The sequence below is a fragment of the Paenibacillus montaniterrae genome (assembly GCF_018403185.1).
GTDB lineage: Bacteria > Bacillota > Bacilli > Paenibacillales > Paenibacillaceae > Pristimantibacillus > Pristimantibacillus montaniterrae.
Genome location: NZ_BOSE01000011.1, coordinates 115,344 through 173,014, shown reverse-complemented (window position 1 = coordinate 173,014; position 57,671 = coordinate 115,344). Strand labels below are relative to the sequence as shown.

The 57,671-nt window shown below is 47.1% G+C and carries 51 protein-coding genes, 1 pseudogene and 2 riboswitches (2 of these 54 cut by a window edge); of the genes and pseudogenes, 14 read left to right on the top strand and 38 right to left on the bottom strand.

Annotated elements, in window-relative coordinates; all coding sequences use genetic code 11:
• The 4 genes in view from rlmD to KJS52_RS23025 are tightly spaced (at most 44 nt apart) and all read right to left on the bottom strand, a layout consistent with a single transcriptional unit that may run on beyond the window.
• Nucleotides 1–1,132, bottom strand: partial view of a 23S rRNA (uracil(1939)-C(5))-methyltransferase RlmD gene (gene rlmD / locus KJS52_RS23040; RefSeq protein WP_213519648.1) — the 5' portion only. The gene continues 572 nt to the left of window position 1, outside the view; 1,132 of the gene's 1,704 nt are visible here — the first part of the coding sequence; it begins with the start codon at nucleotides 1,130–1,132; its stop codon lies off the left edge, out of view.
• 44 nt (nucleotides 1,133–1,176) lie between these two features.
• A complete protein-coding gene (locus KJS52_RS23035; protein WP_213519647.1) occupies nucleotides 1,177–2,091 on the bottom strand; it encodes a diacylglycerol kinase in 915 nt (304 codons plus the stop codon).
• 12 nt (nucleotides 2,092–2,103) lie between these two features.
• A complete protein-coding gene (locus KJS52_RS23030) occupies nucleotides 2,104–2,913 on the bottom strand; it encodes a sirohydrochlorin chelatase (RefSeq protein ID WP_213519646.1) in 810 nt (269 codons plus the stop codon).
• 2 nt (nucleotides 2,914–2,915) lie between these two features.
• On the bottom strand, nucleotides 2,916–3,206 hold the full coding sequence (locus KJS52_RS23025; RefSeq protein ID WP_213519645.1) for a YerC/YecD family TrpR-related protein: 291 nt from the start codon (nucleotides 3,204–3,206) through the stop codon (nucleotides 2,916–2,918).
• A gap of 210 nt (nucleotides 3,207–3,416) precedes the next feature.
• Here KJS52_RS23025 and KJS52_RS23020 point away from each other — a divergent pair, with 210 nt between their 5' ends.
• Entirely contained in the window at nucleotides 3,417–4,097 is a 681-nt protein-coding gene (locus KJS52_RS23020) for a hypothetical protein (protein ID WP_213519644.1), read from the top strand.
• A gap of 162 nt (nucleotides 4,098–4,259) precedes the next feature.
• On the opposite strand, the gene KJS52_RS23015 is transcribed toward KJS52_RS23020, so the two are convergent.
• From KJS52_RS23015 to KJS52_RS23005, 3 genes are all read right to left on the bottom strand, one after another.
• Nucleotides 4,260–5,255 carry an inorganic phosphate transporter gene (locus tag KJS52_RS23015; RefSeq protein ID WP_213519643.1) on the bottom strand — a complete coding sequence of 332 codons (996 nt, stop codon included), beginning with the start codon at nucleotides 5,253–5,255 and terminating at the stop codon, nucleotides 4,260–4,262.
• A 23-nt stretch (nucleotides 5,256–5,278) separates the two neighbouring features.
• Nucleotides 5,279–5,896: a DUF47 domain-containing protein gene (locus KJS52_RS23010; RefSeq protein WP_213519642.1), complete on the bottom strand. Its 618-nt coding sequence runs from the start codon at nucleotides 5,894–5,896 to the stop codon at nucleotides 5,279–5,281.
• 167 nt (nucleotides 5,897–6,063) lie between these two features.
• Nucleotides 6,064–7,128, bottom strand: coding sequence for a DUF3048 domain-containing protein (locus tag KJS52_RS23005; RefSeq protein WP_246563886.1), 1,065 nt, complete (start codon nucleotides 7,126–7,128; stop codon nucleotides 6,064–6,066).
• A 163-nt stretch (nucleotides 7,129–7,291) separates the two neighbouring features.
• Here KJS52_RS23005 and KJS52_RS23000 point away from each other — a divergent pair, with 163 nt between their 5' ends.
• The 3 genes from KJS52_RS23000 to KJS52_RS22990 are packed head-to-tail and all read left to right on the top strand — an operon-like array spanning nucleotide 7,292 to nucleotide 11,041.
• The gene (locus KJS52_RS23000) at nucleotides 7,292–8,389 is read left to right on the top strand and encodes an endospore germination permease (protein WP_213519640.1); all 1,098 of its coding nucleotides are present in this window, start codon (nucleotides 7,292–7,294) and stop codon (nucleotides 8,387–8,389) included.
• Nucleotides 8,382–9,884, top strand: coding sequence for a spore germination protein (locus KJS52_RS22995; protein ID WP_213519639.1), 1,503 nt, complete (start codon nucleotides 8,382–8,384; stop codon nucleotides 9,882–9,884). Before KJS52_RS23000 ends, KJS52_RS22995 begins: the two co-directional genes overlap by 8 nt.
• Before the next feature lie 2 nt (nucleotides 9,885–9,886).
• On the top strand, nucleotides 9,887–11,041 hold the full coding sequence (locus KJS52_RS22990; protein WP_213519638.1) for a Ger(x)C family spore germination protein: 1,155 nt from the start codon (nucleotides 9,887–9,889) through the stop codon (nucleotides 11,039–11,041).
• Between the two features lie 147 nt (nucleotides 11,042–11,188).
• On the opposite strand, the gene KJS52_RS22985 is transcribed toward KJS52_RS22990, so the two are convergent.
• Nucleotides 11,189–12,016: an alpha/beta hydrolase gene (locus KJS52_RS22985; RefSeq protein ID WP_213519637.1), complete on the bottom strand. Its 828-nt coding sequence runs from the start codon at nucleotides 12,014–12,016 to the stop codon at nucleotides 11,189–11,191.
• Nucleotides 12,017–12,187: 171 nt separating this feature from the next.
• Between KJS52_RS22985 and KJS52_RS27555 the strand changes: the two are divergent.
• A pseudogene (locus tag KJS52_RS27555) lies at nucleotides 12,188–12,496 on the top strand (amidohydrolase family protein); the annotation flags it as partial.
• Entirely contained in the window at nucleotides 12,479–12,766 is a 288-nt protein-coding gene (locus tag KJS52_RS22975; protein ID WP_213519666.1) for a hypothetical protein, read from the top strand. The pseudogene KJS52_RS27555 and the gene KJS52_RS22975, both read left to right, overlap by 18 nt.
• Nucleotides 12,767–12,854: 88 nt before the next feature.
• Here the strand turns inward: KJS52_RS22975 and KJS52_RS22970 are convergent, their stop codons facing one another.
• The 9 genes from KJS52_RS22970 to purS form a co-directional block, all read right to left on the bottom strand.
• On the bottom strand, nucleotides 12,855–13,721 hold the full coding sequence (locus KJS52_RS22970; RefSeq protein ID WP_213519636.1) for a polysaccharide deacetylase family protein: 867 nt from the start codon (nucleotides 13,719–13,721) through the stop codon (nucleotides 12,855–12,857).
• 370 nt (nucleotides 13,722–14,091) lie between these two features.
• The gene (gene purD / locus KJS52_RS22965) at nucleotides 14,092–15,357 is read right to left on the bottom strand and encodes a phosphoribosylamine--glycine ligase (protein ID WP_213519635.1); all 1,266 of its coding nucleotides are present in this window, start codon (nucleotides 15,355–15,357) and stop codon (nucleotides 14,092–14,094) included.
• Nucleotides 15,358–15,383: 26 nt separating this feature from the next.
• Nucleotides 15,384–16,931 (bottom strand): bifunctional phosphoribosylaminoimidazolecarboxamide formyltransferase/IMP cyclohydrolase, encoded by a 1,548-nt coding sequence (purH, locus tag KJS52_RS22960; RefSeq protein WP_213519634.1) that lies wholly within the window; start codon nucleotides 16,929–16,931, stop codon nucleotides 15,384–15,386.
• A 372-nt stretch (nucleotides 16,932–17,303) separates the two neighbouring features.
• A complete protein-coding gene (gene purN / locus KJS52_RS22955; protein WP_213519633.1) occupies nucleotides 17,304–17,948 on the bottom strand; it encodes a phosphoribosylglycinamide formyltransferase in 645 nt (214 codons plus the stop codon).
• Entirely contained in the window at nucleotides 17,948–18,991 is a 1,044-nt protein-coding gene (gene purM, locus KJS52_RS22950; protein ID WP_213519632.1) for a phosphoribosylformylglycinamidine cyclo-ligase, read from the bottom strand. The genes purN and purM overlap by 1 nt, the downstream gene beginning before the upstream one ends.
• 763 nt (nucleotides 18,992–19,754) lie before the next feature.
• Entirely contained in the window at nucleotides 19,755–21,236 is a 1,482-nt protein-coding gene (gene purF, locus KJS52_RS22945; RefSeq protein ID WP_213519631.1) for an amidophosphoribosyltransferase, read from the bottom strand.
• A complete protein-coding gene (gene purL, locus KJS52_RS22940; RefSeq protein WP_213519630.1) occupies nucleotides 21,221–23,467 on the bottom strand; it encodes a phosphoribosylformylglycinamidine synthase subunit PurL in 2,247 nt (748 codons plus the stop codon). Before purL ends, purF begins: the two co-directional genes overlap by 16 nt.
• Entirely contained in the window at nucleotides 23,445–24,140 is a 696-nt protein-coding gene (gene purQ / locus KJS52_RS22935; RefSeq protein WP_213519629.1) for a phosphoribosylformylglycinamidine synthase subunit PurQ, read from the bottom strand. The genes purL and purQ overlap by 23 nt, the downstream gene beginning before the upstream one ends.
• A gap of 4 nt (nucleotides 24,141–24,144) precedes the next feature.
• Nucleotides 24,145–24,390, bottom strand: a complete 246-nt coding sequence (gene purS, locus KJS52_RS22930) for a phosphoribosylformylglycinamidine synthase subunit PurS (protein ID WP_213519665.1) — start codon at nucleotides 24,388–24,390, stop codon at nucleotides 24,145–24,147.
• Nucleotides 24,391–24,985: 595 nt separating this feature from the next.
• Here purS and KJS52_RS22925 point away from each other — a divergent pair.
• Entirely contained in the window at nucleotides 24,986–25,174 is a 189-nt protein-coding gene (locus KJS52_RS22925) for a hypothetical protein (protein WP_213519628.1), read from the top strand.
• A gap of 128 nt (nucleotides 25,175–25,302) precedes the next feature.
• On the opposite strand, the gene KJS52_RS22920 is transcribed toward KJS52_RS22925, so the two are convergent.
• The 4 genes from KJS52_RS22920 to purE form a co-directional block, all read right to left on the bottom strand.
• Nucleotides 25,303–26,238: a phosphoribosylaminoimidazolesuccinocarboxamide synthase gene (locus KJS52_RS22920; RefSeq protein ID WP_213519627.1), complete on the bottom strand. Its 936-nt coding sequence runs from the start codon at nucleotides 26,236–26,238 to the stop codon at nucleotides 25,303–25,305.
• 781 nt (nucleotides 26,239–27,019) lie between these two features.
• Nucleotides 27,020–28,321 (bottom strand): adenylosuccinate lyase, encoded by a 1,302-nt coding sequence (purB, locus tag KJS52_RS22915; protein ID WP_213519626.1) that lies wholly within the window; start codon nucleotides 28,319–28,321, stop codon nucleotides 27,020–27,022.
• A gap of 27 nt (nucleotides 28,322–28,348) precedes the next feature.
• On the bottom strand, nucleotides 28,349–29,542 hold the full coding sequence (purK, locus tag KJS52_RS22910) for a 5-(carboxyamino)imidazole ribonucleotide synthase (RefSeq protein ID WP_213519625.1): 1,194 nt from the start codon (nucleotides 29,540–29,542) through the stop codon (nucleotides 28,349–28,351).
• Nucleotides 29,539–30,024: a 5-(carboxyamino)imidazole ribonucleotide mutase gene (gene purE / locus KJS52_RS22905; protein ID WP_213519624.1), complete on the bottom strand. Its 486-nt coding sequence runs from the start codon at nucleotides 30,022–30,024 to the stop codon at nucleotides 29,539–29,541. The genes purK and purE overlap by 4 nt, the downstream gene beginning before the upstream one ends.
• A gap of 671 nt (nucleotides 30,025–30,695) precedes the next feature.
• Nucleotides 30,696–30,796, bottom strand: a riboswitch (purine riboswitch).
• Between the two features lie 315 nt (nucleotides 30,797–31,111).
• Between purE and KJS52_RS22900 the strand changes: the two genes are divergently transcribed.
• Nucleotides 31,112–32,395: a glycoside hydrolase family 18 protein gene (locus KJS52_RS22900; protein ID WP_213519623.1), complete on the top strand. Its 1,284-nt coding sequence runs from the start codon at nucleotides 31,112–31,114 to the stop codon at nucleotides 32,393–32,395.
• 70 nt (nucleotides 32,396–32,465) lie between these two features.
• Nucleotides 32,466–32,804: a hypothetical protein gene (locus tag KJS52_RS22895; RefSeq protein ID WP_213519622.1), complete on the top strand. Its 339-nt coding sequence runs from the start codon at nucleotides 32,466–32,468 to the stop codon at nucleotides 32,802–32,804.
• A 157-nt stretch (nucleotides 32,805–32,961) separates the two neighbouring features.
• On the opposite strand, the gene KJS52_RS22890 is transcribed toward KJS52_RS22895, so the two are convergent.
• Complete coding sequence (locus KJS52_RS22890; RefSeq protein WP_213519621.1) at nucleotides 32,962–33,549, bottom strand: nitroreductase family protein; 588 nt, start codon at nucleotides 33,547–33,549, stop codon at nucleotides 32,962–32,964.
• Nucleotides 33,550–33,611: 62 nt separating this feature from the next.
• Complete coding sequence (gene msrB, locus KJS52_RS22885; protein WP_281425684.1) at nucleotides 33,612–34,562, bottom strand: peptide-methionine (R)-S-oxide reductase MsrB; 951 nt, start codon at nucleotides 34,560–34,562, stop codon at nucleotides 33,612–33,614.
• A 135-nt stretch (nucleotides 34,563–34,697) separates the two neighbouring features.
• Between msrB and KJS52_RS22880 the strand changes: the two genes are divergently transcribed.
• On the top strand, nucleotides 34,698–35,147 hold the full coding sequence (locus tag KJS52_RS22880) for a hypothetical protein (RefSeq protein WP_213519620.1): 450 nt from the start codon (nucleotides 34,698–34,700) through the stop codon (nucleotides 35,145–35,147).
• Nucleotides 35,147–36,211 carry a phosphodiester glycosidase family protein gene (locus tag KJS52_RS22875; protein WP_213519619.1) on the top strand — a complete coding sequence of 355 codons (1,065 nt, stop codon included), beginning with the start codon at nucleotides 35,147–35,149 and terminating at the stop codon, nucleotides 36,209–36,211. The genes KJS52_RS22880 and KJS52_RS22875 overlap by 1 nt, the downstream gene beginning before the upstream one ends.
• 27 nt (nucleotides 36,212–36,238) lie before the next feature.
• On the opposite strand, the gene KJS52_RS22870 is transcribed toward KJS52_RS22875, so the two are convergent.
• The 3 genes from KJS52_RS22870 to KJS52_RS22860 form a co-directional block, all read right to left on the bottom strand.
• Nucleotides 36,239–37,231: a 5-oxoprolinase subunit C family protein gene (locus KJS52_RS22870; protein WP_213519618.1), complete on the bottom strand. Its 993-nt coding sequence runs from the start codon at nucleotides 37,229–37,231 to the stop codon at nucleotides 36,239–36,241.
• Between the two features lie 53 nt (nucleotides 37,232–37,284).
• The gene (pxpB, locus tag KJS52_RS22865) at nucleotides 37,285–38,025 is read right to left on the bottom strand and encodes a 5-oxoprolinase subunit PxpB (protein ID WP_246563884.1); all 741 of its coding nucleotides are present in this window, start codon (nucleotides 38,023–38,025) and stop codon (nucleotides 37,285–37,287) included.
• Between the two features lie 648 nt (nucleotides 38,026–38,673).
• A complete protein-coding gene (locus KJS52_RS22860; RefSeq protein ID WP_213519616.1) occupies nucleotides 38,674–39,450 on the bottom strand; it encodes a LamB/YcsF family protein in 777 nt (258 codons plus the stop codon).
• A gap of 161 nt (nucleotides 39,451–39,611) precedes the next feature.
• Here KJS52_RS22860 and KJS52_RS22855 point away from each other — a divergent pair, with 161 nt between their 5' ends.
• The gene (locus KJS52_RS22855; RefSeq protein WP_213519615.1) at nucleotides 39,612–40,040 is read left to right on the top strand and encodes a VOC family protein; all 429 of its coding nucleotides are present in this window, start codon (nucleotides 39,612–39,614) and stop codon (nucleotides 40,038–40,040) included.
• A gap of 398 nt (nucleotides 40,041–40,438) precedes the next feature.
• On the opposite strand, the gene KJS52_RS22850 is transcribed toward KJS52_RS22855, so the two are convergent.
• From KJS52_RS22850 to KJS52_RS22840, 3 genes are all read right to left on the bottom strand, one after another.
• Nucleotides 40,439–41,788 (bottom strand): NCS2 family permease, encoded by a 1,350-nt coding sequence (locus KJS52_RS22850; RefSeq protein ID WP_213519614.1) that lies wholly within the window; start codon nucleotides 41,786–41,788, stop codon nucleotides 40,439–40,441.
• A 115-nt stretch (nucleotides 41,789–41,903) separates the two neighbouring features.
• Nucleotides 41,904–42,004, bottom strand: a riboswitch (purine riboswitch).
• 89 nt (nucleotides 42,005–42,093) lie between these two features.
• Entirely contained in the window at nucleotides 42,094–43,206 is a 1,113-nt protein-coding gene (locus tag KJS52_RS22845; protein ID WP_213519613.1) for a DUF1648 domain-containing protein, read from the bottom strand.
• Between the two features lie 48 nt (nucleotides 43,207–43,254).
• Nucleotides 43,255–43,638: a GntR family transcriptional regulator gene (locus KJS52_RS22840; protein WP_213519663.1), complete on the bottom strand. Its 384-nt coding sequence runs from the start codon at nucleotides 43,636–43,638 to the stop codon at nucleotides 43,255–43,257.
• Nucleotides 43,639–43,930: 292 nt separating this feature from the next.
• On the opposite strand from KJS52_RS22840, the gene KJS52_RS22835 reads away from it, so the two are divergent.
• Entirely contained in the window at nucleotides 43,931–46,045 is a 2,115-nt protein-coding gene (locus KJS52_RS22835; protein WP_213519612.1) for a stalk domain-containing protein, read from the top strand.
• Between the two features lie 112 nt (nucleotides 46,046–46,157).
• On the opposite strand, the gene KJS52_RS22830 is transcribed toward KJS52_RS22835, so the two are convergent.
• Nucleotides 46,158–46,490 carry a DUF4363 family protein gene (locus KJS52_RS22830; RefSeq protein WP_213519611.1) on the bottom strand — a complete coding sequence of 111 codons (333 nt, stop codon included), beginning with the start codon at nucleotides 46,488–46,490 and terminating at the stop codon, nucleotides 46,158–46,160.
• Between the two features lie 91 nt (nucleotides 46,491–46,581).
• On the opposite strand from KJS52_RS22830, the gene KJS52_RS22825 reads away from it, so the two are divergent.
• Nucleotides 46,582–47,280 carry a DUF421 domain-containing protein gene (locus KJS52_RS22825; RefSeq protein ID WP_213519610.1) on the top strand — a complete coding sequence of 233 codons (699 nt, stop codon included), beginning with the start codon at nucleotides 46,582–46,584 and terminating at the stop codon, nucleotides 47,278–47,280.
• Between the two features lie 109 nt (nucleotides 47,281–47,389).
• On the opposite strand, the gene KJS52_RS22820 is transcribed toward KJS52_RS22825, so the two are convergent.
• The 8 genes from KJS52_RS22820 to KJS52_RS22785 form a co-directional block, all read right to left on the bottom strand.
• Nucleotides 47,390–48,049, bottom strand: coding sequence for an SGNH/GDSL hydrolase family protein (locus KJS52_RS22820; RefSeq protein ID WP_213519609.1), 660 nt, complete (start codon nucleotides 48,047–48,049; stop codon nucleotides 47,390–47,392).
• Nucleotides 48,050–48,602: 553 nt separating this feature from the next.
• A complete protein-coding gene (gene pgmB, locus KJS52_RS22815; RefSeq protein WP_213519608.1) occupies nucleotides 48,603–49,283 on the bottom strand; it encodes a beta-phosphoglucomutase in 681 nt (226 codons plus the stop codon).
• A gap of 12 nt (nucleotides 49,284–49,295) precedes the next feature.
• On the bottom strand, nucleotides 49,296–51,593 hold the full coding sequence (locus KJS52_RS22810) for a glycoside hydrolase family 65 protein (RefSeq protein WP_213519607.1): 2,298 nt from the start codon (nucleotides 51,591–51,593) through the stop codon (nucleotides 49,296–49,298).
• 20 nt (nucleotides 51,594–51,613) lie between these two features.
• Complete coding sequence (locus KJS52_RS22805) at nucleotides 51,614–53,713, bottom strand: amylo-alpha-1,6-glucosidase (RefSeq protein ID WP_213519606.1); 2,100 nt, start codon at nucleotides 53,711–53,713, stop codon at nucleotides 51,614–51,616.
• A gap of 29 nt (nucleotides 53,714–53,742) precedes the next feature.
• Complete coding sequence (locus KJS52_RS22800) at nucleotides 53,743–54,579, bottom strand: carbohydrate ABC transporter permease (RefSeq protein WP_213519605.1); 837 nt, start codon at nucleotides 54,577–54,579, stop codon at nucleotides 53,743–53,745.
• Nucleotides 54,579–55,454 (bottom strand): carbohydrate ABC transporter permease, encoded by an 876-nt coding sequence (locus KJS52_RS22795; RefSeq protein ID WP_213519604.1) that lies wholly within the window; start codon nucleotides 55,452–55,454, stop codon nucleotides 54,579–54,581. Before KJS52_RS22795 ends, KJS52_RS22800 begins: the two co-directional genes overlap by 1 nt.
• Nucleotides 55,455–55,549: 95 nt before the next feature.
• On the bottom strand, nucleotides 55,550–56,812 hold the full coding sequence (locus tag KJS52_RS22790) for an extracellular solute-binding protein (protein ID WP_246563882.1): 1,263 nt from the start codon (nucleotides 56,810–56,812) through the stop codon (nucleotides 55,550–55,552).
• A 323-nt stretch (nucleotides 56,813–57,135) separates the two neighbouring features.
• A protein-coding gene (locus KJS52_RS22785; RefSeq protein ID WP_213519603.1) for a helix-turn-helix domain-containing protein crosses the window boundary here: on the bottom strand, nucleotides 57,136–57,671 show its final stretch. It continues 1,027 nt past the right edge of the window; only the last 536 of its 1,563 coding nucleotides appear in the window; the start codon falls outside the window, past its right edge; the stop codon is at nucleotides 57,136–57,138.

Sequence of the window (57,671 nt, the reverse complement as noted above, 5' to 3'; positions counted from 1 at the left end):
CGCTGCCCCATAGCACCTCAGTCCGCTCGCCAAATATTGCGTTGGTCACTTTATTGTTAACGTTATGCACAATGCTTTTCAGGTCAGGTATCCGCTTGCGAAGCTGTTCGATCCACTCCGCTTGGCGCGGCAGCCTGCTCGTATTCGTAATCAGTACAACCATTACCTCGCCCGTTACGACGCCAACGCGCGTCATAACATGGCGCAGCACACCGCTTGCACTTTCCTCATCGTACGGCTCAATGCGCAGCTCTCTAGCGATTTCCTTAACAATCGCAAGCACATCATCGTTTGGCCGTTTTTGGATAAGGCAAACGTCCATGTCGATAATGCGATGGCTGCCTTTAGCGTAAAACCCGCCAATTAGCTGCCCATCCTCTGCGGCCCCAATCGGCAATGCCGCCTTATTGCGATAATACCAAGGCTCACTCATGCCAATCGTCGGATGGACAACAACCTCATGCTGCTCGCTCTCACGCTCGCCAGCCACCGCTTCCTGCTCCGAGCCACTAACTCGCGCTGGCTCGCCCTTTACCTTCAGCTTGCCAATCCGCGTCAGGCTGTCGATGACATGCTGCCTTTTCCATTGCAGCTGAGCCTCGTAGCTGTAATGCTGCAGCTGGCAGCCGCCGCATTTTTCATAGATCGGGCAAGGCGGCTCTACGCGATGCTCGCTCGCGGTTTGCAGTGTATGCATTTTGCCGTAGCCGTACTGCTTTTTGCTTTTCAGCACCTTTGCTTCGATTACCTCGCCCGGCAGCGCAAACGGCACAAACAATGTATAGCCCTGCTCGGTGCGCGCAACCCCATTGCCGTCATGGGTCAAGCCAACTACGCTTGCTGTGACGACCTCATTCTTCGCATAAATGCCCTCTGACGCAGCCGCCCTGCTGCCTCCACCACTGCTCTTACGAGCTGGACCACTCTGCTTCACGCGCTGCCCCTCACGCACTGGACCGCTCTGCTTCGCACGCTGCCCCTCACGCACTGGACCGCTCTGCTTCGCACGCTGCCCTTCACGCGCCGGCCCACTCTGCTTCACTCGCTGCCCTTCACGCACTGGACCGCTCTTCACTCGCTGCCCCTCGCGCGCTGCGCTCTGTTCTGTATGTCTTGCTTGCTTTCGCTTCATGTTCATTCTCCGCTCTATATGATGAAAGGAAGTCCCTATAGCCTTTAGCGGCTATATGTAGACTCCCCTCTTTCATCCTTAAAAATTTCGATATGCGACGCCAAATTTTCAAATACAGCAGGCAGTGTGCCGCCGTATTCGCCGTCCAAGTTTAACTGTACCTTGTCTGGCGAGGAGACGGTTAGCCGGTTGGTGCGGAAATGCACGACATGCGGATCGCCGAGATGCTCGCCGCGCAGTGCCAAGGTGACGAGTCGGATAAATTCCGCCAAGTTGCATTTGCGTACTAGCAGCACGTCGAATAAGCCATCGTTCAGCTTGGACTCTGGCGCCAGCCGCTCGAAGCCGCCAACCGAATTGCTGTTGCATATGAGAAACATCATAAATTCACCGACAAAGGTGCCTACGCCATCGGCATGAAAGGTCAGCTCGGTAGGCCGCAGATGGACCATTTTCTCCATCCCTTTTAGGTAGTAGGCCAGCTGGCCTACCATCGTTTTCAGCTTGATCGGCACGTCATAGGTCAGCTCGGTCAAGAAGCCGCCGCCTGCTATATTAATGAAGTAGCGCTCGTTGGCGCGCCCTACATCGATCTGCTCCTTATACTGTTGGATGATCAGCTCGCAGGCATACTCCCAATGCTTGGGAATGCCCATTGCCCGCGCAAAATCATTGGTTGTTCCGACCGGAATGATGCCAAGCGGCAACCGGTTCGGCTTGTCGGCAAGCCCGTTGATCACCTCGTACAGCGTTCCATCTCCGCCCGCTGCAATGAGCAGGTCATAGCCGCCGCGCTGCAGCGTCCTTTCCACCTCGGCAGTCGCATCGCCTTCTCCCGTTGTGGCGTGACAGGTTACCTCAATTCCTGCGCTATCGAACTTCTGCAGGATATCCGGCAGCCGTTTGCGCATTTCCTCTCGCCCTGATGTCGGATTATAGATTAATCTCGCTCTTTTCAATACCAACACCCCTTATTTTAACGCATAGCTCCCAAATCGTCTGGCAAGCAGCTCAGACATCAACGGATGAGGAAGCAATGTTTCACCTGAATAGTTATAGCTCAAGTCTGCTAATCGTGTTGGTATAACGGTCCGTGTAAAATATCCTGGACTAATAAAAATCGGTAAGACAAGGACTCGCACCCCACTGGATGCAGTAAGCTGCTCAAGCGCTTGCCTTGAGCCCTCCGGCAAAAGCGGTGCATAGACGACCTGCTGGAACGGGATGCGCTGCTGCAGCTCATTGGCAATGCTGCGCATGCCTGCCTCCCATTTTTCATAGAAATACGGCATGCTGCTGCCATGCCCGAGCAGCAGCAGCGCTTCGTCCTCTGCTTGAATGGACAAGGCTAGCGCCTGCTCCTGCAATATTTGCACCACTTCTGCTTCTGCTCCAATCGGCTCGTCAAAGCTGACTGACGCTGTTAGCCGCAGCGGCTCCAGATCGCCTATGAAGCTGCTGATCGGCTCAAAGCCGAATGCCTGTCTAATTTCCTCGACATGCGAGCTGCCCCCGGACACAAATAAAGGCATTACATAAATATGTGTAACGCCTTCGCTTTGCAATGCGTTTACTCCATCCTGGATCAGTCTGCCCTCGACCAATTCCAAATAGGCGGCATATACTGGTACAGCGACGCGCTTCATCCGCTGCTGCTCGTCAGCTGCCTGTTCAATCCAGCGCTGCTGCGCAGCCTGAACAGCATCGTCAACAGCCTTTACCCACGATTGCTCTCTCGAGCCATGACTAATGACTAATATTCCGTGCTTTTCGCCGCTCATCACTATTTACCCAAACGATCCAATGCAAGCTTGTAGCCGTCATTGCCGTAGTTCAAGCAGCGCTTTACGCGCGAGATCGTCGCTGTGCTTGCACCCGTTTCCGACTCGATTTGATTGTAGGTGCTGCCGTTGCCGAGCATGCGTGCAACCTCAAGGCGCTGCGACATTGATTGGATTTCATTCACCGTGCACAAATCCTCAAAAAATATATAGCATTCATCGACATTTTTCAACGTCAAAATCGCTTCAAACAGCTGATCGATTGACTTATCGTTAAGTTTTTTAAGTTGCAAAGGGATCTCTCCTTACAGTCTATTTCTATTATTGTAGCGTGATTACGGCAATTTATCAAACATTACAGTATTCACGCTTTAAAGATATACAGACTTTATAGATATAGCCAATCGTCTACTTTTTTCCGTAAATCTGGGCGAATGTCCAATCCATACAAATGCCTATCTCATATGCTGTACTAACGAAAATGTAAAGGGTTGTGATAGACGATGAATTCTTCTCCACATGCTCAGCATTATGCTTATCGGAGAAATCCAGCACAAAGCGTTCACCCCTCAACCTTTCATCCTCAGCAATACGGTCATGGTCACGGAGGAGGTGCTGTCATTCCAACGCGACCGCCACAGCCACATTATACTACGAGCGTTTCTCCGTTCCAGCCAGCCTCGCAAGGCAATACGGTTGTAAAGGAGAAGGAAAAAGAGAAAAAGTCGGGTTCAGGCGGCTTTAATCTGGCAAGCTTGGCCAAATATGCGAATATTGATGAATTGAAAGGCTTGGTGGACCGCTTCGGCGGACTTGAAGGCATACTCAGCACGGTAACAACGGTGCAGAAGGTAGTCAGCACAGTCGGACAAATCGCTCCGATGGTCAAGGTTTTTTCGGGCGTGCTAGGCAAAAACAAAAATAGCGGCGGTGAAGCTGAAGCCGCCTCGATTCCGGCAAGACGGCGCGTTCGCTCCACCAGACCGCAGCGCTCCACCAAATCGACAACGAACCGAGCAGCTGCAAATCGAACAGCTTCGCGGCCAGCTCAGGCGACCGCAAGACCAGCTCCTGTTCGGCGCAGCAGCCCGCAACCGCCAAGAACGGCACCACCGCCGCCAGCACTATCGCTTCCTCCTCGCAGACCAGCTCCGACAACGAGACGTCCTGGCAATCGCAGATAACCTATTCGCTGCCGATTCCATGCACTACTAGAGACGGGTCCCGTTAGTCAACATAAACAACGCCGCAGCCTACAGGGCTATCCCATGTAGGCTGCGGCGTCTTCTATCTTGCGCTTAACCTTTGTAATCGCAAGTATTTAGCCCCGATACTGGCGGCTTTGATTATAAGAAAATCGCTTTATAAATCCAGAAGCAAACCATTGAAATTAACGCTGTAATTGGAATCGTAATAAACCATGCAACTACGATACGGCCTGCTACTCCCCATTTAACGGCGGCAAAGCGCTTGGCGCTGCCCACCCCTAGAATCGAGGAAGTAATAACATGCGTCGTACTTACTGGCAGGTGCAGGAACGTTGCAGTTAATATGACGATCGCAGAGCCAGTATCTGCAGCAAAGCCGTTAATCGGCTCAATTTTGAAAATTTTCGTGCCCATTGTTTTAATGATCTTCCAGCCGCCCATCGCCGTACCGAGCGCCATAGCAGTTGCTGCCGAGATTTTAACCCAAAGCGGCACATCCATCGTCTGCTGCAACTCTGCAGCGACTAGGGCAAATACGATAATCCCCATTGCCTTTTGCGCATCATTCGTACCATGCGAGAAGGACTGGAACATCGCTGTAGCAATTTGTCCAAAGCGAAAGCCCTTATTAACGGTATGCGGACTTTTTCTGGCGAAAATCACCTTGAGCAATGACATAATGAGAAAACCAGCTACGAAAGCAATAATTGGTGAAATTAATAGTGCTTTAAGAATATCCATAAAGCCGGAAGCATTGATTTTATCAAAGCCTTCAGCCGCAATTACTGCACCGGCAAGCGCTCCGATCAAGGCGTGTGAGGAAGACGAAGGTATTCCAAACCACCATGTAATCAGGTTCCAGGCAATCGCGCCGATAAGCGCGCAAATCACAACTTCAACCCCAAATTGCAGATCTGCTGGGTTGGCAACACCGCTACCGATTGTTTTCGCTACACCGGTAAAGGTAAGCGCACCTAGGAAGTTCATAAGCGCGGCAAGCACGATCGCTACCCGCGGCTTAAGCGCGCGTGTCGAAACGGAAGTCGCAATTGCGTTAGCCGTATCATGAAAACCATTTATAAAGTCAAATGCTAGAGCTAGAAACACGACAGCGATTAGTACATATATCTCCATTTGCTCGACCTCTGCTCTCCCGCTTAGCTGTTACGCATAACGATCGTTTCTAAAGTATTCGCAACATCCTCGCAGCAGTCGGTCGTTTGCTCAAGACGCTCGTAAATTTCCTTGCGCTTGATCAGCTCAATCGGGTCCTTAACATCAGAAAACAGCTTCGTAATGGAAAGGTTCAACAAATCATCGCCTTCATTTTCCAGGCCATGAATCGCAATATTATGCTCGCGAATCGGCAGCAATTTTTTCTGTGTCAGAAGATCAATTGCGCTCTTTATTTGATGTGCAGAACGAACAAGAATATCGGCAAAGCCCGTAATATGCTCGTCCTTTTCTTTAACGCCATACATCAGGAAGCGAGTGCTTGTTGCTTCAAGTCCATCCATTACATCATCCAACGACGTTGTGAGCGCCATAATATCATCACGCTCGATTGGTGTAATGAACACTTTGTTAAGCTCACTTAAAATCGTATGTGTTTTTGCGTCACAGCTATTTTCATACTCTTTCATTTTCTTTACAAAACTTTCGACATCAGAGAGATCAGTTACACCTTTCGCAAAGTATTCTGCTGCTTCAACAATTGTATCCGCCATCTCTTCAAAGGTTCTGAAGAAAATATCTTTTTTCGTCTTGTTAAACATGTCAATCTCCTTATCGACTACAGAATGGTAGCTTACAACGTCATCTCGTGCTCGCCATGGAATAGTGTAACCTAGAATTGTTAACGCAATGTAAAAATTAATGAAAAATTTATAATTATTTTCATCATTCCTGGCGCTTCTTGTCGAATCAGGTCGATATAGGCCTATTATTGCCAAATAACATGCTCATTAATTGCTTTTCCAGTCGGTAGAATATGGATAAAGCTTTTGCCTGGCACCAGCTTGATTTCAGTGCCATCCTGCAAAAATCGAATCATACCGTCGCTAGCGACAACCCAATTGCCTTCAATCGCTTCGCCATTTTGAATGACCATCGCATCCCCGCCAGCTTGCAGGTCAACGCTTAGCCGGCCTTCATTGTCCAGCACCTTATGCGTCGTCTGCATAAAGATCAAATTGCTCGCATACAGCTGCTCGTCCGTATTTTTATCAATATGCGGCTCATCGTTAATGCTGCGCTTGTAAACGCGGCTTGCCTCATCATAGCTGTAGCCTACGCGATAGCTTTTCAGCTGAAACTGCACCTCAAGCTGCTTAATGCTGCCGACTGCTGCTGCTTCAGCTTCCGCTTCGCTCATAAAGCTGTAGCCGCGAATTGTCGCTTCCTCACGATAACCTTTAGCGCTCGCTCCTTCGCGCAGCTTGGACAGGCTTGTATATAAATTATGCGGAGCCTTGCGCTCGGAGCTCCGCCAGTAGGAGCCGCCAGCATTGGAGATTTCGTCAAGATAAGGCTTGTTCTGTCTTTGTAAAATTGCGTAAGCATCATTGCTTGCTCCAGCATGGGCAATGATCGCATCATAAGAATCTGCAAGCGCAATAAAATAAGGACGGTTGCTGCGAACAGGACCAATATCAGCATCCACATTTTCTGTGCTTTGGAAGATGGCTACTAATCTAGTAATTCCGCCCTCAGCTAATACTTCCCATATAATATCAGCTTCGGTTAAGCCGCTTTGCGGTCTGGCAGGCGCCAAATTATTAATCAACACAGCAACAGGACGTTCTGCCGCCAACTGCTCCATGCCCTTTCCTGTCAGCAGCCCAAAATAAGCCGGCACTGCAGGCGTAGGCTCCAATGTTGGCGGCTGCTCAACAATCGGCTCATCATCAGTTGGCTGTGGTGCTTGTGCTTCCCCTCCGCCGCACGCATTTGCTAAAACAGTAATTAACATAAGAGCAATTAATAGTATTCCATATTTTTTCTTCATCATTTTCCTCCCGCTTCATTCCTTTGAAAGTATTTACTAACCCTCTCTTTACCATTTAATCATGCTTTACTGGCAATGTCTTGATATTTTTCTGCATTTTGCGACTAAAAACCTGTTTCCCTTCACATCATAAGGATATCAATTCGAGAGGAAGCATAATAATATGGATACTCAACGTGGAAATATAAGCTTATGGCTTGCCATCGCCAGCATTATTTTAAGTACAGGGCTTATGTCTCACGTCATGGCTATTCCAGTCATATTAAATGTAGCTGGCCGCGATTCCTGGGTCTCAGTCCTTATCGCAGCGCCGTTTTTTCTTGCCTGGTGCTTTATTTTTTTCAACATGGTCAACCAGCTCAAGCATGAATCCGTGATCGACTGGCTCTATCGCCACTGGGGAAAATATATAACCTTCGGACTGAAGCTGATTCTGGCGGCGATTCTTTTCTTCAATGCCTTGTACACGATCATTGATACGATGATGTGGACCGTCTCTACATATTTGCAGCAAACTCCGATATTGGTTGTCTCTCTGTGCATGCTGCTGCTATGCTTTGCAATGGCCTATTACGGACTGCAATCGATCGCCATTGTGTCAGCAGTTTTGCTGCCGGTCGTTATATTTCTCGGCTACTTCGTCTCAACCTCCAATATGAAATACAAGGAGATATCGCTGCTGTTTCCGATTTTCGATAATGGCTACTGGCCGGCTCTTAGCGGCGCGTTCTATGTGCTTTCCGCTTTATTCGATATATGGGTGTTTCTGCTGTTCGCCCATCATGTAAAAAGCAAGTTTACGAAGCTGCAAATTGTCATTTTCGCAGCCTTTTTTATCATGATCGTGCTTGGGCCGATTACAGGAGCGATTACCGAGTTTGGTCCTACAGAAGCGTTGAAGCAGCGCCATACGACGTTTGACCAATGGAAGATATTAAGTCTTGGGCAATTGATGCAGCACGTTGACTTTCTGTCAATCTATCAATGGCTGTCCGGCTCCATAACAAGGACTGCTCTGTGCATGTACTTGATGGTCGATGTGTTTCAATTCAAAAAAAACAAGCCGCGCCTCGTGCTGCTTAGCATTCTGTCGGTCATTATACTCGGGATGCTATTACTGAAATGGCGTGAGGATATTAAAATCTACATTCTGCAAAATATTTACTTTCCTGCTTTAATCGTATTTGTCCTTGTGTTGACGATCGCGATTTCGCTGACACAACTGATCGTGAATAGGAAGGAGTCGATATCTAATGAATAACACGCAATATGTCGATATGGACAACCTTACAGAAGAGCAGTTTCAGCATTATTACAAGCACTCGGCTGATATTATTATTTTTGCCAAGCATTACAAGTCCCGACAATTCACGAGCCCTAACTATTTGCATGAGCCTGTCAAAATTATCTTCGTCTTGTCGGAGGTGTTTATTCAAAACAATACGTTAAAGGAAACAGTGCTGCCTTCGATTTCTAACGTATTTGAGGATACGGGCTTTCGTTCCGCCGGGCAAATGGAGTACAGCCCCATGATCAGCTGGTTTAAAGTCGGAACTGCCGAGCGCCCGATTGCGGTTAGCAAAATGTCCAGCTTATTATTTGAAGGCAATGTGCTGTGCGCGATTCCGCATCTAAAGCTGATCATGTCAATCAATATTGCCGACATTCCTACCCGTACGCCAGAGGAATCCGCCTCGGAAATTACGATTCGCGGTCCGAAGGACGGGCTGGTCGAGGATATTGGCACCAACATCGCCTTGCTGCGCAAGCGAATTCGCAGTGAGCATTTGTATGTGGAAAGCTATTCAATCGGCACCTTGACGAATACGAAAATGGCGCTGCTTTATATGGAGGACATCGCCAATGACCAAATGATTGCCACTGTAAAAGGAAGAATTGACAATATTGATACGGAGCAGCTCGTGACCATCGGTCAATTAGAGGAAATGATCGGCGACAAAACCTATTTATTTCCGACCGTTGATTATTCAGCTCGTCCAGACTTTATTGTGGAATGCCTGCTTAATGGGCGCTTTGTCATCATTTTGGACAATAATCCGATGGTGATTATCGCGCCAGGCAATGTGTTTCAGCTATTAAAATCACCGGAGGACAATTATTTCCCGCTGCTGGCTTCCAATATTAGCCGTTTATTTCGCTTGTTCGCGTTAATTACGTCAATCTTTATCCCTGGCTTCTATATCGCGATTACAACCTTTCACCCTGATCAGCTTCCGTTCACGATGCTGGCAACCATCTCGATTTCACGCATGGGCATTCCGATGGAGGCATCGATTGAAATGTTTCTAATTATGACCTTTATGGAGATGTTTCGCGAAGCGAGCATCCGCATGCCGGGCAGCATGAGTCATACGATCACGGTTGTCGGCGGCTTAATTATAGGGGAAGCGGCGATTCGCGCCGGCTTGGTTTCGCCGATCATTGTCGTCGTTGCGGCGATTTCAATCATTACAGGTGCGATCCTGGTAAACCAATCCCTGGCCAACAGCGTCGTGTTTTATAGATTCCTTGCGTTCGTGCTAAGCTCATTTCTCGGAATTTACGGGTTTATAACAGCTTACATTATTTTCATTCTTTTTCTGTCACGGCTGCAATCCTTCGGCGTGCCATATCTTGCCCCGCTTTCTCCGTTAAATCTAAGGGGCTTCTTAATCTCTATTTTTCAAACACCGCTGCGGTTCCGCGAAAAACGCCCGGCTTACCTTCATACCAAGAAGACGAAAAAGGATGAGTAATCATGAAGAAGCTGCAAGCTGCCCTATTGAAGCTAATCATAATAGTATGCAGCATGATGATGCTAGCTGGCTGCTGGAGCTCAACCAATATCCAGGATCAGCACTATGTGTCGGCTTTAGGGGTCGATTATGACGGAGAAAATTTTACGTTGTACGCGCAAACGATGAATTTTGAGTTTATTGCCAGCACAGAAGGCCAGCGCGGCAATCCAGAAAATAGCGCATACGTCGGCAAAGGAATAGGAAAGACGCTTCATACGGCTGCGGCTGACCTGTACAAGTCAGCGCAATTGCGAGTCGATTGGGGGCATACGCAGGCGATCGTCGTAACCGAACGCGCGATTTTCTCATTAGATTCGGAGCTGGTCGATCGCATTTATCGCTTTCCGGACAACCGCTACAACGTCTGGCTGTTCGTTACGCAAGAATCCATTGAAGAAATTTTTAAGAGCGATTCGTTCTACAACTTCACTACCTTGCGAACGATTTTGCATGTGCCTCGTTCATCCTACAATCAAATGATGACGATGCCGCCTATTCAAATGTTCAAGTATTTATCGTTTGTCAATGAGCCTGATCGTATCTCCTATATCCCTTGTCTTGGCTTCGACAACGAGCATTGGTCCTCAGATATAAAAACATTAAAGCTGCTGAAAATAACCGGCGCTTACTTCTCATCGGATCAATTTAATAAAATTATTCCGAATGAAAAGCTGCAAGGCTTCCGCTGGTTGAATCCAAGACTGTCCAGAGCTATGATTGTCGTTAAAGATGAAGAAACCTCCTATGCGGTCATCACGATAGACAAGGCAAAGATAAAAATTAAGCCGAAGCTCGTTAACGGAGAGGTCAAATTTAAGATAGAAGCCAACTACCGAGGTTCAATGAATGAATACATCCATGAGCTTGACTATCCTAAAATGATTGAGCTGGCCAAGCAGGAAATAGAAAAAGAAGTGATGGCGGTATATAAGCTGGGGGTTGAGGAGCAGCTGGATTTGTTTAATTTTATGCACAGCTTTCGGATGAAGATGCCTAAGGCGTGGAAAAAAATGACGAAAAACGGAAGTCAATTTATTTTAACAGAGGACTCCATTGAAGAGTTCAAAATCAAGCTCTATGTGCCAACGAACGGCAAATATAAGCGGCAAAAATAAGTTGGGTGTTACAGCCGCTGCGGGGTTAGTAGCCTCAACGCTGTGAAGTAAGTATCAGCGCTGCCGGAGCAAAGCATCCTCCGTTGGTGCTTATCCACGACTGTGAGGTACCGACTAAGCTGCAACGCCATAACACCCTCATCTAAGTTAAATGGACCAGTTAACCCATTCCTGCTTCTGTACATCAAGATGATCGAGCCAGTTGATGGTGGCTTGGATTGCTGCCTGCTGGTGAGCGTGGGTCGAATACGTATGGTTAGCCTGGAAAATGATTTCTTTCTCGCAAGTCCCTTCGCTGCGCGTCCAAAATATTTTTTGGTACAAAAAGCCGTAATCGACCGGAATGACATCATCGCTAGTACCGTGGACAAGCAGCACATCGCCTGAAAAACGAGTTGCCGCCTGGAACGGCTGATGCTCCATTAACGAATCGAAAAATACAGGCGACAGCGTATAGCCAACATAATCGGTATGCCCCTTCGTATGCGCTTCGTCATAGCTTTGTCTTCCCACAATGCGAACAATATCATTAAATGGATACGCAACTGCAGACCACAGCACAAGCCGCTTGACGCGGCGATCCTTAACCGCAGTCATTAGCGCAACCGCTCCGCCCAGACTATGTCCGAGCAACGTAATGCGGGCCGGGTCCATGCAATCGCAGCTTGCCACATAGTCAAGCATCGTACGGGTTTGCTCGATCATTGAGTCAAAGCCAAGCGCCCCGTAATCACCGTCGCTTTCCCCGCAGCCTCCGTAGTCAAAGCGCAGCACATAGCTGCCTTGAGCTGCCAGTGCGCGAGCTGTTTTCACAAACAAACGATCAACGCCGATCCGGCTGCCGACAAAGCCATGACAAATAATAACGACAGGGCGCTTCCCGTTTTCCTCGGCCTGCTCGGTGCCTTCATGCGGATAATGCAGCGTAGCCGCAAGCGATAGCTGCTCATGCTTAATCGTCAATTGTTTTTCCATCTTGATTTCCTCCTTGCATACACTTTACAATAATCTAATTTATATTATTCCGACCTGTATACTATGAATTATGCTTACAGAATAGCATGGAACGATGATCGTTGTCAACAGCCGACTGGTTGAAGGAGTAAACTTCCAGATCAAGCTGAATTATTAAAACGGACGTCTTATGCCAGGGAACTGCCGGAAATTCATTCAATCGTGGAAAAACTGCCGGCGGTATCGATTGATCATCTTGGCTTATCTGAGGAAGGATTACCCCATTTATTAAAGCTAGTTGATAAAGGTATACGTGTAAAAGCTACCGGATTTGGTCGTGTAGAATTAAATGTTGCAAATGCCTAGAAATCAATCTATCAGGTAAATCCAGATGCAATCATGTTTGGCACTGATCTGCCTTCAACAAGAGCAAAGAGACCTTTCTCCTATGCAGATATTGACGATCTGCATAGAATTGTTCAAATGCTTGCAGACGATGAATTGGGTATGACAAGAGAACGTTACGAGAACCCACTTCCTGAAAGCTATTTAAAAGCATTTGCAGCTATTGAATCAGATCCAAATAATGAATTAATTGTTGGGTGTATTGGTGAAGCAATAGTTGGTGTTCTACAAATTACTTTCACTCCTTATCTTACACATCAAGGGAGCTGGAGAGCTATTACTGATAAAAAACGAGATGATTCCTTGCGTTTTTATGAACGGTTAGGTTTTAAAGTAACTCATGAAGGGCTAAAAATGAAACTTTAATTCAAATAAAGGGACTGGCTAATCGTCCATGTCGCCATGAACCAGCCAATCCCTTTATCGCATACCGAATATGCGTCATCTAAATGTGTTACAATTCATCAACCGTAACAAAGCTATAGCCTTGTGCCCGCAGCTCGTCAATAATGAGCGGCAGCAGCGTAACTGTGTTTTCAATATGCTTGCCGCCAAAGCTGTGCAGCAAAATATTGCCGCCATCGCGCGCATTGCTCATAATATTTTCGAACATATCATCTACGGTGGAGCCATCCCAGTCACGCGGGTCAATGTTCCACAGCACGACTTCCTTGCCCATATCCTGCAGCTGCTGCCTGACTTCATCATTGACCGAGCCATACGGCGGTCTGACGAGTGTCGGAACATGGCCAAGCGCAGCAAATATTTTGTCATCAGTCGATTGAATTTCTTCAGTCAGCTCATCACTGCTTAATTTTGTTAAATTAGGATGATTATACGAATGATTCCCAATCAAATGACCTTCAGCCTCAATTCGCTTCAGCACATCAGGATATTTGTTCACCTGTATGCCTACTACGAAAAAGGTCGCCTTTACATCCTTTTCCTGCAAAATATCCAATATTCGAGGCGTATATTTCAAATCTGGTCCGTCATCAAATGTTATTGCAATGTTCATGACTTGCTGTTCCCCTTCGCTTGGCGTTACAGCATGCTCTTCCTCATTAGCGTGCTCTTCCTGTTCTTTTACCTCTTCAACTGGTTCGATTTGATCAAGATCAGCAAAATGCGCCTGATCTGCATCGTCAAGCTCCTCGTCTGCTGGAGGAGTTGCTTCCGCTTCTAATTGAGAATCCTCTGGAGTGCCTGATTGCTCTGGCTCCTGCTCCGAATCGTGATTCATCAAATTAGAAATAATGCCTGATGATGCAGCTACGGGTTGATGCGGCTCAATAGAAGGATACGTAGAGCATCCTGCCATTACAAACAAAATGAATACCAAGACCGCAACTTGAAATGACCTGAAATTAGAGTTGTTATTGCTCATACACTACACCCTTTATTCTTCTGTCATCAGATCATATTCACGCAGTTTGTTATGTAGAAGCCTAGCAGACATTGCCTAATCACGTGCACTTGACCAGCTCAACCTGCATGGTGCTCTCTATGAATCTAGTATATCATAGATTTATGAGAAAATCTTAATCTTTCTAGTAAATCAGTTAAAAAATATGAAAGAATTTTTTGGTAAAACAGGAAACAAAAAAAGCTGCTGTAAGACCGCAATCGGGCCTTACAGCAACCCCTTTTCCGAGATCGAATTCCTGTCAATCGAATTCGAATTTAGCCGTTTATACGAGCGCCTTCATCGCAATATCCGAACGATGCTGCATCCCTTCAAACTGAATGCTTTTAATCGCTTCATAGGCGTGCTCGCGAGCGGCAGCAATCGAAGCACCTCGTCCAACAACGCCTAGCACGCGTCCGCCGTTCGTGACAATATTGCCGTCCTGCTCAGCCGTGCCTGCATGGAACACAAGCGCGCCTTTCGCTTCGGCATCAGCCAGGCCGCTAATCAGCTTGCCCTTCGGATAGCTGCCCGGATAGCCTTCTGATGCAAGCACAACACATACTGCTGCTTCATCATCCCATTCGATATCCAGCTCAGCCAGCGTTCCGTTCATCGCTGCCAGTACAATTTCAAGCAAATCTGTTTTCAAGCGAGGCAGTACAACCTGAGTTTCAGGATCGCCCATCCGTGCATTGAACTCGATCGTTTTCGGACCATCCTTCGTAATCATCAAGCCGGCAAACAGCACGCCGCGGAACGGGCGCCCTTCGCTTACCATCGCTTTAGCGGTAGGCTCGATAATGTTGACAATCGCGTCCTCAACAATCGCAGGATCGATATGCGGCAGCGGCGTATAAGTGCCCATGCCGCCAGTATTCGGACCTTTGTCTCCATCGAAAATCGGCTTATGATCCTGTGCCGGCACCATCGGCTTGACGGTTTCACCATCTACAAATGCGAGGATCGACATTTCCTGCCCAGCCAAAAACTCCTCAATGACAACCTGGTTGCCAGCATCGCCAAATACCTTCTCAACCATAATCGAACGAAGCGCTGCTTCGGCTTCCTCCAGCGTCGCAGCAACCGTTACGCCCTTGCCCGCCGCAAGTCCATCCGCTTTAATGACGATCGGCGCTTCCTGCTGCTTCAAATAAGCAAGCGCCTGCTCGAAGCTGGTAAACGTTTCGTATTTGGCAGTCGGGATATTGTATTTTTTCAGCAGATCCTTCATAAAAATTTTACTGCCTTCAATTTCTGCTGCCGCTTTGTTCGGACCAAAAGCAGGGATGCCCGCCGCTTCAAAAGCATTGACAATGCCTAGCGCCAACGGATCATCCGGACCTACGAATACTAGATCAATGCTTTGCTCCTTGGCAAAGGCAACCAGCTTGTCAAACTCGAATACACCAATCGGCACGCACTCTGCAATTTGCGCAATGCCCGCATTTCCCGGCGCGCAATACAGCTTGCTTACTTTACTGCTTTTCTTCAACGACCATGTAATCGCATGCTCACGACCACCGCTGCCAATCACTAAAATCTTCACAACAAGAGTCTCCCTTCAATTTCAAATTAATGTTTGAAATGACGAACGCCTGTGAACACCATAGCAATGCCATGAGCATTCGCTGCTGCAATCGACTCTTCATCTTTAACCGAGCCGCCTGGCTGAATAATTGCCGTAATGCCAGCTTTTGCAGCCAGCTCTACCGTATCGCCCATCGGGAAAAATGCGTCAGAAGCAAGCACAGCGCCCTTCGCTTTCTCTCCTGCCTGCTCAACCGCGATGCGAGCCGCGCCAACACGGTTCATTTGCCCTGCGCCAACGCCAACCGTCATATCGTCCTTCGCCAGCAAAATCGCATTCGATTTTACATGCTTGACAACCTTCCAGCCAAACAGCAGCTGCTTCAATTCTTCTTCAGTCGGCTTGCGATCAGTAACAACCTGCAGGTCCTCTACATTAAGGTTGTGAACATCACTTTCTTGTACTAGCATGCCGCCATCAACGGAAGTAACCAGCCATTCTGAATTGCGCTCTTCCGCCGCTTTAAATTCACCAAGCTTCAGCAAGCGAATATTTTTCTTCTTCGTCAAAATTTCAAGCGCCTCTGGTGTAAAATCTGGCGCGATAATGATCTCCAGGAAAATCGAGCCCATAAGCTCAGCCGTTTCAGCGCCAACTGTGCGATTGGCCGCCACGATGCCGCCGAAAATCGAGGTTGGATCTGCTTCATACGCCTTTTGATAAGCATGATGAATATCAGTGCCAATGCCAACGCCACAAGGGTTCATATGCTTAACCGCGACAACCGCAGGCTCCGTAAACTCCTTCAAAATCGCCAGCGCAGCATTAGCGTCATTGATGTTGTTGTAGGATAGCTCCTTGCCATGAAGCTGCTCGGCAGTTGTAATATTGCCGCTTGCAGCCAAAGGCTTTTTATAGAAGGCCGCTTTTTGATGCGGATTTTCACCATAGCGAAGATCCTGCACCTTTTCATACGTAACAGTATATGTTTCTGGCAACGGATCGCCTTGTAGAGCAGACAAGTAATTGGAAATTAGCGAGTCATAAGCTGCAGTGTGACGGAACACCTTTGCCGCCAAGCGCTTGCGCGTTTCCAGCGTCGTATCGCCGTCTGCTTTAATTTCCTCGATAATGCCGCCGTAGTCAGCCGCATCAACCACAACCGTAACGAAAGCATGATTTTTCGCAGCTGAGCGCAGCATTGTAGGACCGCCAATATCAATATTTTCAATCGCATCCTCATACGTTACATCCGGCTTGGCGATTGTTTCCTTGAACGGGTACAAATTAACAACAACCAAGTCAATATAGTCCAGTCCAAGCTCCTGCATCGCTTTTTGATGCTCTTCACTGTCACGAACAGCAAGCAGGCCGCTATGGACAGCTGGATGCAACGTCTTCACACGTCCATCCAAAATTTCCGGGAAGCCTGTCACATCCGAAATCCCGATAACCGGAACCCCTTCCTTTTGCAGCAAATTAAACGTACCGCCAGTCGAAATAATTTCGACCCCTTGCTCAGCCAACGCTCTAGAAAACTCAACAATGCCTGTCTTATCCGAAACACTAATTAACGCTCTACGAATAGCCACCTTACGCCCTCCTAAAAACTTTTTGATAGTTCACTGAATGACTTCTTAGCAACAAAAAGTTACTACGAAAGCCTCTACTTATTTTTCATGGCTTACTTGCTGCTTCCTGGTACATAAAGCGTGCTTGATTTCTAACGAAGCTGACACACGCTATTGCCAGCGAATCGCTTCTTTTCAAAATGTAACGAATCTGTAGCACGCTAATTTGCAAATTTTAGCTCTAAACGCGCCAATTTAGGCAAATAACGTTATGGATATTCGTTATATCCTGTGCATTGCCATTACGTCAAAATAGCGTTATGGAGCTTCGTTAGAATGGCAGCAGATTTGCTCCCGCAGTTCTACTGCAGCTATACTGCAAAATCATCGCAGCTATTTTGCATCATCAACCGTCCTTATCGAGCTCGCTCTACTCTCAATCGTAACTCGTCTGCCATCAATCGAAACTTTATCCGCTGCGATCCAGCTAATCACTTGCGGATACAGCTCCTGCTCAACACGATGAATTCGTTCAGCCAAGCTATCTGCTGTGTCGTCAGGCAATATATCCAGCGCACGCTGGGCAATAATCGGACCGCTGTCGAGCCCACCATCTACAAAATGCACCGTAACGCCTGTTACCTTTACGCCGTAATCGAGCGCTTGATCGATTGCATTTACACCCGGAAAGCTTGGCAGCAGCGATGGATGAATGTTGATCATCCGTCCTGCAAACGGCTCTACCAGCACATGTGTAATAATGCGCATATATCCTGCGAGCACAACCAGTTCAACCTGCTTCTCCTGCAGCTTGGCAAGTATCTCCTGCTCATACGCCTCACGCGAAGCATAATCCTTGGGCTTGAATACAAATGCTTCAACGCCTGCACCTGCTGCACGCGCAACAACAGGGGCTTGAGGCTTGTCACAAACAAGAAGCTCGATGGTTACATCGAGCTTCCCTGCCTGCACCGCATCAACAATCGCTTGAAAATTCGAGCCATTGCCTGATGCGAATACAGCAACGCGCAATGCCATTACACTTCCGCTCCCGTAAACGTAACGATGCGATCGCCTTCTGTTACGGTACCGATGCGATATGCTTTCTCGCCAAGCTCATTCGCAATGCGAAGCGCCTCGTCGGCTTGCTCGGCAGGTACGATCACAACAAGTCCAATGCCCATATTAAATGTTGTGAACATATCGCGGTTAGAAATGCTTCCTTTTTGCTGCATCAAATTGAAAATTGGCAGGATCGGCCATGAACCGTATGCAATCTCAACATTAACGCCCTCAGGCAGCACGCGTGGAATATTTTCAATGAAGCCACCGCCAGTAATATGCGCCATTCCTTTTACATTTACTTGCTCAATCAGCTTCAATGCGGATTTAACATAAATTTTCGTCGGCTCCAGCAGCACGTCGCCTAGTTTGGCACCGTCAAGCTCAGCCAGCTCATCCTGCAAGGAGTAGCCTGCTTGCTCCAGCAATAGCTTGCGCACAAGCGAGAAGCCATTACTATGAATACCGCTTGATGCAAAGCCCAATACAGCATCGCCAGCAGCAATTGTTGAGCCGTCGATCATCTTCTTGCGGTCAACGATCCCTACCGTAAAGCCGGCAATGTCGTACTCCTCTTCAGAATACATGCCTGGCATCTCAGCAGTTTCGCCGCCGATCAAAGCACAGCCAGACTGCACGCAGCCCTCGGAAATACCAGCAACGATCGCTTCAATCTTCTCAGGAACGACCTTGCCGCAAGCTAAATAGTCCAGGAAAAACAGCGGCTCTGCACCTTGAACGATAATATCGTTTACGCACATCGCTACAGCGTCAATCCCGATCGTATCATGCTTGTCCATCGCAAAAGCAAGCTTAAGCTTTGTGCCAACGCCATCTGTGCCAGAAACCAAAACCGGCTCCTCATACTTATCCTTGTTCAAGCTGAACAAACCGCCGAACCCACCTAGATCAGCCATTACTTCTGGACGAAATGTACGTTTAACATGCTTCTTCATACGTTCTACTGCTTCATTACCCGCCGCAATATCAACGCCAGCTTTTTTGTACGCCTCTGACATTCATGTCAACTCCTAAAAATTTTTCGCGCCTCCTGCGATTCCTCTTGTAATGAGGAAACCTCGGAAGCTTTAGTTAATTTACTCCTATGAATCAACTATAAAAAAGAATAACTGCCTAGCTAACAACCCGCCGACTCCGCTATGAAGCAACCACATCGTCATCAAAGTCAGCGCTACGGAGCAAAGCATCCTCCAGTCGCTTTTTAAATCGTAATGCTCTTATTTAATTTTTTATGGTTGCATTACGATGTTAAAGGCGACACACTTCGTTTTTCAGCGCTACGGAGCATAGCATCCTCCAGTCGCTTTTTAAATCGTAATGCTCTTATTAATTTTTTATGGTTGCATTACGATGTTAAAGGCGACACACTTCGTTTTTCGGATGCTTTGCTCCTTCGCTGTAGCTTTTTTTGAGTGCAGAACCAAGAAGCTTGGACGCTAGTAGAAAGCGAGGAGCGCTAGCTGCGGCACTTACTACGTGAGCACCGGAATTTTCGCTAGCGTTCAAGATTCGACGTCGAGTAATCCCCAACGTAATACACCGTCATCAAAGTCGAGCTTTTTGAACTACTTCTTCCAATGAAAGTTCAAAATGTTCGGCTTTCAGGACCAAGAATATGGCACGATACTAGAAAGCGAGGAGCGCAGCGTAGGCACTTGCTACGTGAGCACCACAGCTTTCGGTAGCGTGACATATTCGCCGTCGAATAAGCTACAGAGAAGCCGCATCGTCATCAAAGTCGGACATTTTGAACTACCTCTCTTAGCAGCTGCAGCTTTTGTCTGACTCCTCGTTCACCACAGTCGGATAATCATTGTCGAAGCAAGCCATGCACATGCCATGCTTATACTTCCCTTCAAAGCCGCCTACTGCTTCCATAAAGCCTTGATCCGTCAGAAATGCGAGGGAGTCAGCGTTAATTTGCTGACGAATTTCCTCAACTGTACGACTTGAAGCAATAAGCTCCTTGCGGTCCGGTGTATCAATCCCGTAGTAACACGGATTTTTGAATGGAGGCGAAGTAATGCGCACATGCACCTCAGTCGCGCCTGCCTCACGCAGCAAATTAACGATGCGCAGCGAGGTTGTGCCGCGAACAATTGAATCATCAATCATAACGACGCGTTTGCCTTCGACTACCTTACGGACTGCCGAAAGCTTCATCTTAACTCCGCGCTCGCGAAGCTCCTGTGAAGGCTGGATAAAGGTACGACCTGTATATTTATTTTTTATAAGTCCTAGCTCATAAGGAATTCCTGTCTGCTCAGCATAGCCAATTGCTGCTGAAATACTGGAATCCGGTACGCCTGTTACGACATCGGCATCAACGAAGGATTCAACTGCCAATCGCTTGCCCATACGCTTGCGGGCAGCATGGATGTTGATTTCATTAATATCGCTGTCCGGGCGTGCAAAATAGATATATTCCATCGCGCAAATCGCGCGGCGAGATTCTCCTGCATCATAGCGATCATACTGGATGCCAGACTCATCAACAATAATCATTTCGCCAGGCTGTACATCGCGAATATATTCACCGCCAACCGTTTCAAATGCGCATGTTTCAGAGGCGAACAAATACCCATCGCCAATGGCAGCCATAGATAATGGTCGCAAGCCGTGCGGATCTGAAGCTACAATCAGCTTATCATTAGTCATTATTAAAAAGGCAAAGCCGCCAACGATACGACGAAGGGCATCGCGCGTTGCTTCAACAAAATCTTTGCTGGAGCGTGCGATTAGATGGGCAATAACCTCGGTATCACTGGACGTTTGGAAGATCGAGCCGCTGTCTTCCAGCTCCTTGCGGATTTCCGGCGCATTTACAATATTGCCGTTCGTTGCAATGGCAAGATCGCCGTCGCGGTATTTGAACACGAGCGGCTGAGCATTGGACAGCTTGCTTTCACCAGCAGTCGAGTAACGGACATGACCAATCGCGCGTTCACCCTTCAAGCGCTCAAGAATCGGCTGATTAAAAACCTCCTTAACCAGTCCCATCTCGCGATGATAGTTGAACTTGTTGCCATCGCTGGTGTCCACTGTACAAATGCCCGCGCTTTCCTCTCCGCGATGCTGAAGCGCATGCAGCCCAAAAAAGGTAACGGCAGCAGCGTCTTGATGTCCGAAGACACCAAACACGCCGCATTCCTCACGTAATTTATCAAAAATATCGTCTCGACCGATACCTTCGTTGTAATGATCTCCCGTCCAAAGCTGCAAGCCTTTTATTTCATTAGACATGGAATCGCATCCTTCCACACTCTCTCAAGTTTAGCAACTGGTGTGTTGATCGCTGCTTTTTGATTGATGTTAATCTCTAGGTCCTCTCCGCCAACTGTACCGATAACAGTAGCTTTTACACCGCGGTTTGCAAAATGAGCAAGCAGCTCCTCTGCTTTTTCAGGAGTTGCAGAAAGCAAAATGCGAGATTGGGATTCACTGAACAAATAATGATCTGCACGAAGCTCAGTAGCTGCCGAGACTTTCGCACCGATGCCGCCGCTAATGCAGGATTCTGCAAGCGCAGCTGCAATTCCGCCTTCAGACAAGTCATGCGCGGATGCAACCAGACCGCTTTGAATTGCAGATAGCAAGGACTGCTGCACATTTTTCTCGACTTCAAGATCAAGCATTGGCGGGCGACCAACAGGTGCCCCTTGTTTAATATATTGCAGCTCAGAGCCGCCGAACTCCGCTTTTGTCTCGCCCAGAAGGATAATGACATCTCCTTCTTGCTTAAAGCTTTGCGTTGTAATATGGTCAACATCATGCACGAGCCCAACCATGCCGATAACCGGAGTCGGGTAAATCGCGCCTTTTGCATTTTCATTGTACAAGCTGACATTACCACCGATTACCGGTGTTCCAAGCGCTACGCACGCTTCGCTAATGCCATCAGCAGACTTTTCGATCTGCCAGAACACTTCCGGCTTCTCAGGAGAGCCGAAGTTCAAGTTATCTGTAATTGCAAGCGGCTCAGCGCCAGAGCAAACGATGTTGCGCGCTGCTTCAGCAACTGCAATGCGTCCGCCCACAACAGGGTCCAAATAAACATAGCGGCTGTTGCAGTCTGTCGTCATCGCCAGCGCCTTGCGTGTACCGTCAACAAGCACAACTGCAGCATCAGAGCCTGGCTGTACCGCTGTTGCCGTACGAACCATATAGTCGTATTGGTTGTAAACCCATTCCTTGCTTGCCACAGTTGGCGATGCAAGAATTTCTGCTAATGTTCCGTTCAAATCTGTAATTTCAGCAAAGTCAGCCGCATTCACATCGGCAAATTCACCGTAATATGCTGGCTCCTTGGAAGGCTGGTTGTACACTGGACATTCGTCAACAAGCGCTTTAACCGGCATATCCGCAACTTGCTCGCCTTTATGGAACAAGCGCAAACGTCCATCGTCTGTAACTTTGCCGACCTTGACGCAAATAACGCCCCAACGGTCGAAAATTTCCTTCGCCTGTGCTTCATGCTGCGGCTCAACGACAAACAGCATGCGCTCCTGCGATTCGGAAAGCATCATTTCATAAGGTGTCATATCGCTTTCGCGCTGAGGAACTTCATCCAGGTAAAGCTCAAGGCCGTTGCCTGCTTTAGAAGCCATCTCCGCAGAGGAGCATGTAAGACCAGCCGCGCCCATATCCTGAATACCAAGCACGATGCCGGAATTGATCAGCTCAAGCGTTGCTTCCATAACAAGCTTCTCCATAAATGGATCTCCGACCTGAACCGCTGTTTTCTTCTCTTCAGACTCCTCAGATAGCTCAACAGATGCGAACGTTGCACCGTGAATACCGTCGCGGCCAGTCGCAGGGCCAACATAGAATACAGGGTTGCCAACGCCTTTTGCTACACCGCGCTGAATTTTATCATGATCAATAAGGCCGACGCACATTGCGTTAACAAGCGGGTTTCCTTCATAGCTTTCATCAAAATTAACCTCGCCGGCTACTGTCGGAATCCCGATACAGTTGCCGTAGCCAGCAATACCGCTTACTACATTTTCGAACAAATATTTAACGCGCTCATTTTCAAGACGTCCAAAACGAAGGCTGTTCAGCAATGCAACCGGACGTGCCCCCATCGAGAAAATGTCGCGAATAATGCCGCCCACACCAGTAGCCGCGCCTTGGTAAGGCTCAACTGCTGAAGGATGGTTATGAGATTCAATTTTGAATACAACCGCTTGGTTGTCGCCAATATCAACAATACCGGCACCTTCGCCTGGTCCCATCAATACTTTCGGTCCAGAGGTCGGGAACTTTTTCAAAATTGGCTTGGAGTTTTTGTAAGCACAATGCTCGGACCACATAACACTGAATACACCGATTTCAGTGTAGTTAGGCTTACGACCACCAAGGAAGCCACAGATTAGCTCATACTCATAATCTGATACGCCGAATTGCTGATAAATTTTTTGCTCCGCAATTTGTTCTGCGGTTGGCTCCTTAGCCGTTAATTGCTGTGCCATGTTGTTCCCTCCATGCATTCAAAATCGATGTAAACATGCGCTTGCCGTCCGCTGAGCCCAAAATCTCGCTAACTGCGCGCTCAGGGTGAGGCATCATGCCTACTACATTGCCTACTTTGTTGCTAATACCTGCAATATTATCTACAGAACCGTTAGGATTAGAATCTCCTGCATAACGGAAAATAATTTGATTGTTCGCTTGAAGCTCAGCCAGCGTTGCTTCATCACAGAAATAGTTGCCTTCTCCATGAGCGATAGGAATCGAAATCACTTCACCCTGCTCATAATCGCGCGTAAACGGGTTTTGATTGTTAACCACTTCAAGCGGCGATTGATGGCAGCGGAATTTCAAGCCGTTGTTGCGAATAAGCGCACCTGGCAGCAAATTAGCTTCGGTCAAAATTTGGAAGCCGTTGCAGATGCCCAAAATATATTTGCCTGCGTCTGCAGCCTTTTTAACCTCGTTCATCACATTGGCAAAGCGAGCAATTGCTCCGCAACGAAGATAGTCGCCGTATGAAAAGCCCCCTGGTACGAGAATGCAATCATAAGCTGACAGATCCGTAGCCGTATGCCACACATAGTCTACTTCTTGACCGATTGTTTGCTCTACAGCTTTGTAGCAATCAATATCACAGTTCGAGCCTGGAAATACAAGTACCGCAAACTTCATTTTATTAGTCCTCCAGTTCAAATCGGTAGTCTTCAACAACCGTATTAGCCAACAGCTTTTCGCACATTACTTTCAGGCGAGCTTCAGCCTCCGCACGATCGGTAGTATCAAGTTCAAGCTCTAGATATTTGCCGATGCGAACCTTGCCTACCTCATTAAACCCAAGCGAATGAAGACCGCCTTGCACCGCAACTCCTTGTGGATCTAGTACATTTTCTTTAATCGTTACGTAAACAGTTGCTTTCATAATAGCCAATAGCCTCCCAAGACTTTTTTAATTTATTCAACGCTCCGGAGCAAAGCATCCTACAGTCGCTTTTTAAATCGTAATGCTCTATTATTTGATTCTTTAAGGTTGCATTACGATGTTAAAGGCGACTCACTTCGTTTTTCGGATGCTTTGCTCCTCCGCTGGTGCTTTCTCCATCGAATACGCTACGAAGTGATCGCACGCAGTGTATTCAAAGTCGAGCTTTTTTAATGCCTCTTCGTAAGCTTTACAGCGCTCCGGAGCAAAGCATCCTCCAGTCGCTTTTTAAATCGTAATGCTATCTTATTTGAATTTTTTAAGGTTGCATTACGATGTTAAAGGCGACTCACTTCGTTTTTCGGATGCTTTGCTCCTCCGCTGGTGTACTTTTTGCAAGCAAGAGCAAGAAGCTTGGACGATACTAGAAGGCGCGGAGCGCAGCGTAGGTAAAAAGCTACGTGAGCACCTCCAATGTTTCCGTAGGAAACATACATCGGAAGCATAACCTTTCGCTAGCGTTCAAGATTCGCCGCCGAATCCGCTACAACGAAGTTACATCGTCATCAAAGTCGAGCTTTTTGAACTACCTCTTCCAATGAAAGTTCAAAAATTCGGCTTTCAGGACCAAGAAGCTTGGACGCTAGTAGAAAATGAGGAGCGCAGCGTAGAGCAGAGCTACGTGAGCACCGCAGTTTTCGCTAGCGTTCAAGATTCGCCGCCGAATCCGCTACAACGAAGTTACATCGTCATCAAAGTCGGATTTTTGAACTACCTCTTCCAATGAAAGTTCAAAAATTCGGCTTTCAGGACCAAGAAGCTTGGACGCTAGTAGAAAACGAGGAGCGCAGCGTAGAGCAGAGCTACGTGAGCACCGCAGTTTTCGCTAGCGTTCAAGATTCGCCGCCGAATCCGCTACAACGAAGTTACATCGTCATCAAAGTCGGATTTTTGAACTACCTTATTGCCTGTTAGTCGAGTATATATCCCCCGATACCGCTCAGTCGTCTCTTCAACAACCTGCTGCGGCAATGGTGCCGGCATGCTTTCGCGATCCCAATCCGATTGAAGCAAATAGGCGCGCACTGGCTCCTTATCCATACTGTCAATCTCAATATCGTAGGCGAATTTATCTTCTGCCCAGAAGCGAGAGGAATCTGGCGTGAAAATTTCATCGATCAAAATAATTTCACCATCAATAATGCCAAATTCAAATTTGCAGTCCGCCAAAATAATACCTTTTTCCAAACAATAGCGATGTGCAAAATTGTAAAGTGCAAGACTACGCTCGCGCAGCGTCTCCGCCAGCTCCTTGCCGATTCGTTTGCTCATTTCCGCAAATGAAATATCCTCATCATGCCCGATATCATTTTTGGCAGAAGGCGTAAAAATCGGCTCAGGCAGCTTCTCATTCTTGCGAAGGCCAGCAGGCAGCGGATCACCATTAATCGCCCCGGTTTTCTCATACTGTCTCCAACCACCGCCAGTAATATAGCCGCGTACAATACATTCCATGTCAATGCGCTCAGCCTTGCGAGTAACCGTAATACGATGCTTAAGCAGCTCAGGCTCCGTAATCACATCGCCCAGCTTATACACATCAGTGTGCACAACATGGTTGGCAATAATGTCCTCAGTCAGCCCAAACCAAAAAGCCGACAACGAATTCAGCACATTACCCTTATCAGGTACAGCCGGCTCAAGCACATAATCAAACGCCGAAATACGATCCGTAACCACAATCAGGAAATGCTCTCCCAGATCATACAGCTCACGAACCTTACCTTTATAAATCAGCGGCGCACGTACGTACTCAACAGCTGATGAGATCGCCATCACTTGCGTAGTCATGAACTTATTCCTCCTAAATAAAATATCATAGCCGTGAAGCAGAGCAACCAAGGCGCTCGCCCTTCACGACATCAAAGCAATACCAACAAAACACTCCACCGAATACCTCACACAATCGTGAAGCAGGCAACCAAGTTGCCGTCCTTCGCGACCCCACAGCGACACATACAAGAACTTCGCCGAACCTCCCACAACACGCGAAGCAGGCAACCAAGTTGCCGTCCTTCGCGACTCCGTAGCGATACATACAAGAACTTCGCCGAACCTCCCACACAACACGCGAAGCAGGAAACCTTGGTTGCCGTTCTTCGCGACTCCGAAGCGTCACACACAAGAACTTCGCCGAACCTCCCACAACACGCGAAGCGTCGCATACAAGACGCTTCCCCGAGCTACAATCACAGAAGCTTCGCGGGTAACGCATGCAAGACGCTTCCTCGAAGGTTCACGAGTCAGCACCAAGAGATTTGCGTGAAGCTAGCGAAGTGAGGAGCACAGCGTACGGGATTGGTACGTGAGCACCGGAACGAGCGATGAACGCAAAGCTCGCCGTCGAATACGCTACGAAGCATCACATCGTGATCACTCGTGAACAATCACAGAAGCTTCGCGGGTAACGCATGCAGGCTGCTCCATGAATTGCTCGGAGATTAAGACCAAGAGATTTGCGTGAAGCTAGCGAAGAGAGGAGCGCAGCGTACGCAATTGGTACGTGAGCACCGGAACGAGCGATGAACGCAAAGCTCGCCGCCGAATACGCTGCGTCAGCAAACGCATCGTATTAATCTTCGAGCAACCCGAGGCGGGTGAAAATCGTGTCCACGTGCTTTAAATGCCACCCCGGATTAAAGCAATCATCGATCTCCTCTGGCGAAAGCACCGACGTAATCTCCTCAGTTGCTTCAATAATGTCACGGAATTGCGTTTTCGTTTCCCATGCCTGCATCGCGCGCGGCTGCACTGTATCATAAGCCTGCTCGCGGCTGAAGCCTTTATCAATCAGCTTCGTCAATACGCGACCGGAGAAAGGCACACCGTACGTCGCTTGCATGTTGCGCTTCATATTTTCAGGGAATACCGTCAAGTTTTTAATAATGTTGCCAAGACGGTTCAACATATAGTTAAGCAGCATCGTCGCATCCGGAAGGATAACGCGCTCTGCGGAAGAATGTGAAATATCTCTTTCATGCCAAAGCGTTACATTTTCGTAAGCTGTCAGCATATGGCCGCGAATGACACGGGACAAGCCGGAAATATTTTCGCAGCCGATCGGGTTGCGCTTATGCGGCATAGCCGAAGAGCCCTTTTGACCTTTTGCAAATGGCTCCTCCACCTCGCGGAATTCGCTTTTTTGCAATGCGCGAATTTCTGTGGCGAATTTATCAAGCGAGGTTGCGATCAACGCAAGCGTCGCCACATATTCTGCATGGCGGTCACGCTGAAGGGTTTGCGTTGATATCGGAGCCGCTTTGATGCCCAGCTTCTGGCATACAAACTGCTCAACAAATGGATCAATATTCGCATACGTGCCGACCGCACCAGAAATTTTGCCATACTGAACGTTGTCTGCTGCATGCTCGAAACGCTCAAGATTGCGCTTCATTTCCTCGTACCATAGCGCCAGCTTCAAGCCGAAAGTCGTTGGCTCAGCGTGCACGCCGTGCGTACGGCCCATCATTGGTGTATCTTTATAACGAATCGCCTGTTCACGAACAATGTCGATGAAGTTGACAATATCCTTGTGCAAAATTTCATTAGCCTGGCGCAGCAAGTAGCCGTTAGCTGTATCCACGACATCGGTAGAAGTCAGACCATAGTGCACCCATTTGCGTTCCGGACCAACTGTTTCAGATACTGCGCGAGTAAATGCAATAACATCATGGCGTGTTTCCTGCTCGATTTCATAAATGCGCTCGATATTAAAGCTTGCATTGGCACGCAGCGCTTCAACATCCTCGCGTGGAATAACGCCTAGCTCGGACCAGGCCTCGCAAGCGTAAAGCTCAACCTCCAGCCATGCTTGAAACTTGTTTTGCTCCGTCCAGATTGCTCTCATTTCTGGTCTGCTGTAACGATCTAACATTCAAGAAACACCTTCCAACTCATTTTTTTATTTATTCCAGCTATTCCATTCATCCTGCCAAATGCCAGTGCCTTCAATCCATTGCATGGCAGCCTCGATGCTGGTAGCCAGTACATTAACATGTCCCATTTTGCGGTTGTGCACCGCATCTGCCTTGCCGTACAAATGAACCTTAGGCACTACGACCAGCTCAGCCGCCAACGGATCCTCAGCCGCCATACGCTCAAGCAAAGGCGCGACATGCTGTCCAAGCACATTAACCATAACGACCGGAGTCGTTAACGACGGATCGCCAAGCGGCAAATTGCACACCGCACGCACATGCTGCTCAAACTGCGAGGTGCGGCAAGCCTCCATTGTGTAATGCCCGCTATTATGTGGACGCGGCGCCAGCTCATTGACATAAAGTCGATCCCCATCAGCAACGAACATCTCAACAGCAATAAGACCGACAGCATCAAGCCCTTGGGCAATTTTCACTGCCAGCTGCTCAGCTTGCTCTCTTAGCTCCTGCGAAATTCGAGCCGGAACAATCGATAAATGCAAAATATTGCTCACATGAATATTTTCAGCCGCAGGGAACACTTTTATTTCACCTTGCGGACTGCGGGCAGCAATAACCGAAATTTCCTTCTTAAAGTGGATAAATTGCTCCAGCACAAGCTCGGTTTTCGCCTTGGAAAGCGTGACGAAGGCTTCTTCAAGCTCATCCGTGCTGCGAATAACCCATTGCCCTTTACCGTCATAGCCGCCAGTTGCCGTTTTCAGCACGCACGGCACACCAAACTGCTCGACTCCCTGCTGTAAATCCTCCAGCGTGGCAATTTCGCGATAAGGCGCTACCGGCACGCCAGCAGCCTCAATCGCCCGCTTTTCACGCAAGCGATGCTGTGTCGTGTATAGCAAATGATTGCCCTGCGGCACATAGGCTTCCTGCATCAGCATGCCCGCCACTTCCGCACTTACATTTTCAAATTCGTACGTAATGACATCCGAGCGCTGCGCCAGTTGACGAGCCGCTTCAGCATCACTGTATGCAGCAACGATTTGCTCGCTGACCTGCCCCATTGGCCCATGTTCAGTCGAGTCAAGCGTAACAAAGCGGTAGCCGAGCTCGCTGCCTGCATTTGCAAGCATGCGACCTAGCTGACCGCCGCCAAGTACGCCAATAGTGGCACCAGGTAGTATCGTTTTTATGCTTTGACCATTACGGCTGCTCATAGCTCATCACTGCTTTCCAGCACCTCTTGCTTCACACGCTCGCGACGAGCTTCAACTCGTGCTTGAACCGCTGGGTCAAAGGCGCCTAGCATTTGAGCGGCCAACAAGCCTGCATTCGTTGCTCCTGCGTTGCCGATCGCAACCGTTGCAACCGGAATTCCGCCAGGCATTTGCACAATCGATAGCAAGGAGTCAAGACCATTCAAATTCGAGGATTTTACAGGCACGCCAATAACGGGCAGCGTCGTTTTAGCTGCAACCATACCTGGCAAATGAGCAGCACCACCTGCACCCGCAATAATGACCTTTATTCCTCGCTCTGCCGCTGTCTCCGCGTATTCAAACATCAAATCCGGAGTGCGATGCGCAGAAACAACCTTTTTCTCATACGGAATCTCCAGCTCATCCAAAATATCGCATGCCAGTTTCATGGTTGCCCAATCTGACTTGCTTCCCATGATTACGCCTACTTGTGCGGACATAAACACAATACCTACCTTCTATTTAGATGTAGTTTAAAAATGATGGCTTTGATGACGATGTTTCTCGTTGTAGCTTATTCGACGGCGAATATGTCACGCTAGCGAAAGGTTATGCTTCCGATGTATGTTTCCTGCGGAAACATTGGAGGTGCTCACGTAGCTTTTGCCTACGCTGCGCTCCTCGTTTTCTAACTAGCGTCCAAGCTTCTTGGTCCTGAAAGCCATCCTTTTTAAACTTCTTATTTTAATGATGTAGTTTAAAAAGCATGACTTTGATGACGATGTTTCTCTTTGAAGCTTATTCGACGGCGAATATGTCACGCTAGCGAAAGGTTATGCTTCCGATGTATGTTTCCTGCGGAAACATTGGAGGTGCTCACGTAGCTTTTTGCCGCAGCTAGCGCTCCTCGCTTTCTAGTATCGTGCCATCTTCTTGGTCCTGAAAGCCATCCTTTTTAAACTTTTTATTTTAATGATGTGGCTTAAATAAGACATAAAAAAGCCCACTAGCAATACATCTCTCTTCTTGCTACTGGACTTCGATGAAACTTGCGCGTTACGAAGCTCGCCAGTTTCTACTAATAACTTGATCGAAGAGTTAGTAACGTCAGGAACAACCTTCAGATCAGCAAGCAGCCTATAAAATTGCTTGCTGCCGGGCGTATCCTTCTTCAATCTTATACGAAGCTCGTAGTCCAGAAAGTTTCGGTTCCGGGTAGAAACGTTTGAGCCATTCCCTCAAACATATACGAGATAAACCTATGCAGTTTTCAACAACAACTATAGTTTATCGAATGTATTAGGCACTGTCAACAAAATACGAACATTCACAATCTTTTATTTCTGATAGTTCGTTTTTCTAACATTCATTTCTCGATTTACAGCCATTTTCCATTCTTTTATCTTGCTTAAACCTTAAAAACTGACATCATACGTCACGTCTACTACGAATAATTGCAGAAGACTGCAAACTTTATGCAAATCATTAATATGGACAAATATGCGGGAATATATATTAGCATATCGTGTGCTCGTTTGAAGGAAAGGCTTTGTTTAGAAATATGAAAAGTTAAAGGAGGGCTGCACGATGCAAATTCATACGGTAAAGCGCAATGATTCGCTGTGGAATCTTGCACAGCAATACGGCGTCCCGCTCCAGCATATTATTGATGTCAACGCAATAGCAGAAAATGACAGCTTAGTAGTAGGGCAAGCCTTGATCATCCCTTCTCCACCCGGCAATCGAACCCACAAGGTCGCGCGCGGCGAATCGCTTTGGTCAATTGCCCGCCAGTATGGCCTGAGCTTGCAGGAGGTCGCTGCTGCCAACCAATTAACGAACCCCGCTTTAATCAGTCCAGGGCAAATTATTATTATTCCTCAGCCTACCCTGATGACGATTGAGGTCAATGGCTACATGGAGCGGATGGACGAACAGGCCGCCGCGGAAATTACTCAGCACAGCGATGAGCTGACCTATGTTACCTTATTCAGCTACAAAATTCAGACAGACGGAACACTTGTCGAGCTTGATGATCAACAGCTGCGCGATGCAGCACTCGCCAATCGCGTCGCCCCGATGATGGCAATCACCAATATTTCGGAAGAAGGCTTTTCCAGTGAGCTGATTCATGAAGTGCTCAACAACCAGCAATCGTATACGCATTTAATTACGACGGTATCGAATACGATGCAGGATCGCGGCTTTAAAGCACTTAATATCGATTTTGAATACGTGCTGCCGGAGGATCGCGAGCTGTACAACTCCTTTTTGCGTGATATTACGCGTCATCTCCACCAATTTGGCTGGCTTGTATCGACTGCTGTTGCTCCAAAATATAGCGCTGATCAGGAAGGCCTGCTCTATGAAGCGCATGATTATCGTGCGCATGGAGAAATTGTTGATTTCGTCATTTTGATGACCTATGAGTGGGGCTGGACTGGCGGACCGCCGCGTGCTGTTGCTCCGTTAAATGAAGTATCCAAGGTCATTAACTACGCCTTGACGAAAATTCCTGCGCAGAAGATTATGATGGGAATGCCGCTGTACGGCTACCATTGGACGCTTCCCTATGTGCAAGGGGAGTCTCGTGCCACAGCGCTGAGCACAGAAGCGGCGATCAGGCTGGCCAGAGAACGAAATGCCGCGATTGAATACGACAATACCGCACAATCGCCGCATTTTACCTTCTATGATGAGGAGCGCAAGCAGCATATCGTTTGGTTTGAGGATGCGCGCAGTTTGCAAGCCAAGTTCAACCTCGTCAAGCAGCATGGCCTGCGCGGCGTTAGCTACTGGAAGCTGGGCATTGAAGCCAATACAAACTGGTATTTGCTGAGCGAGAACTTCTCAGTGAAGAAGCTGCTGTAGCTTTACATCTGGAACATTTCCCCAATTAAGCACGTCAATTAATTTAGAGCTTGATAGGGGAGGTAATTAAATGAAGCTGAAACTACTTATGCTTTGTGCAATGTTGTTGCTAGCTGCGGCGGGCTGCAGCAATAAAACATCTCAGCTAGAAACGTTTATTAGCAGTATCGAGCAAGGAAATCTGATCGTTGAATGTTATCCAAGAAAGGAATCCGGCAATAGTATCGGTACTGCGTGCAAAGTCATCGTTAGCGACGATACTCTTTATGAAGACCGCTCAGGAAATCCATTAATGTTTGAAGATTTTAAAATCGGCGACGATGTAAAGTTGTATTTCAAATCGCCCCTGTCACTCGAAAAATCTAATTCTACATACCACGTTAGTAAAATTGTTTTACTAAACGAATAAGCGATGTCAGGGCGTATCTGAAAACCCGCTCACTAGGATGCTTAAACCGGGATACTAAAAAAAGAAACCGTCTCCTCACAGATGGCAGGCTGTCACCTCCATGCAACGAGAAACGGTTTCCTTCTATTTATATCATGAAATTACTTTGAATCAGCTTTTACTTGTCTACCCACTCCGTCACCTCTTGCACCGAGCGGCGACTTGGCGCATTTGGCGTAATATCAGGATAGCCAACATAGATGAAGCCAACAAGCTGCTCATCTTCCCGCAGCTTGAACTGCTGATGCATCGCCTCATGATACAGCGGCGCGCCAGAGCGCCAAATAGCACCCAAGCCAAGCGCATGAGCAGCCAGCAGCACGTTTTGCACAGCAGCATGTGTGGCCGCTACTTCCTCTGCCAGCACTGCGCGCGGATCATCCGACGGCGAACAAATGGCCGCAATGACGACTGGAGCACGAAACGCCTTTTTAACTTCCTTTTCACGCTTTTCTACGTCTTGGTCGCCAGTGGTCGCGCTATAAACATTAGCGTAGCCCTCGCCCAGCAAGCGGCGGCCCTCTCCAGTCATTACAACGAATTTCCAAGGCTGAGTGTTATGATGACTCGGCGCCCAAGTAGCCGCCTCCAGCAGTTGTTCGATCAGCTCGCGTGGAACCTCTTCACCTTTAACGCGTCCAATCGTTCTGCGTTCGCGCAGCGCGCCAAGCAGCTGCTCGGCGCTTGTTACGGATTCATTTGCCATGTTCGTTCCTCTTCCCATTTTTTTGGAATTGATCAAACTAATCGTTTCTTCTGTGCTGTCATTTATTTTTCGAACAGCTTCAAATATTGCCCGTAGCCTCGCTCCTCCAGCTTATCCTTTGGAATAAACTCAAGTGCAGCCGAGTTAATACAATAGCGCAAGCCTGTCGGCTGCGGTCCATCCTCAAATACATGGCCCAAATGCGAATCGCCATACTTGGAGCGCACCTCAGTCCGAATCATGCCATGAGTTGTATCCATTTCTTCGGTGACATGATCATCCTCAAGCGGCTTAGTAAAGCTAGGCCAGCCGCAATGCGCATCAAATTTGTCCTTTGAGCTGAACAGCGGTTCTCCTGAAACGATATCGACGTAAATGCCTTCCTCTTTGTGATCCCAGAACTCATTGCGAAAAGGCGGCTCTGTCGCATTGCGCTGCGTGACCTCATACTGCATTGGCGTCAAGCGGGCCTTTAGCTCCGCATCATTCTTTTTGACCGTCCAGTGCTGCTTAATGAACGCATCTCGGCCCGAGCCCTTACGATACATTTTATAGCGGAACGGATTTTTCAGATGATAGTCCTGGTGATAGTCCTCAGCCGGGTAAAAGGTTGCGGCAGGAACAATTTCGGTTACAATCGGCTTGTCGAAGACGCCGCTTTCCGCAAGCTTTTGCTTGGATAGCTCAGCCGCCTTCCGCTGCTCCTCGGAATGGTAAAAAATGAAGGTGCGATAGGAATGTCCCCGATCATGAAATTGGCCCCCAGCATCTGTCGGATCAATTTGCTTCCAATATTTATCGAGCAGCTGCTCATAGCTGATGATGGAAGGATCAAACTCTATTTGTACAGCCTCTACGTGGCCTGTCGTATCCGAGCATACCTCTTCATAGGTCGGATTAGGCTTATGTCCTCCTGTATAGCCTGAGGTTACCGCAATGACCCCATCCATACGATCAAACGGTGTAACCATGCACCAAAAGCAGCCGCCTGCAAACGTTGCTAATTCAGTCAATTGTATTCCCTCCCTTACGATTCACTACAATTTCTATTATACATGACAGTCCAATCCAACACCAAAATGTTACAATCACGAAACAGCACAAACTTTTTGGCGAAATTTGCGTCTAATACTCTAGAGGTGAAAACATTGTCAGACATGCAAGTAGAATTATCCAACCAGTCCAGTCAGCCAGTTTCAGAAAAGCGCCAGCAGCGTACGAAAAAGCGGCGCACCAAGTTGATCATCCTGAATTTCATTATGCTATGGCTATTATTAATCGTAGGTGGCTTATATGGAGCCTATACATATATGAACAAGGTGGAAGAACGGCTTACTACCCAAATGAGACAGGAAACGGAGCAAAAGCTTAAGGAGCTGGACAGCAGCTACGAAACACGAATTAATGAGCTGGACAGCAGCTATCAGGAAAAAGTTGCAGCTTTAGGCGAGCAAATCGACGAATTGAACCAGCTGCTAACCTTCGTCAAGGACAACAGCAGCGACAAAAACGATGATAGCAATCAGCTGTACTCGCAAATTAACGAAATTAAATCGCAGTTGCAGAAGCTGCAAAAAAGTATGGAGCTGCTTAAGTGATGAACAGCATTCAGTTTCTTAATCGCCTGATGCTGCTTGTCATTGCCCCGTTTATCGGCATCCTTATTGCGGTAATGCTTATCGTGAACAAGGAACCGCCAGTGATAGAGCCAGTGGAGGCGCCAAAGCTGGTTGAGGTGGAGCAAGCTCATGAGAAAATCGCTGCTGCTTTAACAACGAGTACTGAGCTGGCAAAAACAGCGAGTGAAAATATCGAAAGCAGCTACACCGTCTATAATGAAACAACCGAGCTGGTAAGCTCGTTGCTGCCTGTTATTAAAAAGGCGCTAGAATATCCATATGCCATTTACGACAAAAAAATTAGCGGCAAGCTCGGAACACCATCCTCAACGATCAACAGCAGCAAGCTGAGAGCACAGCTATATTATAAAAGCTATGAGAATTTTAAAGGCTATCTCGTCAAAATTAAATTAAAGGATAGCTCGGCAGTTGATATGGTGCTTGGCGGGGATGAGCCTGGCGATGCCATGACTACGCTGCAGGCAGCTAAAGCCTATGGCGCAGCTGTCGCCGTAAATGCTGGCGGCTTTGCCGATTCAGGCTCGAAGCGTTATCCGCTTGGAACGACGATCATTGACAGCGAATATGTTAATGGCTTTCAGCCTAGCAAAAATGATTTGTTTTTTGCCGGGTTCAACAGTCAAAATGAATTGATCGGCGGCAAATTTACAGACAAGGAAAAATTGGACAAGCTTAAGCCGCGGTTTGGTGCAAGCTTCGTACCGATCCTGATTCAAAACGGTAAAAAGCAAACGATCCCGAGCAAATGGCAAACGTCGCCGAGCCGTGCACCGCGCGTCGTGCTTGCCAACTACAAGGATGATCAGCTGCTGCTCTTTGTAACGGACGGCTATAACACGAACGATAGCGCTGGAGCTACATTAGCAGAAATGCAGGATCTGCTGCAGCAATTCGGTGTCGTCTCGGCCTACAATATGGATGGCGGGGGCTCTGCCTCACTCATATTTAATGGCAGCATCATTAACTCGCCTTCAGATGGACAGCTTCGCAAGCTGCCAACGCATTTATTATTTTTCAAATAAAGACGAAGAAAAAAACAGCGATGAGACTCAAGCCAAGCACTTGAGCTTCATCGCTGTTTTTAATAGCGCCATATCCTGTTCGTACTCCAGCAGCAGCCGCTCCGCATCTTGATGCGTGACAGCTGCAAAGCGCAAGGAATCGCCTGGCTTTAGCTGCCCGAACACCGGGATATCGACGGTCGCTACAATCGCTATTTTCGGATATCCACCCGTTGTTTGCCGATCAGAAAGCAGCACAATTGGCTGTCCATTGGCTGGCAGTTGAATAAGCCCCTGCACAGTGCCCTCCGAAATCAACTCGGCTCTATCGTGCAGCTCTAGCTGTTCTCCCTGCAGACGATAACCCATGCGGTCAGACTGCACATCGACGCGCCAGATGCTGCTGTTCCATTTCCGCTTGCTATCCGCTGTGAGCAGCTCGTAATCGGGACCAGGAATGTAGCGGATCGTTGCAGTCTCTTCAAGTGCAACAGCAAAATGCTGAGCATTAAAGGATAGCCCGCTTTCATCCTTCAGCCTTTTCCATAGCTTGGCGCAGCTAGAATGCACATCAAAGCTCTTTGACTGGAGCACATCTCCACTGCGCAGCACTCTCCCGTTATAGCCGCCAAGCTGTCCTCGCATGTTGGTGCTATAGCTGCCGAGCACCTTGCGCAGTTCAAAGCCTCCGGCAATGGCAACATAGACGCGGCAACCGCTTTTGTACTGGGCAAATGTTAGCGTAGAGCCTTTGCTGACAAGCACGGGCTGCCACATAGGTACAGCGGCATTGTTCATGTAGGGAGTCATATTGCCGCCGCAAATCGCAATCATATGATCATCTGTGAATAACAGCGTTGCTCCTGCCAATGTCAGCTCAAGCACTGCCGCCCCCTCGTCATTACCGACCAGCAGATTGGCAACACGCGCCGAGCCTTCATCCATTGCACCGTTGACGTTAACGCCATATTTCTGATAGCCGTATCGCCCTCTATCCTGAATCGAAGCCATCATGCCCGGCTTGATCACTTCAATCGCCATTTTCACCCTCCTCAAACTTTTCGCTGTTTCATTGGATTGCGTCCATTTGCGCCTTATGTCCAATGCAGATCGCCAATTCTGGAGAACTGCTCATGCGAGATTGGGATAAATTTGATCCGATCACCAGCCTGAATTAAGCTCGGCACCTCATATTCGGGATGAAACAGCTTAAGCGGCGTTCGCCCGATAATTCTCCAGCCGCCTGGCGTGCGTATCGGGTATATGCCAGTCTGTTCTCCGGCAATGCCAACACTTCCCGCTTCAATTGCTGCACGAGGTATCGCCTTGCGAGGCATCGCAATCGCCGGGTCCATTCCACCCAAATAAGGAAAGCCTGGTGCAAAGCCAAGCATATGAACAAGATACGTCCTGCCGCTATGAATGCGAATCACTTCGTCGACACTTAGCTCATTATAGCGAGCCACTTCAGCCAGATCGGGGCCATACGTTCCTCCATAGCACACTGGAATCTCAACAACGCGACCTTCATGCGGAGAAAAATTATCAGGCCTTGCAGCATGCTGCTCAATAACGAAAGCAAGCTGCTGCTTAAGCCGCTGTGAAGGCGATTGCTGCAGATCATGACTAGTTCTGATACTCTGCCAAATCACCATCGGCTCATAATGCACCATAATCGAGCAATAAGCGGGAACATACTCAACAACACCAAGCAGCTTGGCGCGCTCAAGCTCGGCAAGCAAACCAACCACCTGCTGATGAATTTGTTCATTAATTTCATTTCCCAGCGCAATCAAAATCGCCCTCTCGCCTAAAGCTTGCAACGAATAATTCACAACCAGACTCACCTCCAACTCGATAAGGATAAACATCATCTTCAGTAAGCATAAACTTCAACTTTTCAACCGAGGTTTAAAAACCGGGCTTTCAGGTCCAAGAAGCTTGGACGCTAGTAGAAAATGAGGAGCGCTAGCTGCGGCAAAAAGCTACGTGAGCACCTCCAATGTTTCCGCAGGAAACATACATCGGAAGCATTAACCTTTCGCTAGCGTTCAAGATTCGCCGCCGACTACGCTACAACGAAATCACATCGTCATCAAAGTCCGCTTTTTAAAACTTCCACCTTCCAATAAGAGTTTAAAAAGCGGGCTTTCAGGTCCAAGAAGCTTGGACGCTAGTAGAAAACGAGGAGCGCAGCGTAGGCCAAAAGCTACGTGAGCACCGCAGTTTTCGCTAGCGTTCAAGATTCGCCGCCGACTACGCTACAACGCCAATCATCGTCATCAAAGTCCGCTTTTTAAACTTCCACCTTCCAATAAAGGTTTAAAAAGCGGGCTTTCAGGTCCAAGAAGCTTGGACGCTAGTAGAAAATGAGGAGCGCAGCGTAGGCCAAAAGCTACGTGAGCACCGGAATTTTCGCGAGCGTTCAAGATTCGCCGTCGAATAAGCTACAACGCAATTACATCGTCATCAAAGTCCGCTTTTTAAACCTCCACTTCAAAGGTTGATGGATGAGAAATCTTTATCCCTGCACCCCCCAACGCCTCCGATAGCTGAATCACATGCTGCAATGCATCTGGTGAATCGCCATGAACGCAGATCGTATCAGCACGCATTTGGATGTCCTCTCCTGTGCGACTTTCGACTTTATGCTCCTTCACCATTCTGATCATGCGCTCGGAGGAATATTTCGATTGCACGATCATCGCCTGCTCATGCGAGCGCGGCGTTAGTGTGCCGTCCTTCTCATAGTTGCGATCAGCAAAAACTTCATTTAAAGTGCGCAGGCCAGCGCGTGCTCCTGCTTTTACGAGCTTGCTGTTGGACTGCCCGACGAGATAAATATCGGGATCGATACGAAATGCAGCTTCCGCAATGGCTTCAGCGATTGCCGTGCTTTCGTTAGCCATATGGTATAGTGCGCCATGCGGCTTTACATGCTGTAGTTTGCTGCCTTCAGCAACAGCAAATGCCTGCAGCGCGCCAACCTGATAGAGCACAAGCCCATATATTTCTTCGGCGCTAATATCCATTTTGCGTCTGCCGAAGCCATGCTTGTCCGGCAAACTGGGATGTGCGCCAATCGCTACATTATAATTTAAAGCAAGCTTTACAGTTTTACGCATCGTTAACGGATCGCCTGCATGAAAGCCGCAAGCAATATTTGCAGAAGTAATATATTTCATAAGTTCTTCGTCTTGACCAAATGAATAAATGCCAAAGCTTTCGCCCATATCACAATTCAAATCAACTCTATACATCGTTACACCCCTTATGCTATATTGAAACTGACCTTCAATATTACCTAAATTGTACCTGTTGCAGCAGACAGATTGCAATTCAAACGATAATATTGATGGCAATTGGAAATAATGAATATTGTTGTTTACAAATTAGATGCAAAAGGAAGGGAAGATTTACAATGCCAATTGAAGCATACTTGGTTTTTGATGGCAATTGCCGCGAAGCTGTTTTGTTTTATAAGGAAGTATTCAACACGCATGAACCCAAGTTTATGACATTTGGAGATTCTCCTGACGGACCGGAGCATATGCAGCTGCCAGAAATGAAGGATTTAATTATGCACACGCGTCTCGTTATTAATGGCACCACTGTTATGTTTTCCGACAACTTCCCTGGTATGGAATTTACAGTTGGCAACAACATTACACTCGCTTACGTAAGTGATGACGCTGAGGAATTAAAAGCTGTTTACAGCAAGCTTAAAGAAGGCGGCAGAGTCGATATGGAGCTGCAGGAAACATTTTGGAGCAAGCTATATGGACAAGTCACAGACCGCTTCGGCATACAATGGCAATTGAACTACGGCGACGGAAACGTAGAAATGTAAAACTCACTAATAAAGCTCATATAATCGGACAAGCCCCAAACAAGGCTTCTAGATATAAAAAAAGCAGCGCCGGCCTAGCGCTGCTTTTTTTGTATATTCATATTCAAATATCCCGCCGACTATGCTACGAAGCAATCACATCGTCATCAAAGTCGAGCATTTTGAGCGGTCCTTTCAATGATGGCTCAAAATGCTCGGCTTTCAGGTCCAAGAAGATGGCACGATACTAGAAGGCGAGGAGCGCTAGCTGCGGCAACAAGCTACGTGAGCACCTCCAATGTTTCCGCAGGAAACATACATCGGAAGCATAACCTTTCGCTAGCGTTCAAGATTCGCCGTCGAATCAGCCACAGAGAAGTTACCTCGTCATCAAAGTCGAGCATTTTGAGCTACCTCTATTATTCGCCGCCCATAAATAAGTACTTGTAGACAATAATAACAACCAACACCCATAGCAGCCAGTGAACCTTGTACTTGCCTTTTTTCGCAAGATTTGCTGCTGTTGCAAGAACGGCATAGAACACAAGACCGAAGGAAATCCCATGCGCGATGCTGTATGTGAAAGGCATGAATACGATAATGAAAAATGCCGGGATCGCATAAACCATATCTGTAAAGTCAATTTCCTTCACGGATTGCATCATAAGCACGCCAACGATGATAAGCGCTGCTGATGTAGCTGCTCCTGGCACTAGCAGAACTAGCGGGAACAAGAAGATCGATAGCAGGAAGCAAATACCTGTCGTTACTGCAGTTAGACCAGAACGGCCACCTTGCGCAATACCGGCAGAGCTTTCTACAAACGCCGTTACTGTGCTTGTCCCTAGTACAGCACCGCCGCTTACGCCGATCGCATCAACAAACATCGCTTTACCGATGCGCTTCTTACCTTCAACCGGATCCTTCATAATGCCGGCGCGAGTCGCTGTGCCGACCAATGTGCCGAATGTATCGAACAGCTCGACAAATGTAAAGGTCAAAATAACGGTAATCAAACCAACTTCAACTACACCTGCAAAATCAAAATCAGCGAAATGCATCGTAGAGAAGCTTGGCAGCCAGGAGTTGTTCGAGAACGTCTCGCCAACATTTACATAACCGCCGATAATCGCAATAATAGTCGTCGCTACAATTCCCCATAAAATCGCACCTGGCACGCGCATTACCATAAGAATCGCAATAATCGCAAGCGCAATAACTGTATAGGCAACACCAGAGTTGTGAAGATCACCCAAGGAGATCAAGGTGCTGCCATCCTCAAAAGCAATAATGCTCATAATTCCACTATTTTTCATACCGATTACAGTAATAAACAAGCCGATACCAACCGTAATGGCATGCTTCAAGCTATCAGGCACAGCATCAACGAGCATTTGGCGAATTTGCGTAATCGTCAAAATGATGAAGATGATACCTGAAATGAAAACCGCTGTTAGTCCCATCGCTGGGCTAATAGGTGTGTCGGTTGCTGCTGACGCAACGACAACTGACGCAAAATATGCATTAAGTCCCATACCTGGCGCAACTGCAACAGGGAAATTAACAAAAAGCCCCATCGCAATTGTGAAAATACCCGCTGCAAGCGCAGTTGCTAAAAACACTCCTTCAAAGCTTAACCCCGTACCATTGCTTAAAATGCCTGGATTGACAGCCAGAATGTAAGCCATTGTCATGAAAGTCGTTAGACCTGCCATAATTTCAGTTCTGACGTTTGTTCCTAGTTCCTTTAGACGAAAGAAACGCTCCATTTTGAATATAACCTCCCAAAATTTTGATGGAACAAGCAAAAAAGCCTCGGAAAAAATGCTATATCGCATTTCCCTAGGCTTTGCAAAAAGGAGAAAAATATTCCACCGGCCTTGTGGATTTTTTCTCACCTTTCGTAGCCAGATCATTTACGGTGACCTCGTAGAGACTCTCAAGCCAATTCTTGAGATTATACGAAAGAATATGCTTTTGTTGTATTCCGTCTACAATTCTATCGACATTGTGACAATTTTGTCAATAAGTTTACGAATATTTTCTAAGAAAAATCAATTTATTATTCGTATTTTTACTTATCCAAAAATGCCGGAATAGCGATCAGCACCAACAGGGCAAGCAGTACGAGCCAGCTGCGTGGATTGCCATAATTCAACGACCAGCCAACCCCGAAGCGCTTTTCAACAAAAATCGCTGGATCATTCGGATTCCAGTAGAAGAGACCGGCTTTCCAATGCTTATCGTGATCTGCGACATGAACCATTGTTTCGTTTTTCCGCTCCTTAAGAACAATGCGCGAGCCACCTTGACCAAGCTTCAGGCTCAACGTAATCGCACCAATGATTAAAAGGCCAACCACGACTAGCGCAACCACGGTAATTCTGTTCGGATCCCATTGCTCTAGTGTTGATAATTGCATCAAGCACATCAACAGCGTAACTAGAAAACCAGCGATTGCGCAGTACACTGACCAAGCATATCTGAACAGTCGATTGCGCTCAAGCGAGCCTTCTGGATCATGGCTTTCAATAACCTGCTTAGCCTTCACAATCGAATAGTGCACGAATAGAAATACGATGACAACCGCCAACGCTACGAAAGACAGCATCAGCACAGCCGGGATCGATTTCTCAACTGCTCGCGTTACCTCTCCATCAAAGCCATATTGCATTGGCAGCATATCTGGAAAATCATCATAGCGAATCAAGCTGAATGCCATCGTTAACGCTACAATTAGCAAATGAGGAATGTACCAGGCTATCGAGATGACAAACGGCGTTTGATGGAAATTAGTTTGTACGACAACCCGCTGAACAGAAAGCTGCTCATTGTACCACGGCTGCTGCTGCTTCCAGCTTTTGATCGCGCGATGAGACGTATAATAGGCAACAAATGTAAGGAGCGCATAGATAAAAATAGATGCTGTATAGCTCCATACGAGTACTGTTTCTTTCAGATCCTGCTGCAATAGCAGGTATAAGCCAACGATGATTACAAGCCCCAATCCAAGGCAAGTTAGCATATAGCGTTTAATATGACCTGCGATAAAGGGCTGAGATTTTTCTTGCTCAGGAATCGTTACCCCAAATGCTTCTGTTTTTCTTGTCATTACTGGTGTTAGCGCTGTGATCGCAAAGATTGGCAAAAGCATGCCCAGCATAATCCACAATGCAATTCCTGTCATAACTTTCATCTCCCTACCTATTTAAATAGTTTTTTACTTTTATCTTTCCTAATCCGCTTTAAGCTCCTTGTACACCTGCTCAAGCAACTCAAGCATTTTCTCACGCTCCATGCCGCGGCATATTGCTTCTGCAATAATCGGCTTTAGCCGTTCCTTCTGACGCTGCTTGAATGAAGCGTCTGCTACCGGAAACGACACCGGCTCAATGATTACTCCTTGCTTGCGGTTTATTTGCACATAACCTTCCTGCTTAAGCAAATGATACGCTTTATTCACCGTATGCAGGTTGACTCCGAGGTCTACGGCCAAGGAACGGACTGAAGGCAGGCCTTCGCCTTTAACCAGCTCCCCTTTCGCAATTCCTTCAATAATTGCTTCAGCAATTTGCGTATATATCGGCGTTTCAGATTGTAGATCAATCGCCAACAGCAACATGAGCACCCCCTTATTTAGGATTCAGTTATTAGAAAAAACGGCTATACCAATGACTACTCGTTCTATCTGTTATATATAGTGTATAACAACTAGAACGAGTATGCAAGATTAATTTCAAAAAAATCGTTCAGTCAAGACCGTATCATAATTTGTCACAAAAAATTAACATTTGCAGGTTTTTGCTGCTTATTTCATATCGCTATCGCAACTTCCACTGGCATGCTGTCGTTTAACCTAATGTCATTCAAGTAAACAAATTTTATATATAGCATGTTAAGGAGAGTCAAGTATGAAACCACTATTTAAAGTACTAGCTGCAAGCGTAGCGACGCTAAGCATAACCGCAGCACCGCTTGCCAATTTGCCTTATTCCTCTCAGGCGCAAGCCGCTCAAGCGCAAACTGTTTCCACACAGCAGCAAGCTCAGCTTATAGGCAAAGATCGTTTTCAATTTACTAGAAACAGCAACATCTTTTATGTGAATGGAGTCGCTTCAACCTCCGATGAAAATGTTGCCGTAGTAAAAGGCGCTACATATGTACAATTAAAAAGCATCGCCACTGCTTACGGATTTAAGCTAAGCTACAACAGTGCAACAAAGGAATCGGTTGCTGCCTACGGCAATTTGAAAATCTCCTTCAAGCAAAATGAAAGCACAATGAAGGTTAATGGTAAAAGCGTCAAAACTGGCGGCAAGGTCTTTTCTCAAAACGGTAATCTTATGGTGCCGCTTAGAGCGTGGGCTGATGCTACAGGCAGTACCTTGCAGGCAAACGGCATTCATTTAAGCTTGTCCTGGAATACGCAGCCGAAAGCTGTGTTTACAGTGAATGAGAAACAAATTATCGCAGGTGAAACCACTGTCACGACAAAGGATCAAGCCTCGTCAAGTCTTGGATTTAAAATCGTTGAAGAGAAATGGGAAGGTTTGGAGAAGGTTTATTCCGAGCCTGGTCAATACACCATCTCACGCAGCGTCAAGGATAGCCGTGGCATTTGGAGCGAGCCTTATCAGGTAACAATTACCGTTGAAAAACCAAATACGCCGCCAGTCGCAGAATTCACCACAGAGAAATCGACTTACAAAATCGGCGAGCCTGTCTACTACACGAATAAAAGCCATGACGACGGTAAAATAGTTCGCAATACATGGACAGGTAATGAGCCTGCATTTTTTAAGGCTGGAACCTATACGATCAAGCTAGAGGTTCAGGATGATCGCGGCGCAACCTCACAAGTCGAAAAGCAAATTACGGTTACAGATGAAGTGATGTATACGAAAGAGCAGTTTTATCTTAACTTTGCATCACAAGGCGACAAAATTCCAATCGACTCAAGCTTCTCGCTTAGCGTACCAACAGTAACCTATGGCATTGAGTCTGAGGATATGACTGCAGTCAGAACGAATAGCCCTGAGCAGCTGCAAGGACCAGCTATTGACTATTCAGACAGCATTGCAGGAGCAGTTCGTTTCAACATTCATAAGCAAAATATTTCTGACAAGCCTTTGGAGCTGCATCTCGTTGCAACGAATGAAGGCGATACAGCTACAACAGTTTCAAAAAATCGCTTCAGCTTTGCAGGTCCAGCAACCTATGTATCGCAAAGCGGTAAAACGGCGGCATCTCGCTTCCTGGAAGAGCTGCTGGCTCCGCTTGAACCAGAATCAATCACGTTGCAGCCAGGTGAAAGCGTTGAGCTGATTACAGGGGTTCCAGCAATTTCTGCTGGCAAAACGCTCACAATTTTCGGCGAATACTACAGCCCGTCTCCGATTCGTTATACGCTAGTCGTAACTGAGAAAAACGGCGACGGTATTGCATCACTTGACACGCTAACGCAAAGCGAGCATGACGGCAAGCATATTCGCGGCACCTTCTCAGGCGGAAACCGTGAAATTATTGTTGATAAGCTGCTAGGTGAAACTGGCGCTGAAAAGCTTGTGCTTGGCGATAAAACGCAAGTATACGACAAGCTGTTGACTGGTGTTGATGCAGTAACTGGTGAAGAAATTATCAATTACGGCAATGGCGGAACAGTCTATAACATGACATTTAATATTGCTCCACATACAGCAGTGCTATTGAATCCGCGTGGCGGACATTATGGCGGCGCATTTATTGTAAATGAAAAAATTGTACAGATTACAAATAACAGCATTCTTAAAGGTCAAGAAGAGGCGGCATTCCTATATCGCAGCGGAAACTTCCAGGAGTCAATCAGCATTTCATACGTTGTTGCTCCAGGCAGCAACATGCCATTGCATCTCTTGTTTGTGCCGGTTCCGTCCTTGAATGCTGAAGAGGACAATGCTGCAGCTACTAACGAGGCTGAGCAGCAGGAACAAGCTGAGCAGACAGCTAACCAAGAGCAAGCCGTTGGTCAAGAGCAAACTCAGCAATAATCGCTTATCATATGCAACAGGCTAGCTTAACTCTTCTTGTTGAAGAGGCTAAGCTAGCCTTTTTTTATTGAAGGTTTGCTTTCAGCAAGAGCTTTTTGCAGAGCAAGCAAGGCTATAGCGAGTAAATATCCTGCACAATCGTTTTAAGCGTAGCCAGCTCCAGGCTTGCTGATTCTGCGTCCTTACTGTCAACTGCCGCCCTTAATCGGTTTATGCTTTCATATAGCCGTTCGTACTCTCCCTCATCACCCAGCAATTGAATTTTCCATTTATTTTTATCGTAGGCTTCCACAAGTGTATTAAGCTGAGGCGATAATGCCTCCCAATCCTCAGAAATAAGCTGCTGCTCAATCGCATTCATTTGTACTTTAAACTCTTTGCTTCCTGTAGAACAACCAGATAGAACGATAAACGCAAGCAGCATTAAAGATATTCTTTTAACCATCTTCTCTTGGCCTCCTAACCCGTGCATATTCAATCTTAGAATTTCCCATAATAATCTAAGCTTATTCAAACGCTTAAGAGGAGGCTGCAGGATGCCAGAGTACTTGCTCATACTTATTCGTTCTACTGTCGCATTTATCGTTTTGCTTGGCCTAACGAGAATTATGGGAAAGAAGCAGCTCTCACAGCTAACCTTCTTTGACTATATCGTAGGGATTACAATTGGATCGATTGCTGCAACGATGTCGGTTGATCAAAACATTAAAATATCAAATGGATTGGTTTCCCTCATCGTATGGGGCTTGATTCCGATTCTGCTCGCCTATCTTGGCTTAAAATCAGGTACCTTCTTGCGCGTTACAGATGGGAGACCATCGATTATTATTAAGCAGGGGCAGGTACTTGAGAAGGAAATGAAAAAGAACCAGCTTGCGGTTGATGAGCTTATGATGATGCTGCGCGAAAAAGGTGTTTTCAAGGTTGACGACGTAGAAATTGCAATCTTTGAAACAAATGGCGAGCTTAGTGTGATGAAGAAAACAGATGCTGATTCCATTACACCAAGTACGCTGGGGTTAAAGGTAAAAAGAGAGGAAGCTCCATCATTACTTATTGTGGACGGTCATATTCTGCATGAAAATCTTAATTTGCTGGAGCTTGACAGACAATGGCTAATGAAAGAAATAAAAAAGCAAGGCGCTTATGATGAAAAGGATGTTTTTATCGCACAGGTCGATTCCAATAAACAGCTCTACGTCGATTTATATCAGGATGACAGAACTGAGCATTAAAGCGGCAAACGCTGCAAGCTGCTATATACACGAAAGAGGGGTTCAATAGCCAGCGAAAACTGACGATCCGAACCCCTCTTCCTGTTTGTACATCACTTTATATGTGCAATTAAGAGCGTTTCCACTCAAAGCCAACCTTGTCCAAAAATGCCCGGGCAAGCACCATATGTCCTGCAGTAGTTGGATGAACTCGATCCCATGCCAAGGCTGCCGCATATAGCTCTTCCAGCACCGGATTAAAGGCTGCCTGCGTATCAACGAATAAAATGTCATCGTGTTCCGCTGCAATTTTACGCACGATCGCACCATACTCATCCATTTTGGCGCGCATTTTGTCCTGCGCATTGCTTTCCAAATAAAAAGGAGTCATTAAAACTAGACCCTTCAAGTTAGGCTTCGTCTCGCTTACCAGCTTGCGCAGCGTTGCTTCATACTCATCGGCGTAAACATGATTTTCTTTAATGAACGGTGTATCGAATTGCCGCCAAACATCATTAATGCCGATCATAATCGCTAGCCTGTCCGGCTTCTGCTCAAGCACATCCTCCTGCCATCTGGCATTCAGATCACGCACAGTATTGCCGCTAAGACCTTTATTTACTACACGAATGCCCAACTCAGGATAAACAGCCTGCAGCAACGCATCAACGAGTGAAACATAGCCTCTGCCTAGTGCACCAAATAAGCCTTCGCCCTCCGGCTTCTTACGCTCGCAATCTGTAATCGAATCGCCGATAAATAACAATTTGTCTCCCTTAGTTAACAACATCGCCTACACGTCCCCTTTAATAGAAATAGATTTCGTTCAAGACTGACATCTATTTTATTGTACAGCACCTTGGGCGATTCATCTACTGTTGGCAGCGCTACGGAGCAATGCATCCTCCAGTCGCTTTTTAAATCAGCGCTCCGGAACAAAGCATCCTACAGTCGCTTTTTAAATCGTAATGCTCTTATTTGAATTTTTAAGGTTGCATTACGATGTTAAAGGCGACACACTTCGTTTTTCGGATGCTTTGCTCCTTCGCTGTAGCTCTTTTAGGGCTTTTAGGACAAACAAGATGAAGTAAAAGCCTAGCAAGCACCCAAAGGCGCTGTCCGAAGCCACCTTGACGGGGTACAGTGAAGGTTTAAAGAATGCAGGTAACGTTAAATGATCAAATTCGTGTTTATCGAAATCTAATGAATTTTCATAACGTTAATGACGCTAAACTACCTTGGTTACAGTGGAAATCGTCAAATAAGACGCAATACATTCATTAGAACCGAGAACAGCTTTATTTGTCTCGAATAACGTTCTTCAGTTTCCTTAGCTTAAAGACTTAAAGGCTAATCACTTTGCGATGTATGTCAATCAACTGCTCTGCATTTAGTTCTGCTGTGCTGGCGTAGGTGTGGTGGGCATGCGGGAAATGCTCTTGCTTGCCTATCGCTATCGCCGTCATATCGGCTGCAATGATCGCTTCTACGCCTGCAACTGCATCCTCGATGCCAACGCATGCTTTCGGCTCTACGCCTAGCTGCTGTGCAGCTGCCAAAAATACTTCGGGATCTGGCTTGGAGTTTTTAATTGTAGCTGCATCGACGATTACATCAAACTGCTGCTCCATTTGCAAGTTTCGAATGACAGCAAAGGCATTTTTGCTTGCTGAGGCGATCGCCGTCTTAATGCCTCTTTGCTTCAAATCAGCAATCAGCTCAGGAATGCCCGGCAGTACATCAGAAGGCTTGATTTGCGAGATTAGCTGCTTATAGAGCTCATTTTTACGCTCTGCCAATTCATGAAGCTGTTGCTCGCTATATTGAAGCTCTGTCGGAGACAGGCTGAGCAGCAAGCGAAGCGACTCAAGCCGTGATACTCCTTTAAGCTTTTCGTTAAATTCTCTCGTAAATGGCAGCTTCAATTCATCGCCAATTGCTTTCCAGGCGAGATAATGATGCTCCGCCGTATCGGTAATGACACCATCAAGGTCGAATATTACAGCCTGCAATTCGATCGTCATCCTGTCAACGCCTCACTTTCCTACTGTATAATTGTGCTGCAGCTTGTATGGGACCTGCTGAGCTAATGCTACCGGTTGATCATTCAGCAATATCGTCAAAGGCTCGCCCGATTGCAGCGTAACCTCGACTCCATCCTTATTCACCTTCACTTCGATGGTGCGCTGCTTATATTGCAGCTTGAACTGATAGTGATCCCAATCGTTCGGCAGCTTAGGAGATAGCGACAAAGCATCCGGCTTAATGCGCACGCCGCCAAAGCCAAATACGATCGCCATCCATGTGCCTCCCATATTGGCAAGATGCAAGCCATCCTTTGTATTGCCATGCGTATTGTCCAAATCAAGGCGTGCCGTCTCCTTGAAATAATGGTACGCTTTTTCGTCATAGCCTATTTTCGAAGCCATAATGCTGAAAATACAGCTGGACAAGGAGGAATCATGCGTCGTAATGCGCTCATAATAATCATAGGAGTGCTTGATCGTCTCAACTTTCTGCTCATCCTCCAACAGAAAATGCGCCAGAACTGTATCTGCTTGCTTGCACACCTGGTAGCGATAAATCGTTAGCGGGTGATAATGCAGCAGCAATGGATATTTTTCCTTTGGCGTGTTGGCAAAATCCCACACCTGCTTGTTCAAGAAGGAATCATCCTGCGGGTTAATATCGAGCGCTGCATCATATGGCAAATACATCATTTGTGCTGCTTTGCTCCATGATGCAATTTCCTCTGCAGTCAGCTCCAGCTGCTGCACCAGCTGTTGATAGCGATCCGGATTAGACTGCCGCACAAGCTCGATTGCCTTGGCTGCCCATGCCAGATTATGCTTGGCCATCACATTTGTATAATAGTTATTGTTGACGCAGCATGTATACTCATCAGGCCCCGTCACTTCATCAATATAGAAGCGGCCATTGCGCTCATGTCCGATTTCGATCCATAGTCTCGCCGTTTCAGCAAGCACCTCGCAGCCGTAATCCGCTAAAAATGCCACATCCTCTGTTGCCATATAGTATTGAATGTAGCTATAGGCAATATCTGCGCTAATATGATATTGCGCAGTACCAGACGGGAAGAAGGAGGAGCATTCCGTCCCTGCAATCGTGCGCCACGGATACAGCGCGCCTTTCTTGTGGCCCATTTCCTGCGCCCGCTGCTTGGCAAATGGCAAAATATGATAGCGATACAGCAACAGCTGCTTGGCAATATCGGGCTGTGTAAGCAAAAAGACAGGGAACATATAAATTTCCGTATCCCAGAAATAATGCCCTTCATAGCCTTCACCCGACAAGCCTTTGGCGGCAATATTGCTGTACTGGTCGCGCCCTGCCGATTGCAATAGCTGGAACAGGTTAAAACGAATGCCCTCCTGCAGGTCAGAATCGTTGGAGATGACTATATCAGAGCGAAGCCAAAAGTCCTGTACATATTGCTTCTGCGCCGCGAGCTGCTCAGCAAAGCTGCTTGCTGCAAGTGCGCCAGCTTTTTGCCGGGCAATTTGCAGACATTGCTCGCCATGACGCAGCGTATCGGTATATACATTCCATTTTGTAAATGAAACCGGCCCATTCGCATTGAAGGTAACCGAATAGCTAACCAGCTTCTCCTCTGTCGCATGCTCTGCATGCTCAGCACTGGAATGACTGTAGGCAGTTGCACAGCTGACAGACAGCTTGGAGGTTAGCGTCTCATTTTGCACAAAGTCGATGCCGTTCTCCGTTCCGATCGCTGTCGTGGTCAGCAGCTTGGCATGACCTGAAGCCACTCGCGGATCATTGACCGCTGTATAATTTTCTACATCCCCTTGAACCGTTGAAACAACCGTAATCGGGCCGTTTACAGACAGAGGATTGATCGCAACATCGATCGCAAACAGCTCGCGTGCTGCAAAGGATACTAGGCGGCGGAAGGTCAGCTTCAGCTCCTGGCCTAACGGAGATTTCCAATGAATGCGACGCTCTGCATAGCCTTCATCCAGCTTCAGCTCCCGCTCATAGGTAAGCAGCTCGCCTGAAAACATACTAAAGCGTTCCTTTGCTTCTCCTACATAAATGTCGATTCCTTGCGCGTCAATAATGTTGACCAGCTTTTGCTGGGTGGAAGGAAAGCCGTACAGCTTCTCACCATACGGAATCGTAATAACATCATGGAAGGCGTTAATATAGCTGCCGCGAATGCTTTGCATATCGGCGCGATAGCCCTCCTCAAAATTACCGCGTACACCCAAATAGCCGTTTCCGAGCGCAAAGATACTTTCCTGATTTAATAGATCAGCCTGCTTAAGCGACTGATCGTGAATAGACCATGTCATGGCGTTAACTCCTGTTCTGCTTATTTTGAAGTGACGACAACTTCAAAGCCTGTTGTATTATTAAGAATGGTCGCTTTAGTCTGATCCGTTTCCTGATCGATGTAGACATAAATATCAAGCACGCCAGAGCCAATCGTTAAGCCGACGACATTCAGCTCCTGGATGTCAAGCGGCAAGCCTGGCGTCAGGCTGATTTTTTGTTGCAGCAAATCAACCTGCAAGCCCAGCATCGACTGCAGCATCACAAAGGCCGTCGCTGCTGACCAAGCCTGTGGCGAGCAAGTCGTAGGATATGGAACGAGACGATCACATTCATGCTTGCTATAGCCACAAAACAGCTCTGGGAAGCGCTGCTCTGGAACTTCAGCCGCAGTCCGCAGCAGCCCGGAAACAATCATTCTCGCTTCCTTAAACCGCCCACTGCGCAAGCAGCCAAGCAAAATCATTCCATTATCATGCGGCCATACGCTGCCATTATGATAGCTCATCGGATAGTAGCCTGTTGAAAGGCTGCTCATCGTACGTATGCCAAAGCCTGTGAACATATCCTCAGCAAGCAGGCGCTCGCCAAGCTTCTCAGCAAGCCGAGGCTGCAGCATCGAGGCAAGCAGCAAATGCCCCGGGTTAGAGGTAATCGAACGAACAGGCTTTAACTCCCCATCGAGCGCAATGCTGAAATATTGCTCTTCTTCCAGCCAGAAGTATTGCTCAATATGATTAGCCAGCTGTTCAGCCTGCCGCTTTAGCTGCTCGCTTCTCTCACGCTGCTTGAGCGATTCATAGATTTCCGAAAGTCCTTGCTTGGCATAGCAAATATAGCCCTGCACCTCAACCAGTGCAATTGGCGCTGCTGCGAGCTTGCCCTCCTGATGGACAATGCTGTTGGCGGAATCCTTCCAGCCTTGATTGGGAAAGCCTTGCTCAGCTTCCTGCTTATACGTAAGAAAGCCTGCCGGATTGCTTTGGCTGCGACGATCAATCCAGTCCAATGCCGCATCAATCGCCGATTGCAGCTCAGCAACGATTGACGTATCGCCGCTCCATTTTACATATTCCACAAGCAAAACGAGAAAGAGCGGAGTAGAATCGACGCCTCCATAGTACGGGGAAAATGGCGATTGACCGGTTTGCACCAGCTCGCCAAAACGAATTTCGTGCATGATCTTGCCCCGTTCCTCGTCGCGCCACGGATCATTCGTCTTGCCTTGATAGGCTGCAAGCGTGCGCAGCGTGCCAAGCGCATGTGACGGATGCAGCGGCAGCATAAACAAAGACGTGATCAGGCTATCTCTGCCAAATACAGTAGCGAACCATGGCAAGCCGGCCACTGTTGTCCGTCCATGGCCGATATCGATTTGCAGCATGCGCAAATCCTGCAGGCTCCGCTCATAAAGCGCATTAAACAAGGAATTGGAGCTCGTGACGCGCGTGTTGCCCATCAACCAACGATTATAGCTTTGCGTCAAGCTTTGCAGCGCTTGGCTATAGGAGGCGATGCTTGCTGCAGCAGCCGGATTCTCCGTCTCCCCGAGCAGCGGCACGATCGCCAGCTCTATTAGCTGATGCTCGCCTGCCGCCAACGAAAGCTGATACTCGAGCATTTGCTCCTGCTGATGAACGATCGGCTCGCTCTGCCAATATACCAATGTGCGCCGCAATTGCTCATCCCTGCCCATATACTGCAGCTGCAGGCTATTATTGCGGTATACAGTCTCCAGCCGCTCTCCCACCTCGCCCGTGCGATAGCGACGTACAATAAACATATCCTGAAAATCCGCATCAAATTGCAGTGTCAGCTTAATAGACTGGCTCGTTAAAAAATAGTTGGTGACTAACAGCTGCTCATGCAGCACACCATCGTGGATGAAGCTGCTGCGTTTCAGCTCAATTGCTCCAACATCTTTAACCTCATGCTTCAAGAGCGTCGTCAGCATATAGCTTTCTGACGAGCCACTGCCAAGCAGCTGGGGCAGCTCATCATTAACGCGCAGCTGATAGTGGCTGAGGAAGCGAGTATCCTTCATATACAAGCCGTGACCCGCTTCCTGCTGCTGATCGGCATTGCCGTAGGCGTCAGTTACATAGAAAAGTGAATCTTCCATTATGACCTTGTTGCTCATAGTACTCCTTTTCTGCATGGGAGAAACCTTTACTTAACGGCTCCTGCTGCAATACCTTTAATGATGTATTTCTGTGCCAACGAGTAGAAAATAACGACCGGAATAATCGTAAGCGTCAAGCCTGCCATCGCCTGGTTCCATACAATCGTAAATTCTCCGAAGAAATAGAACGTCGATAGCTGAATCGTGCGCAGCCCTTTATCAGAAAGTACAAGGGATGGCAGCAAGTAGTCATTCCATGAAGCAATGACGTCAAGAATTGCTACCGTCACTGTAATGCTTTTCAATAGGGGGAATACAATTCTCCAAAACACGCCAAAGGTGCTGCAGCCGTCAAGAATAGCGGCTTCCTCCAGCGCAATCGGAATTGATTTAATAAAGCCGTGATAAAGAAAAACAGCAATCCCGGCATGGAAGCCGATGTTCATAAAGATCAAGCCTTCATGCGTATTAAGTACTGGCAAATGCAAATAGGTACGAATCCAGTCCATAACCTGCATAAGCGGCATCATTAGCGTCTGGAATGGAATAAGCATCGTTGCCACGAACGAGAAGAAAATGATTTTACTCATTGCATTATCGCGGCGCACAAGCATCCAGGCTGTCATCGAGGCCAGCACGATTACAAAAATAACTGTAGCAACCGTCACATACATCGAGTTACCGAAAACCGTAAGGAAATTCATTTTCTTGATCGCGCCTGCGTAATATTCGAAGCTGAAGCTGGCTGGCAGCGCCAACACATTTTCATACAGCTCGGCCCGGGTTTTGAAGGAGTTGACGAGCATAATGTAAATCGGCGACAAGAACAGCAGTGCTAAAATGACAATAAGCGTGGACACAACGCCGTTTTTTGCTTTGCTCATTACATTTGCACCTCTCTTCGCTTCGTAATAATAACCTGGGTAATCGTCACAATTGCCACGATCACAAAGAACACGATCGCTTTCGCTTGACCAAGCCCGTAGTTGCCGTAGCCGAATATTTCATTGAAAATATTCATCGCAAACAGCTCTGTGGAATGGATAGGACCGCCATTTGTGAGCGACAGGTTGACATCGTATATTTTGAAGGCACCAGATAGTGTCAAGAACAAGCAAATCGTAAAGGAAGGCATGAGCAGCGGGAAAATAATTTTAGTCATGCGATGCCATAAATTTGCTCCATCTACTTTAGCTGCCTCCATCACCTCATCAGAAATCCCCTGAATACCAGCGATATAGATGACCATCGTATAGCCTGCCATTTGCCATGTAAACACAATGACCAACGCAAGCAATGCATAATTGGGATCAAGGAGCCAATTAAAGAAGATGGAGTCTATTCCTGTAGTAGCACCGATCTGTTTAAATCCATCTGTAAAAATAAAACGCCAAATGTAACCGAGAATTAGACCGCCGATCAGGTTAGGCATAAACAGCAGCGTACGCGCAACATTGCTTGTTTTAAAGCCGGCAGTAACGATCAAGGCAAAGATCAAGCCCAGCAAATTTACGCTAATTAAAGCAAACACAGTAAACTTCACCGTATTCCACGCGGAATCAATAAAGCGCTGGTCCTGAAATAATGTTGTGTAATTGTCCAAACCTACAAAAATCTTTGGACTGCTTGGAATGCCGTTCCAGTTTATAAAGGAATAGTAGATCCCGATTAAAAACGGAATAACGACAACAATAAGAAAAATTAAAAACAGTGGCATCGTAAAAAGCAAATACCACAGATTCCCATATTTTTTCGACATTGGGTATCACCCTTTCACTTGACTTGTCTTAAAGGATAAAGAGAAAGCCTAACATCCTTGGAAAGAGTTAGGCTTTCGAAATTGCATGTTCTGTATTATTTAGCAGCTTTCGCCCACACTTCTTCAAGCTTTTGAAGGAATTGCTCTGGTGTCATTGAAGCGTTAAGGAAAAACTCGGAAGTAAGCGGTGCAAGGTCGTTAATAATAATACCTTGTGGGAAATAGTTCAACGCCCAAGGAATCGTGTTGCCCGCTTGTGATGCATTAAATACTTCCTGTGACAAAGGATCAAGTTCAGTTGGCTCGATTGTTGTAACGGCTGGAATGAAGCCGAAATCATTTACAATTGTATTTTTACCTGTGTCGCTAGTATACAGCCAGTCAATAAAAGCATTCGCTGCTTTAATTTGCTCTTGCGAAGCTGTATTGTTAATTACCCAGCCAGCCGGAATATCTACTGCAAGCTTGTCGTTGCCAGCGATAGGCAGCGGCGCCATGCCGATTTCGATTTCATCATAATCAGCTAGCATGCCATAGCTCCAGTTGCCTTGGTGAACAATTGCAGTTTTACCGGTAGCCAAGTCACCCATCTGCGTATCATAGGTTATTTCCATCGGGTTAACGGAATTAGCGCGGATTGCGTCCATCACTTGCGCGAACTCCTGGAATTCTGCAACTTCACTTAGCTTCACTTCACCTTTGTTAAGCTTCTCAATGAAAGCAACAGGATCTTCTTGCAGCGCGAACGGTGTATTAATGATGTGACCGATCAAGAAGTAAGCTTCTTGAGACAGGCTTAGACCGTTGATGCCATCAGCCTTGAATTGCTCAAGCACCTTAACGAGCGAGCTTGTGTCCTTAACAGTCGCTGGATCGTACAATGCCTTGTTGTAAACTAGACCAAATCCTTCAACACCAATAGGCATACCAACGATTTTGCCATCAATTTCAAGCGCCATATTTGGCGAAATGTATTTAGCATACGGCTCATTGCTCATGTCATGATAGTAGGTAGCAAATTTTTCTGCTTCAGCACCTGGCTGTACAGAGAAAATCGTTGGTCCTTCATTAGCAGCCAGCTTTGTTTGCAATTGTGTAATGTATGCATCCCCTGCGGAGCCCCATACCTCAACCTCGTTACCAGTTTCTTCTTTATACTTAGCAACCAGATTTTCAAGCGCCTCGGCAATTTCAACCTTGCTTTGGAATAGCGTAATTTTAGCTTGCTTTTCCGCTTGATTGCCGTTATTACCGTTATTGGTTGCCCCTTCATTTGGCGTGTTGTTCGCGTTATTGCCGCATGCGGACAATACAACTAGCATCACAGACAGCAATAAAAATGCCCATCTTTTCTTCATCATGCTGATACCCCCTATTCGGATTTTCGCTTTCTACAGCTTTATTATATTTTTTAGAGTTTGCTGCTTACAGGTGTTATATTCACCTAAATGAGTAAATTTTGAAACTAATCGTTTTGGGCTTACGGAGCAAAGCATCCTCCAGTCGCTTTTTAAACCCTGATGCTTCTTTGTTTATAATTAGGTGGCATCAGGGTTTAAAGGCGACCCACTTCGTTTTTCGGATGCTTTGCTCCTCCGCTGGAGCCTTCTTGCAGGACCAAGAAGCAAAATAAAGCACATCCAGTAGGAACAGGTAGCATGTTCCAACTAGATGTGCTAATTTATTGCTGCACCTTATGTGTTTTTCTGTAGGTTGTGGGCGATAAGCCGAAGTGCTTTTTGAACACTTTGCTGAAATAGTTCAGCTCTTCAAAGCCGCTTTCAATTGCTACTTCCTGGATCGATAAATCGGTATGCGCCAGCAGTGAGCTTGCTTTCTCCATTCGCAGCTGTGCCAAATAATTCATGATTGTCGTGTTGTATTCTTCTTTGAATTTTTTAGCCAAATATTGCGGTGAGAAATGAAACTTATCCGCCAAGCTGGCCAGTGTAATATCTTCCTTCATATGATCATTAATATAGTTGCGAACGGCTACAATCGGCTGTGTATGGCTTAGCTCTACTTTGCTGTAGTCGATCAGCTCGAGCAAATCGCCAAATATTTGCTCCAATCTCGCCGCCCATTCCTCAAGCTGACTAAGCCAAAGCGGCATCGTTTCATGAAAGCGAACCTCGCTCAATTGGGCGTAAATCCGCATCAGCAGCAAATTAATTTCTACCGTATAATGCTGCAGCTCACGTAGTGTTACAACGCCCT

What these genes read in the sequence shown, in the direction of transcription:
- KJS52_RS23030 (WP_213519646.1), bottom strand. Translation starts at nt 2,913, where the DNA reads ATGAGCGGCGAAAAGCACGGAATATTAGTCATTAGTCATGGCTCGAGA.
- KJS52_RS23020 (WP_213519644.1), top strand. Translation starts at nt 3,417, where the DNA reads ATGAATTCTTCTCCACATGCTCAGCATTATGCTTATCGGAGAAATCCA.
- KJS52_RS23015 (WP_213519643.1), bottom strand. Translation starts at nt 5,255, where the DNA reads ATGGAGATATATGTACTAATCGCTGTCGTGTTTCTAGCTCTAGCATTT.
- KJS52_RS23010 (WP_213519642.1), bottom strand. Translation starts at nt 5,896, where the DNA reads ATGTTTAACAAGACGAAAAAAGATATTTTCTTCAGAACCTTTGAAGAG.
- KJS52_RS23005 (WP_246563886.1), bottom strand. Translation starts at nt 7,128, where the DNA reads ATGAAGAAAAAATATGGAATACTATTAATTGCTCTTATGTTAATTACT.
- KJS52_RS23000 (WP_213519640.1), top strand. Translation starts at nt 7,292, where the DNA reads ATGGATACTCAACGTGGAAATATAAGCTTATGGCTTGCCATCGCCAGC.
- KJS52_RS22995 (WP_213519639.1), top strand. Translation starts at nt 8,382, where the DNA reads ATGAATAACACGCAATATGTCGATATGGACAACCTTACAGAAGAGCAG.
- KJS52_RS22990 (WP_213519638.1), top strand. Translation starts at nt 9,887, where the DNA reads ATGAAGAAGCTGCAAGCTGCCCTATTGAAGCTAATCATAATAGTATGC.
- KJS52_RS22985 (WP_213519637.1), bottom strand. Translation starts at nt 12,016, where the DNA reads ATGGAAAAACAATTGACGATTAAGCATGAGCAGCTATCGCTTGCGGCT.
- KJS52_RS22975 (WP_213519666.1), top strand. Translation starts at nt 12,479, where the DNA reads ATGCTTGCAGACGATGAATTGGGTATGACAAGAGAACGTTACGAGAAC.
- KJS52_RS22970 (WP_213519636.1), bottom strand. Translation starts at nt 13,721, where the DNA reads ATGGCAGGATGCTCTACGTATCCTTCTATTGAGCCGCATCAACCCGTA.
- purN (WP_213519633.1), bottom strand. Translation starts at nt 17,948, where the DNA reads ATGGCATTGCGCGTTGCTGTATTCGCATCAGGCAATGGCTCGAATTTT.
- purM (WP_213519632.1), bottom strand. Translation starts at nt 18,991, where the DNA reads ATGTCAGAGGCGTACAAAAAAGCTGGCGTTGATATTGCGGCGGGTAAT.
- purF (WP_213519631.1), bottom strand. Translation starts at nt 21,236, where the DNA reads ATGTCTAATGAAATAAAAGGCTTGCAGCTTTGGACGGGAGATCATTAC.
- purL (WP_213519630.1), bottom strand. Translation starts at nt 23,467, where the DNA reads ATGGCACAGCAATTAACGGCTAAGGAGCCAACCGCAGAACAAATTGCG.
- purQ (WP_213519629.1), bottom strand. Translation starts at nt 24,140, where the DNA reads ATGAAGTTTGCGGTACTTGTATTTCCAGGCTCGAACTGTGATATTGAT.
- KJS52_RS22925 (WP_213519628.1), top strand. Translation starts at nt 24,986, where the DNA reads ATGAAAGTTCAAAAATTCGGCTTTCAGGACCAAGAAGCTTGGACGCTA.
- KJS52_RS22920 (WP_213519627.1), bottom strand. Translation starts at nt 26,238, where the DNA reads ATGACTACGCAAGTGATGGCGATCTCATCAGCTGTTGAGTACGTACGT.
- purB (WP_213519626.1), bottom strand. Translation starts at nt 28,321, where the DNA reads ATGTTAGATCGTTACAGCAGACCAGAAATGAGAGCAATCTGGACGGAG.
- purK (WP_213519625.1), bottom strand. Translation starts at nt 29,542, where the DNA reads ATGAGCAGCCGTAATGGTCAAAGCATAAAAACGATACTACCTGGTGCC.
- purE (WP_213519624.1), bottom strand. Translation starts at nt 30,024, where the DNA reads ATGTCCGCACAAGTAGGCGTAATCATGGGAAGCAAGTCAGATTGGGCA.
- KJS52_RS22900 (WP_213519623.1), top strand. Translation starts at nt 31,112, where the DNA reads ATGCAAATTCATACGGTAAAGCGCAATGATTCGCTGTGGAATCTTGCA.
- KJS52_RS22895 (WP_213519622.1), top strand. Translation starts at nt 32,466, where the DNA reads ATGAAGCTGAAACTACTTATGCTTTGTGCAATGTTGTTGCTAGCTGCG.
- KJS52_RS22890 (WP_213519621.1), bottom strand. Translation starts at nt 33,549, where the DNA reads ATGGCAAATGAATCCGTAACAAGCGCCGAGCAGCTGCTTGGCGCGCTG.
- KJS52_RS22875 (WP_213519619.1), top strand. Translation starts at nt 35,147, where the DNA reads ATGAACAGCATTCAGTTTCTTAATCGCCTGATGCTGCTTGTCATTGCC.
- KJS52_RS22870 (WP_213519618.1), bottom strand. Translation starts at nt 37,231, where the DNA reads ATGGCGATTGAAGTGATCAAGCCGGGCATGATGGCTTCGATTCAGGAT.
- KJS52_RS22860 (WP_213519616.1), bottom strand. Translation starts at nt 39,450, where the DNA reads ATGTATAGAGTTGATTTGAATTGTGATATGGGCGAAAGCTTTGGCATT.
- KJS52_RS22855 (WP_213519615.1), top strand. Translation starts at nt 39,612, where the DNA reads ATGCCAATTGAAGCATACTTGGTTTTTGATGGCAATTGCCGCGAAGCT.
- KJS52_RS22850 (WP_213519614.1), bottom strand. Translation starts at nt 41,788, where the DNA reads ATGGAGCGTTTCTTTCGTCTAAAGGAACTAGGAACAAACGTCAGAACT.
- KJS52_RS22845 (WP_213519613.1), bottom strand. Translation starts at nt 43,206, where the DNA reads ATGACAGGAATTGCATTGTGGATTATGCTGGGCATGCTTTTGCCAATC.
- KJS52_RS22835 (WP_213519612.1), top strand. Translation starts at nt 43,931, where the DNA reads ATGAAACCACTATTTAAAGTACTAGCTGCAAGCGTAGCGACGCTAAGC.
- KJS52_RS22830 (WP_213519611.1), bottom strand. Translation starts at nt 46,490, where the DNA reads ATGGTTAAAAGAATATCTTTAATGCTGCTTGCGTTTATCGTTCTATCT.
- KJS52_RS22825 (WP_213519610.1), top strand. Translation starts at nt 46,582, where the DNA reads ATGCCAGAGTACTTGCTCATACTTATTCGTTCTACTGTCGCATTTATC.
- KJS52_RS22820 (WP_213519609.1), bottom strand. Translation starts at nt 48,049, where the DNA reads ATGTTGTTAACTAAGGGAGACAAATTGTTATTTATCGGCGATTCGATT.
- pgmB (WP_213519608.1), bottom strand. Translation starts at nt 49,283, where the DNA reads ATGACGATCGAATTGCAGGCTGTAATATTCGACCTTGATGGTGTCATT.
- KJS52_RS22810 (WP_213519607.1), bottom strand. Translation starts at nt 51,593, where the DNA reads ATGACATGGTCTATTCACGATCAGTCGCTTAAGCAGGCTGATCTATTA.
- KJS52_RS22805 (WP_213519606.1), bottom strand. Translation starts at nt 53,713, where the DNA reads ATGAGCAACAAGGTCATAATGGAAGATTCACTTTTCTATGTAACTGAC.
- KJS52_RS22800 (WP_213519605.1), bottom strand. Translation starts at nt 54,579, where the DNA reads ATGAGCAAAGCAAAAAACGGCGTTGTGTCCACGCTTATTGTCATTTTA.
- KJS52_RS22795 (WP_213519604.1), bottom strand. Translation starts at nt 55,454, where the DNA reads ATGTCGAAAAAATATGGGAATCTGTGGTATTTGCTTTTTACGATGCCA.
- KJS52_RS22790 (WP_246563882.1), bottom strand. Translation starts at nt 56,812, where the DNA reads ATGAAGAAAAGATGGGCATTTTTATTGCTGTCTGTGATGCTAGTTGTA.